The sequence below is a fragment of the Asanoa siamensis genome, assembly GCF_016862555.1.
In the GTDB taxonomy this organism is placed as follows: Bacteria; Actinomycetota; Actinomycetes; order Mycobacteriales; family Micromonosporaceae; genus Asanoa; species Asanoa siamensis.
Genome location: NZ_BONE01000060.1, coordinates 1 through 46,502, shown reverse-complemented (window position 1 = coordinate 46,502; position 46,502 = coordinate 1). Strand labels below are relative to the sequence as shown.

Below are 46,502 nucleotides of genomic sequence, written 5' to 3'. Positions count from 1 at the left end.
TCGATCCCCTTCGCGCACAACCAGTCGACGACGGTCCCCTTGCCCGCGTCGCCGTATCCCAGGTCGGCTACCAGCACGTGGTTCATAGCCGGCTGATCCGGTCGTCGCCCTGCAGCGTGGTCGGCAGGCCCCAGGTGGAGAGGACCCGACCGCCCCGATCGACCGGCGCCAACGCGGAGGACACGGCGCTGGTCACCGTGCTGCCCGCGTCGGCCAGGTCGGCCAGCCCCGACTCGAGGTCGATGGCCGACTCGCCGAGCCCGACCAGGAGGGCGATCGTCTCGCTGACCGCGTCCGGGTCGTCGAGCTCGATCGCGTTCTGGCCGAGCAACCCGCGCCAGAAGTCCAGCACAGTGCCGTTGCCGGCATAGTTGGCGCCCTTCGGGAGCAGGTAGTAGGTGTCGTACTTGCGGCGCACCTCCGAGACGATCCGCCGCAGCGGGATGTCCTCGCGCAGGTCGTCGCCGCAGACGTTGCGCACCTCACGGGCCTTGACCCGGTCGTACGCAAGCTCGTCGCCGATCACGAACAGGTAGCCGCGCCGGCCGCGCTTGGTGAAGCAGTCCAGCTCGGTGTGCCGGGCGAGGTAGTAGAACGCCAGCTCGTACGACTCGGACATCTGCCCGCCGCCACCGCCCTCGAGCACGATCCGGCCGAGGTGGTCGTCCATCCGGTTGTCGGACTCGAACTGGCCGATCTGCAGCGGCACCCGGTCGCAGGTGGCGTCCCCGACCGCGCCGAAGAGGATCTGCGGGTCGCGGGCGTAGTTCTTGCGCAGCAGGAGGCTGAGGAGCTTGGGCAGCTTGGTCTGGAGCACCCGGGGCACGTCACCCATGGAGCCGGTGACGTCGAAGATCACGGCGATCGAGAGCGACTCCGGGTGCTCGGTCGAGTCCCGGCTCTCCCGGACGGTGTTGTGCGGGTCGAGGGTGGGGTGGACGGTGCGTGCGCCGCTGTCGCTGTAGGCGAAGGCGCTCCGGCCGGTCGAGCGCCGGTAGCGGTCGGCGGCATCGTAGACGTCGGTTGACCAGACTCCGCTGCCCATCGCGGGCCTCCTTAAAGGTTGAGCGGGCGGAACTTCCGCTCGCCGTAGAGTCCTTCGAGCACGCCGTCGAGTTCGGCGAGAAGCTCCCATGCGTCGTCCGGCCGGGACTGCTGCGACGGGAGCGCACACCCTCGGGCGAACGCCACCAGCGCCGCCGGCGCGTGCCCGCCCATCAGCGCGGTCATCGACCGCGCGGCCATCGCGATGTCGGTGCCCGGGCTCGGCGTCTGTCGCTTGTGCACCTCCGGCGGGTACCAGTCGGCGTAGCGCGGAACCATCGCCGGCACGTGGTCGAGACCGTCGATCACGGAGTAGCACCAGTCGACCAGCACCACGCCGTGGTCGGTGGTCTCGACCAGGATGTGCTCGGGCAGCACGGCGCCGTGCACCACGCCGGCCCGGTGCGCCAGGCCCAGCGCGACCAGCAGCCGCCGCCAGATCCACGCGGCGTCGCGCGGGTCGAGTCCTTCGGGCTTCATCCGGATGAGGTCGGCCACGCTGCACAGGTGGGGCACGGAGCCGAGCACGTTGACCCGGCGCTCCGCGCCGCTGCCCGGGTCACGGTGCCGGAACGTGTCGACCAGGCGCGGCACGTAGGGCAGGTAGCGCGGGTCGCCTTCGGCGGCGATCCGGCGCAGCGCCGCCGCCTCGCGCTCCATCAGGTCGTTGTTGGCGGGCAGCCGCGGCTGCTTGAGGAACAGCCCGTGGCCGATCGCGTAGAGGTTGGCGAGGTCGCCGGTGTGCGCCACCCCGCCGACCCGGTAGCGGCCGAAGAGCACCGTGCCCCGGGCCCGCCAGCGGTTGGTCAGCGCGACGAACGCGTCGGTGGCCGCCGCCCGGGCCGACGGCGCGGCCCGGTCGGGGTGCAGCAGCGCGGCCAGCCGCAGGTAGCCGCGGTGCGGGTCGGTGGAGCCGAACAGTTCCTCGTCGCTGTTGGCCGCGTGGACCAGACGAATCGCCTCGTCGATGGTCGTCATCGGACGGTCTCCTCTCGGGCGGGCCGGAGCAGGGCCGGGTGCAGCAGCCGGGCGTCGCCGGCGCGGTAGAGGCGGGCGCGGGGCCCGCCGCGGGGGCCGCCGTGCTCGGTGGTGGCGCCGGTGCCTTCCACGAGCCCGGGGACCGAGAGCACCTTGCGGTGGAAGTTGCCGGCGTGCAGCGGGTGGCCCCACACCGTCTCGTAGACGGCCCGCAGGTCGGCGATGGTGAACTCCTCGCCGACGAACCGGGTCGCCAGCGGCGTGTATTCGAGCTTCGAGCGGGCGCGCTCGATGCCGTCTTCGATGATCTTGCGGTGGTCGAAGGCCAGCTCGCGGGTCGGCAGCGCGGTCAGCGCGAGCCACTGGGCGTCGCCGGCGTCGGAACCGGCGGTCGGCTCGGGCAGGTCGGGCGCGAAGGCGAGGTAGGCGATCGAGAAGATCCGCATCCGGGGGTCGCGCTCGGGTGTGCCGTACGAGGCGAGCTGCTCGAAATGCACCCGGCGCAGCGGCTCGCCGCCGAGGCCGGTCTCTTCGGCGAACTCCCGACGGGCGGCGACGCCGAGGTCCTCCTCGGGCCGGACGAAGCCGCCCGGCAGGGCCCAGAAGCCGGCGAACGGCGGCGCGGCGCGCTGGATCAGCAGGACCTGGAGCTCGTTGTCGCGGATGGTCAGGGCGACCACGTCGACCGTGACGGCGACGGCGGGGTAGGCCCGCGGGTCGTAACCGGCCAGGAACTCCTGCTCGTTGACCACAGCTCCCCTGTCCTTCTCGCCCTAAGAACTTCTCTGCCTAAGAATAACTCAAGCTGAGAATAACCCTGGGCTCGGCGCGGCGACAAGGGCGCTACAGATGTGTCAGTTAGCTCATGGTGCCGATGAGGTGGGGCGCGCCGCTCTTCGGGTCGTGCAGCGCGAACGTCTCGCCCGGAGTCGCCGAGAAGGCGACCGTGCCGGGCAGCAGGATGGGCCGCTTGAAGGCGACCTCGACCGTGTACGCGTCGGGCAGGCGGCCCTCCATAGCCGCCAGGCAGCGGGCCTTGCTCCACATGCCGTGGGCGATCGGCCGCGGGAAGCCGAACAGCCGGGCGCCGAGGCGGGAGGTGTGGATGGGGTTGCGGTCGCCGGAGACCCGGGCGTAGTCGACACCGATCCGGGGCGTGACGCGCCACGTGGCCGAGGCCGGCGGCGGCACGTCCTGTGCAGTCTTGGGGGCTTTGTCGGGCGTTCGGCCCCTGCGCAGGTAGGTCGACACGTCCCGCCAGACCTCCTCGCCGTCGACCGTCGCCACCGCGACCACGTCGAACTGGCGGCCCCGCTCGTGCGGGCGCAGGTCGACCGCCCGCACGGACAGGTCGAGCCGCTCGTTGGCGTCCAGCGGCCGCAGTTGGGTGATCTTGTTGGCGACGTGCACCAACCCGACCACCGGGTACGGGAAGTCGGCGCTCGTCATCAGCCGCATCGCCAGTGGCGTGGCCAGCACGTGCGGGAACGTCACCGGCAGCCGGTCGGTCAGCCGGAATTCGCAGACCCGGTCGTAGTCGGCCAGCCGGCTCCGGTCGACCTCGACGCCGCGCAGCACGAGCTCGACGTCGGGCAACACCTGGATCGGCGGCCGCCGGTCGGTGCCCGGCACGAGGCCGATCCTGGGCAGCGCGCGGATCGCCGCCCGCCGGTAGAGCGGACCCAGCTCCGGCGGGCCGTCGAGCTCGACGATGGACATCTAGGCACCCAACCACATCTGGCCGCAGACGCGGATCACGTTGCCGGTGATGCCGGACGAGCCGGGCGCGGCCAGCCAGGCGATGGTCTCGGCCACGTCGACCGGCAGGCCACCCTGCGACAGGCTGTTCATCCGGCGGCCGACCTCGCGGGTCGCGAGCGGCATCCGGGCGGTCATCCGGGTCTCGATGAAGCCCGGCGCCACCGCGTTGATCGTGACGCCCTGGCTCGCCAGGATCGGCGCCATCGACTGCACCAGCCCGATCACGCCCGCCTTCGAGGTGGCGTAGTTGGTCTGGCCCCGATTGCCGGCGATGCCGCTCGTCGACGAGACCGCGATGATCCGGCCGCCCTCGGGCAGCAGCGGGATCAGCGCGTCGTTGATCCGCTCCTGGCTCGACAGGTTGACGTCGACGACCGCGTCCCACTGTTCGGCGGACATCTTGGCGATCGTCTTGTCGCGGGTGATGCCGGCGTTGTGCACCACGACGTCGACCTTGCCGTGCCGGCTCAGCAGCTGGGCGGCCAGCGTCGAAGGCGCGTCGGGCCGGGTCAGGTCGAGCTGCAGCGCGGTCCCGCCGATCTCGTTGGCGACCCGGGCCAGCGCCTCGCCGGCGGCGGGCACGTCCAGCGCGACCACCCGGGCGCCGTCACGGGCCAGCACGCGCGCGATCGCGGCGCCGATGCCCTGGGCGGCGCCGGTCACCAACGCGACCTTGCCTTCCAGCGGGTGCTCCCAGTCGGTCAGCGGCGACGACGTCACCGGGCCGATCCGGATCACCTGACCCGACACGTACGCGGAGCGGCTCGAGAGCAGGAAGCGCATCGCGGAGTCGGTGAACTCCTCGGCGCCGGGTGCGACGTAGATGAGCTGTGCGGTGCTGCCGCGGCCGAACTCCTTGCCGATGCTGCGGGTCAGCCCCTCCAGCGCGCGCTGGGCGGTGGCCTCCCGCGGCGAGGCGCAGGCGGCGGGCGGCGTGCCGAGGACGATCACCCGGCCGTTGCGGGCCAGGGCCTTGGCGTTGCCGTGGAAGAACTCGTAGAGCGGGTGCAGCGCGGCGGCGTCCTGGACGCCGCTCGCGTCGAACACCAGTGCCGACCACGGCGGGCCGCCGTCCATCGGGACCTCGGCGACGGTGAGCATCTTGCGCACCGGGCCCTCGAGCCGGCCGCCGGGCGCGGCGCCGACCAGGACCGGGCCGGTGACCAGCGGATCGCCGGGCCGGAAGCGGCGCAGCACCGGCGGATTGGGGAGCCCGAGCCGCTTGACCAGCATCCGGCCGGGACCAGAGTTCGCGAAGCTCGCGTAGCGGTCGCTCATGGAAGTAGCCTACTAATCAGTAACCCTTCAGGGAGGCGACTGATGGAGACCAGACGAGTCGCGATCGTCGGTGGCAACCGGATCCCGTTCGCCCGCTCCAACAGCCGCTATGCCGCGGCCAGCAACCTGGACATGCTCACCGCCGCGCTCGACGGGCTCGTCGCCCGGTTCGGGCTGGCCGGGGCCCGGGTCGGCGAGTTGGTCGCCGGCGCGGTGCTCAAGCACTCACGCGACTTCAACCTGACCCGCGAGGCGGTGCTGGGTTCGCGGCTCGACCCCACGACGCCGGCGTACGACATCCAGCAGGCCTGTGGCACCGGGCTCGAGGCGGCGATCCTGGTCGCCAACAAGATCGCGCTGGGGCAGATCGACGCGGGCATCGCGGGCGGTGTGGACACCACCTCCGACGCGCCGCTCGCGCTCAACGAGGACCTGCGCCGCACGCTGCTGCAGATGAACGCGGCCCGCACGGTCGGCGCGCGGCTGCGCGCGGCCACCCGGATCCGGCCGCACCACGCCTTCCTGCCGGAGGCACCGCGCAACGCGGAGCCGCGTACCGGGCTATCCATGGGTGATCATGCCGCGATCACCGCGTTGCGCTGGAGCATCGACCGGGCCGCGCAGGACGCGCTGGCGCTGGCCTCGCACCAGCGGCTGGCGGCGGCGTACGACCGGGGCTTCTTTGATGATCTTGTTACGCCTTATCTGGGATTGACCCGCGACCAGAACCTGCGCGCGGACACGTCTCTCGAGAAGCTGGGTTCGCTGCGGCCGGTGTTCGGCACCCGCGGCCCCGACGCCGCGCGGGCGACGATGACGGCCGGCAACTCCTCGCCGTTGACCGACGGGGCGTCGACCGTGCTGCTGGCGTCCGACGAGTGGGCGGCCGCGCGGCGGTTGCCGGTGCTGGCGCACTTCGTCGACGCGGAGACGGCGGCGGTCGACTTCGTGCATGGCGACGAGGGGCTGCTGATGGCGCCCGCCTACGCGGTGCCGCGCCTGCTCGCCCGGCACGGGCTGAGCCTGCAGGACTTCGACTACTACGAGATCCACGAGGCGTTCGCGTCGCAGGTGCTGGCCACGCTGGCCGCCTGGGAGTCGCCGGAGTTCTGCAAGGAGCGGCTGGGGCTGGACGCGCCGCTCGGGTCGATCGACCGGGCCAAGCTCAACGTCACCGGGTCGTCGCTGGCGGCCGGGCACCCGTTCGCGGCCACCGGTGGGCGGATCGTGGCGACGCTGGCGAAGCTGCTGGCCGCGCGCGGGAGCGGGCGAGGGCTCATCTCCATCTGTGCCGCCGGTGGCCAGGGTGTCGTGGCGATCCTGGAGCGGTCCGCTGTCTCGTAATCACTGTCAGTGATCGTTTCTGCTTCGGTTGCCGCGACAAAGGCCACACATCGTGCATACCGGGTGGACGATCGTTGCCGAGAGTAGTCACTATCGGTGCATGCTCGATGGCCGAATGCCCACCGGTGGCGGTCCCGAACACACCGGTCCCCTAGGTCGCATGCTGCACTTCGACGACATGGACGTGCCGTCCGACGTCGTCGACGCGCTGGCGCTGTCCAGCTTCGTCTCCGGCGACCAGCCGTGGGCGCGGACCAAGCGCCTCGACCGCGTCCGTGCCGAAGCCACGCTGCTCCCCGTCGGCGCAAAGCTCGCCCGGGTCGCGGTCGACGAGGGCCGCGACGCGCGCCTGGCGATCGGCGAGGGCTGGACGGTCCGCGCGGTCCGCTGGCGTACGGGCGGCGCCTCGATCACCGTGACCGCGGTCACGGAGGAGCTCGCGGAGTCCGTACTCGCGGAATGCACGACCGGCGCCACCGAGCCGGAGAAGGTCGACACCGGCGAGGTGGAGATCGGCTTCTGGCACCAGTCGCAGATGGGCCCGACCCGCACCGCCCGGAACGTGGCGTGCGACGAGTGGTCGACGATCCGCGACAACTACGAGAAGACCGCCGGCGACGCGATCGAGCGCCTGGTGGACCTCACCCCCACGACCGTGCACGGCCGCCTGCTGATCATGCACGGCTCCCCCGGCACCGGTAAGACCACGGCGCTGCGCTCGCTGGCCCGCGCGTGGCGCGACTGGTGCCAGGTCGACCTGGTGATCGACCCCCAGCAGCTGTTCACGGACCCGTCGTACCTGGCCAAGGTCGCGGCCGGCGGCCCGACCGACAGCCGCCGCTGGCGGCTGCTGCTGCTCGAGGACAGCGACGACCTGATCCGCGCCGACGGGCTGGCGACCAACACCCAGCAGCTCTCCCGCCTGCTCAACCTGACCGACGGCCTCCTCGGCCAGGGCGGCAACGTGATCGTCGCGGTGACCACCAACGAGAAGATCGGCCGCCTGCACCCCGCGGTGCTGCGGCCGGGCCGGTGCATGGCGCAGATCGAGGTCGGCCCGCTGCCGTTCGAGCAGGCATCGGCCTGGCTCGGCACGTCGACGGGCGTCGGCGCGTACGGTGCGACGCTGGCCGAACTGCTGGCTCTGCGCGACGGCAAGCCGTCGGTGGCCACGCCGGTGACCCCGGCGTCGAGCGGCTTCTACCTCTGACGGAGCTTGCGCAGGAAGCGTCCGAGGTGCGGGTCGAAGAGCCCGGGATCCGCGCGGTCGACGTCGTCGAGCGACCACCACCGCGCCTCGGTGAACTCACCCGCGTCGGTGACGAGCGGTTGGTGACGGTCGGCGAGGACGGGATACCAGAGGCTCACGTCGGTATGCCCCTTGTCGATGCCGACGGTGGTGGTCACGGTGATGAAGATCGGCTTTCCTACGGTGACGTCCAGGCCGAGTTCCTCAAGCGCCTCACGCCGGGCGGTCTCGGCGGGGTCCTCTTTGACCTCGACATGGCCGCCTGGCGGCAGCCAGAGCCCGGCGTTGATGTGGTCGATCAACAGGATGCTGCCGTCGCGTCGGTCGACGGGCACGACGTAGGAAACGAGATGGCGGGGTGGCGTGTCGGGCTTGGCCCGCCGATAGACGTCGTCGGTGTCGCGCAGCCAGGCGAGGACGTCGGCGCGCTGGTCGGCCTCGGTCTGATCGCCGGCGACAAGCCCCTCAACAAGATCCACCAACGCCGCGATACTCATCGGGCCGAGTATCCCGGCCCGATCATGATGGCGCTCGCCTGTTTCTCACTTGCTGCCGCCGCTTCGTTCTTGGCCGCCGTGGCCCACCCGAGGATTGGCCTGTTGTGGTCCGGACGGACGCGCGTTGGTGGCGGTGGCTGGCGCGCGAGCGTGAGTCGCTCGGCCGTACCCCTGCGGGTGTTCAGGACTCTTCTTGTGGGACGTTCAGCTTTGTGGCGTAGGCGTCGTGGAGGGCGTCCCAGCCGTGGGCGCGGGCCGCTTCGCCGCGGATCGGGCCGATCGGGTTGCCCGTCAGCAGGTGGTCGGCGACGTCAAGGCAGATGTGCCAGCCCGCCGCCACCTTGGCGATCCAGGACGGGTCCTCGAGCGTGTGGCGCAGGGTGAGGCGGGTGCCGGCCGCGGTCGGCGTCAGGTCCCATCGGAGCGTGTCGGTGCCCCAGCTGTAGACCAGCGTGCGTTCCGGGTCGACCCGCGTCACCTCGACCGCGATGTCCGTGCGCGTGTCGCTGTCGATCATGGTGAGCGTGGCCGGGCCGGTGGTGGCGAGGTCGCGGTCGGCCGTGTACGGCGCCCACTCGCCGATCTCGCTCGGGCTCGTGAGCGCGCGCCACACGCGGTGCGGCGGGTGGGGGAAGTCGCGGACGAACACGAGGGTTGCGCGGCCGTCGGCCGCCTGCTCGACGCTCGCGTCTGCCAGGGTGCTGGGTTCGTACGCTTCCATCACTGCTCCATCCTGTCGAGATGGCGCGCCAGTTCGTCGAGGTGATTGGTCCACAATCGACGGTACGGCGCGAGCCATTCGTCGAGCGCCGCGAACTGGGTCGGCTCGACGTGGTAGATGCGTTGCTGTGCGGCGGTGCGGGCCGAGACGAAGCCCGCGTCGCGCAGGACCTTGAGGTGCTTGGACACCGTCGGCTGGCTGATCGTCAGTGCGACGACCAGCTCACCGACGCTGCGGTCGGCGACCCGCAGCTCGTCGAGGATGCGGCGGCGGGCCGGCTCGGCGAGGACCGCGAACACGTCGGTTGGCACGTACCCAATATGGCCCTTCAGGCATATGCCTGTCAAGGAATATACGTCGGGTCGGGGTTATCCACAGGCCTCACTGCGGCGGCTGCGCGCTGGCTACGCTCAGCGGCATGTCACGGGTGGTGGTAGTCAGCGGCGGCGGCACCGGCATCGGTCGCGCGGTGGCCGCGTCCTGTGTGAAGGACGGCGACGCCGTCGTGATCATCGGTCGGCGACCCGAGGTCCTGGCCTCGACGGCCGCCGAGATCGACGCGCACGCGATCGTCGCCGACGTCGGCGAGGTGGCCGAAGCGGAGCGGGCGGCGACCGAGGTGGCCAAGCGCTTCGGGCACGTCGACGTGCTGGTCAACAACGCGGGCGGCAACGCGCTGCTGGCCCTCACCGACCCGGCCCCTGCGACGAGTCCGGTGGCCCGTGCGTCCGCAGCCTGGCTGGCCAACCTACGGTCCAACGTGCTGACGGCGGTGCACCTCACCGAGGCGCTACGCGACGTGCTCGCAGACAACGCCCGGGTCGTCCTGCTCAGCTCGATCGCCGCGTTCCGCGGTTCGGGCTCGGGCTCCTACGGCGGCAGCAAGGCGGCGCTGCATCCCTACGCGATCGACCTGGCGGCCGCCCTCGGCCCGCGGGGCATCACGGTCAACGTGGTGGCACCGGGCTACACGACGGATACCGAGTTCTTCGGCGCCACGATGACCGACCAGCGCCACGACCTGCTGGTCGGGCAGGCCCTCAACAAGCGCGCCGGCCACACCGACGACGTCGCGGCGACGATCCGCTGGCTGACGTCGCCCGACGCCGGTCACGTCACCGCCCAGATCATCCAGGTGAACGGCGGAGCCCTACCCGGCGTTGACGAAGCGGCGGGTCAGGGTCCGTGGCCGGGCCCCCGTGGCGGCGGGTCAGGGTTCGTGACCGGCCCCTGGTGGCGGGTCGGGGTTCGTGACCGGCCCCTGGTGGCGGCGGGTCAGGGCCCGACAACCACCACCGCGCGCACCGCGACGACGGCACCGGCCCGGCGCCCGACCCACCGCGCGGCGGCCGGTCAGGGCCCGACGACCACCACCGCGCGCACCGCGACGACGGCACCGGCCCGGCGCCCGACCCTCGGCGCGGCGGCCGGCCCGGGCTCGACGACTGCGCCGGGCTGCGGGCGTCTTGAGCTGCCCGAATGTAGGCGGTCGCGCTGTTGATCACGCCTTCGCCGCCGTACCCGATGGCCGTTTTCCGACCTACCGTGAACGTTCCTCCGAGCGCCGTTCCGCCGATCCTCTCTCGTGTTACGACGACATTTCCGCTGATTGCCCATCGCGGATGCCCACGGGGCGCTCGTGGCCCTATCGTCGTCCCATGAAGTTGCTCGTGACCGGCGGTGCCGGATATATCGGGTCCGTCGTCGTGCACCAATTGCTCGATGCCGGCCACACGGTCGAGGTCATCGACGACCTGTCGGCCGGGCACGTCGGCTCGCTTCCCGGCGAGGTCATGCTGCACAAACGCGACCTGCACGAGGTCGCCGAGGTGCTCACCCCCGGCGCCGGGTTCGACGGTGTGCTGCATTTCGCCGCCAAGATCGCCGCGGGCGAGTCGGTGGAGCGGCCGGAGATCTACTGGCACACCAACGTCGCCGGGTCGCTGGCCCTGCTCGACGCGATGCGCCTCGCCGGCGTGCAGCGTCTGGTGTTCAGTTCGACCGCCGCCGTCTACGGCAACCCGAGCACCCTCCCGATCACCGAGCAGGCGCCGGTCGCGCCGACCAACCCGTACGGCTGGACCAAGCTCGCCGTCGACATGGCCATCGCCCACGCGGCCAAGGCGCACCAACTCGGCGCGACGAGCCTGCGCTACTTCAACGTCGCCGGCGCGGCCCTCGACGGCCCGATCCCGCTCGGCGAGTGTCACGAGCCCGAGACACACCTGATCCCGGCCGCGCTCGAGGTGGCCGCCGGGCTGCGGCCGAGCCTGCGGATCTTCGGCGGCGACTACCCGACGCGCGACGGCACCTGCGTGCGCGACTACATCCACGTCGAAGACCTGGCGGCGGCGCACCTGCTCGCCCTGGAGGCGATCGAGCCGGGCCGACACAAGATCTACAACCTGGGCAACGGCAAGGGCTTCTCCAACCTGCAGATCGTCGAGATGGTGCGTCAGGTGACCGGCGAGGAGGTGAAGGTCGCACCCGCTCCGCGCCGCGCCGGAGACCCGGCTACGCTCATCGCGTCGTCGGTCCGCGCACGCGCTGAGCTGGGCTGGGTCGCCGCGAAGCCCGACCTGGCATCGATCGTGGGGGACTCATGGGCCTACTTCCAGACGCGCCGCATCGCCGGCTCAACCGGCTGACCGGCGAGTGGGTTCAGGTCTCACCGCACCGCACCGCTCGACCCTGGCAAGGCCAGATCGAGGAGACGACACCTGAGAAGCGCCCCGAGTACGACCCGTCGTGCTATCTCTGCCCCGGCAACACACGGGCCGGCGGGGTGCACACGCCGGTGTACGACTCGACGTACGTGTTCGACAACGACTTCGCCGCCCTGCTGCCCGACGCGTCGGGCGGCGGAGTCGACGACGGCCTGCTGGTCGCCCGGCCGGAGCGCGGCATCTGCCGCGTGGTCTGTCTCTCGCCCCGGCACGACCTGACGCTCGGCGACATGCCGCTGGCCGACGTGCGTACCGTCGTCGACACGTGGGCCGCGCAGACCGCGTCGCTCGGCGCGCTCGACTGGGTCAGCCACGTCCAGATCTTCGAGAACCGCGGCGCGATGATGGGTGCGAGCAACCCGCACCCGCACGGCCAGATCTGGGCGACCGAGAGCCTGCCGAACGAACCGGCGAAGGAACTCGCGCAGCAGGCGACCTACGAGGGTGCCTGTCTGCTCTGCGACTACCTCGCGGCCGAACTGAAGGACGGCTCCCGGATCGTCGACACCAACGAGCAGTTCGTCTCGCTCGTACCGTTCTGGGCCGTGTGGCCGTTCGAGACGCTGGTGCTGCCGCGCGCGCACCACGGTGCGCTGACCGACCTGGGCGACGCCGACCGCGACGGCCTGGCCGACGTCCTCGGCAAGGTCACCCGGCGGTACGACCGGCTGTTCGGCATCACGTTCCCGTACTCGATGGGCTTCCACCAGCGACCCACCGACGGCGGCGAGCACCCGAAGTCGCACCTGCACGCGCACTTCTACCCGCCGCTGCTGCGCTCGGCCACGATCCGCAAGTTCATGGTCGGCTTCGAGTTGCTGGCTGGTCCGCAGCGCGACATCACGCCGGAAAGTGCCGCCCAGCGGCTGCGGGACCTCGACAACGATTGATTCCCGCCGCCGGCGGGTACGTTTCTCCCTCCCACATCTGGAAGGGGGTGCGCCATGGGCCTCACCGCGCAGGAGCGGGCCGAACTCCGATCCAATGTGGAGCGTCGGTCGGCGGCTCCGGTCGGCTGGATCGTGTTGGCGTTGGTGCTGGGCTTCGCGGCCCTCGCAGCGATCTTCGCGACCCGCGGCGGCACCGACGGGCTGTCTTCGCCCTGGAACGTGGTGCTGCCGTTCATTCCCTTCGCGGTCTTCGCTGCCTTCTTCGTGCCGTTGCTGATCCGGCTGCGTAAGCGCGGGCCCGGGCCGTTGGTCGACGGCGCGGATCCGGCGACGCGCAAGGCGGTGCTGCGAGCGATCACCGCCGGCTCGTCCACCGATGAGCGGATCGATGATCTGGTGGTCGACCTGCGAGACGCCGGCACGGCCCGACAGCTCGGCTGGACCGCCGCGGCCTTGTGCGCCGGAGGCGTGGGGGTCGCGGCGGCCGCGGTGATCGGCGAGGAGACCTTCGCCCGGGTCCTCCTGGGCGGATCCGCCGCGGCTCTCCTGACAGCAGCGGTCCTGCTCCTGCGCCGCCGGCGACAGCTGCTGGGCTATCGGCCCGGCGGTGTCCCGGCGGGTTCGCGAGGTGGCACTCCGACCGATGCGCCCGCCGCGGGCCGACCCGTCCCGCTCGCCGGTCCCGCCGCAGGCCAGCCCGTCCCGCTCGCCGGTCCCGCCGCAGGCCGACCCGTCCCGCTCGCCGGTGAGGATCCGGCTCGATCCCCGGGAGGAACTCCCACCGACACGGACGACCGCACACCGCTCCCCGCGCCTGGGGATACCGAGGCTGGTGGTGGGCCGCCGGCCGCTGCGAAGGGCGATTGACAGCGGCCGGCGGAGTTCGGGTCAGCTCGCATAGACCTCCAGCTCGGAGAGCTGGCCCGCCGGCCAGCCCGTGTTGCCGGTGACGTTGACTCGGACATACCTCGTCGATGTCGCCGTGAACGTGATCGTCACCGCGTTGCCGGACGCCGGGTTGAACACGCGGCCGGCGGAGCCCGCGAGCGTGCTCCACGACGACCCGTTGGTGCTGCCCTGGATCGACAGCGTCTGGGTGCGGGTCTGCCAGGCAGCCTGCGGCGGCAGCTTGAGCACGACCCGCCCGACCGCCGGCGCCGCGCCGAGGTCGACCTGCACCCATTGCGGGAACGCGTTGTTCGGGCTCTCCCAATAGCTGTTGGCGTTGCCGTCGACGACGTTGCCCGAGCCGTAGTTCTGCGTGTGTCCGCTCTCCGCCGTCGGCCGGCCCAGCGCCAGGTTGGTGTTGGCCGGCGGCGCGTCGGTGGTCACCGTGACCACATTGGAGGAATTCGACACGTTGCCGTTGTTGTCCTTCGCGACGACCGAGAACGCGTACGCGGTGTTCGGGCTCAGGCCGCTGACCGTGTGCGACGTGCCGCTGGGCGAGCCGACCACGGTGCCGCCCTGCCGCACGTCGTAACCCACGATCGTGCCGTCGTCGGACGACGCCGACCACGACAGCGACACGCTGGTGGTGGTCTTGCCGGTCACCGTGAGATTGGCGGGCGCGGTGGGCGGGCTGCCCGGCTCGGTGACACCGCCGTACACCTCGAAACCGGCGATCTGGGCGGCCGGCCAGCCGGTGTTGCCGGTGACGGTGAGCCGGACGTAGCGGGCCGTCGTCGCCAGCACCGACAGTGTCGCGCTGTTGCCGGTGGCGGGATTGAAGGTCACACCGGCGCTCGGCACGAGGGTCGTCCACTGTGATCCATTGGTGCTGCCTTGCAGCAGGATCGTCTGCGTACGCGTCCCCCATCCGGGCGGCAGCTTCAGCACGACCCGGTTGACCTGGGCGGAGCTGCCGAGGTCGACCTGGAGCCATTGCGGGAAGGCGTTGTTGGCACTCTCCCAGTAGCTGCCCGCGTTGGCGTCGACGGCATTGCCGGCGACGAAGCCGCCGTTCTGCGAACTCGCCGACGTCGGCTTGTTGAGGGCGAGGTTGCCGGTCGGCGGGTCCGGCGGACCGCCACCGGTCGTCGGTTGGGTGGGGCGATTCGGCGTCAGGGCTAGCTGCCCCTTGAGCATCCGGCCGCCGTCGGCCGTGATCCGCAGGTAGTAGTCCGACGAGCAGAACACGCCGTCCTCGTCGAGCGCCCGGATCCCCGGCGGCGTCGTGGCCGCGCTCTCCGACGTCTTGGCGATCTGGTTGCCCTCGTTGTACTCGTCGAACATCGACACATACAGCCCCGCGGACCCCAGCCGGATCATGTTGTAGAGGTGCCGCCAGTAGAAGTCACCGTGCCGCCGATGCCCGGAGGACAGGTCACCCGGCATGACGCACGGCTGGTAGTCGATGCCATGCGCGTCGCAGTCGGCCTTGTCCGGCACGTTGACGTTGTTGTAGAAGGAGTCCAGCCCGGGAAGATCACCGGTACGGCCGACCATCCACGGCGAGATCATGTTGAACGCGTGGTAGACCTCGGAGAAACCGGGGCGCGAGTCGTTGATGCCCTGTCGCCAGTAGGTGGGCACGCCGCCGATCACGTAGCAACCCTGCGCCTTGAACCAGTTGACCACGTCCAGGCACGGCGCCGGCGCGAACGGGCGACCGTCGTCGTTGAAGCCGAAGCCCCAGATGCAGACGACCGGCTTGCCGTTCTGTCGGGCGTACGCGGATGACGCCGTGTGCGCCGACATCTTCGACGTCCAGTCGGTCTTGATCTGCGACTGCATGCTCGTCCAGCTCGTGACGTCGTACATGATGTAGAACTTGCGCCCGTACTTCTCGGCCGCCGCCCGTACCTTCTGCGCCATCGCGTCCCGGGTCGGCCCCTCGTCACCGACCGGGTTGAACCGCTGCAGCGCGGCGGTGTCGCAGTTGTACTGCTGCATCCACTTGAAGTGGGTGTCCACCGTCTGGTCGTCGTAGCACGAGAACAACTGGGCCGGCTGCCCGTTGCCGAGATTCGGGTACGCGGTCGTGTAGCCCCGCGTGTACTCGCGCATGTCGGGCCAGGACACGATCGTCGTGTTCGACGGCGACGGCGGCTGGAACCGGTCGCGCGACCAGTGCCACCAGCCACCGATCGGGGCACCGTCACCCGGGCAGGCGAACCAACCCTGGTAGCCCACGGAGATCTTGCCGACCACGTCGCCGGGCGGACTGGCCGCACTCGCGGGACTGGCCAGGACGGCGGCCAGTTCCGTCGTGGAGACAGCGGCCAGGGCGGAGCCGGCCGCCACTGAGGTCACGAATCTTCGGCGCGAAACCGCCATGTCTGCCGCTCCTTGAGGGGTCGGGACGGGATATCGATGGTCATCGTGCCAGGACGCGACGCACAGGCGCAATAGTCGTACTCATCGTTGAAATCTATCGACAACGCCTCGCAAGATTCATACGCTCTTGCTCATGCCCGATGTCCTCGTGGAGGCGGCCGGCCTCGTCAAGCGCTATCCGCCCCGCGACCGTCATGGGTCCCCGTTCACGGCGGTCGACGGCATCGACTTCACGCTGCGTCGCGGCGAGTCGTTCGGGTTCCTCGGCCCGAACGGAGCCGGCAAGTCGTCGACGATGCGGATGATCGCGTGCGTGTCGCCGCCGACCGCGGGCACGCTGCGGGTACTCGGGTTGAACCCGCTCACGCAGGGCCGCCAGATCCGGGCGCGGCTCGGGGTGGTGCCCCAGGACGACGCGCTGGACCGGGAGCTCACCGTTCTGGAGAACCTGCTGATCTACGGCCGCTACTTCGGCCTGCCGAAGTCGACCATCGCGGCCCGAAGCGCGCACCTGCTGGAGTTCGCCCAGCTCGCGGAGCGCGGCCGCGACCGGGTCGACGCGCTCTCCGGCGGTATGCGGCGCCGGCTCACCATCGCCCGCTCGCTGATCAACGAGCCGGAGATGCTCCTCCTCGACGAACCCACCACGGGGCTCGATCCACAGGCCCGGCACGTGCTGTGGGACCGGCTGTTCCGGCTCAAGCAGCAGGGCGTCAGCCTGATCCTGACCACGCATTACATGGACGAGGCCGAGCAGCTCTGCGACAGGTTGATCGTGATGGACAAGGGCCGCATCGTGGCGCAGGGGTCGCCGGCCGAGTTGATCGCCGCGCACTCCACGCGAGAGGTGCTCGAACTGCGCTTCGGGATCGGCGAGCAGGACAAGGCCGTGGCCAAGCTCCGCGACGCCGCGATCCGGGACCGGCTGGAGGAACTGCCGGACCGCGTCCTCTGGTACACCGCCGAGGGCGAGGCGGCGCTGGCGATCGTCCATCAGGTCGGCCTGCGGCCGGTGACGGCGATGGTCCGCCGCGCCAGCCTCGAGGACGTGTTCCTCGCCCTGACCGGCCGGACTCTGGTGGACTGATGGCGACCGCCGACCCGATGGCGCTCCGCGCGTACCAGTACTGGATCCTGCGCTACCGCCGCACCTGGCGCGGCACCGTGGTGATCAGCATCGCCAACCCGTTGCTGTTCCTGGTCGCGATCGGCGTGGGTCTCGGTCGCCTGATCGCTCCGGACTCGGCAACCCTCGGCGGCGTCGACTACCTCGCGTTCTTCGCGCCTGGCATATTGGCCGCCGCCGCGATGCAGAACGGCATCGTGGAAGCGGCATTCCCGGTGGCGGTGAACCGCGGCCCAGGCGGCGCGTACCCGGTCGCCGCCGGCACGCCACTCGAACCCGAAGACATCCTGCATGGTCATCTCCTCTTCATGGCGTCGCGCGTCACGTTGAGCGCCGCGGTGTTCGTGGCGGTGATGGTCGCGTTCGGCGCCGCCCACTCGCCCCTGGTGCTGCTGGCCCTGCCCGCGGCGGCGCTCACCGCGATGGCGTTCGCGCTGCCGTCCGCTGCGTGGGCGGTGACGCTGCCCGACGTGCGGCCGGTGAACGGCATCTTCAAGTGGGTGGTCATGCCGCTCTACCTGTTCTCCGGCACGTTCTTCGCGGTCGAGCAGCTGCCGTCGGTGGTCCGTCCGCTCGTCTACGCCACCCCGCTGTGGCACGGAGTCGACCTGTGCCGCGCGCTGAGTCTCGGCACGGTGTCGTGGCCGCTGGCGGCGGTGCACGTCGGCTACCTCGGCGCGCTCTGCTGCCTGGGCTACCTGGTGGCGCGCCGCACCTACCGACGCCACCTCCACGCGTGAAGGGAAGAGGGACCGTGTCGTCCGCCCACCTGATCGTCGTGCGCCACCTCTGGGTGCTGCGGCACGGCCGGCCGTGGAACCTCGTCGTGAACGGCATCTTCGAGCCCTTTCTGTATCTGCTCTCCGTCGGCATCGGCATCGGTCAGCTGGTCAGCGGGGAGTCGGGCGCCGCGAGCTATGCCGCGTTCGTGGCGCCCGCGCTGCTGGCCACCTCGGCGATGAACAGCGCGGTCAACGAGACGACCAGCAACGTCTGGTGGCGGGGCCGGTTCGACAAGGTGTACGACGCGATCGTCACGACGCCCATGCGGATCGGCGACATCGCGTTGGGCGAGATCGCCGCGTCGGTCCTGCGCAGCACGCTGTCGTCGAGCTGCTTCTTCGCGGTGATCGCACTGCTCGGGATGGTGCACTCCTGGTGGGCCGTGCTGGCCGTGCCCGCGGCGGCGCTGATCGCGTACGCCTTCTCCGCGGCCGGCCTGGCCGCCGCCACCTTCATCCGCGAGCCGCACCACCATCAGTACCTGCAGTTGGTGATGCTCCCGATGTTCCTCTTCGCGACCACGTTCTATCCGTTGTCGATCTATCCTCCCGTCCTCCAGGGCATCGTCGCGGCACTGCCGCTCTACCAGAGCATCGAGCTCATGCGCGGTCTGACCACGGGCCAGTTGGGTGCCGGTCTGCCGATCGCCGTCGCGTACCTCCTCGTCCTCGGCATCGGCGCCACCGCGCTCGCCCGGCGCCGGCTGGCCGTCCTCCTGCTGACCTGATCACGCTCATGCCGCCCGAACTGACAGGCAGTGCGCCCGCACGCCCTGTTGCCGATCGTGGACGGTGGCGGTAGGACATAGAGACGCATGCTGATCCGGGAGGGGCAATGAAGCTCGGAAAGATCGCAGTCGTCGCTGTCGTGGCCGCGGCGGGGCTGGTGGTGCCGGGCTCCGCCCCGGCGCTCGCGCACGGTGGCGGCGAGCCACCGAGGGACGCCACCGCCGTCGGGTACGGCGGGGCCGTCGCCACCGTCGACCCCACCGCCACCGCGGTCGGGCTCGACGTGTTGCGCAGGGGCGGCAACGCCGTCGACGCCGCGGTCGCGGCCGCCGCGACCCTCGGCGTGACCGAGCCGTTCTCCGCCGGGATCGGCGGCGGCGGCTTCTTCGTCTACTACGACGCCAAGACCCGCCGCGTCCACACGATCGACGGTCGCGAGTCGGCACCTCGGGCCATGGGCGAAGACGCCTTCCTGAAGCCCGACGGCACTGCGATGGCCTTCCAGGAGGCCCGGGTCAGCGGGATCTCGGCCGGCGTGCCCGGAACGCTGCTCACGTGGAAAGAGGCCCTGCGCAAGTGGGGCAGCCGCTCGCTGCCCGCGGCGCTCGCGCCGGCCGCGGACGTGGCCCAGCGCGGCTTCACCGTCGACTCCACCTTCCGCCAACAGATCGCCGACAACCAGGCCCAGTTCGCCCAGTTCGGGTCGACCCGCGAGCTCTATCTGCCCGGCGGGCAGCCGCCGACCGTCGGCTCGCGGTTCCGGAACCCCGATCTGGCCGACACGTACCGCGAGATCTCCCGGCACGGCACCGACGTCTTCTACGAGGGCCGGATCGCCCGGGACATCGTGCAGACCGTGCAGCACCCGCCGGTTGCCGCCGACCCCGCGATGCCGTGGGGCTTCGAGATCCGCCCCGGCGAGATGACCCTCGCCGACCTCGACCGGTACGAGCTGCGGTTCCCGGCACCGACCCGCTCCGACTATCGCGGCTACACGGTCTACGGCATGTCGACGCCTTCCAGCGGTGGCATCGCGGTGGGCGAGGCCCTCAACATCCTCGAGCGGTTCGACCTCTCGGACATGAGCGCGGTCGAGGCGCTGCATCACTACCTCGAGGCGAGCGCGCTGTCGTTCGCGGACCGCAACCGCTATGTCGGCGCCGACACCTCGCGCAAGCTGATCGACGAACTGCTGCGCGACCGGTACGCGGCCGAGCGTGCCTGCCTGATCGACCCGGCGAAGGCGCTCGTCAAGCCGGTGGCACCGGGCAACCCCGACGGCCGCTACGGCGACTGCGCGACCGCGGCGGCCGCCGCGGAGGGCAACCCCGGGCAGAGCACGACCAACCTCACCGTCGCCGACAAGTGGGGCAATGTCGTCGAGTACACCCTGACCATCGAGCAGACCGGCGGCAACGCCATGGTGGTGCCGGGCCGCGGCTTCCTGCTCAACAACGAGATGACCGACTTCACCTTCATCCAGACGCCGGGCGCCCCGCCGGACCCGAACCTGCCCGCTCCCAACAAGCGGCCGCGCTCGTCGATGTCGCCGACGATCGTCTTCGACGACGGCAAGCCGTTCCTGGCGCTGGGCACCCCGGGTGGCGCGACCATCATCACCACCGTGCTGCAGATGCTGGTCAACCGCATCGACCTCGGCATGACGCTGCCGGAGGCGATGGCCGCCCCGCGAGCGTCGCAGCGCAACAGCGCCGCGCCGCAGGCCGAGCCGGCTTTCATCACCGCGTACGGCGCTGATCTGCAAGCCCTCGGCCAACCGACCTTCGTCAGCACACCCGAGCTCGGTGCGGCCACGGCGATCGAGTTCACCCGGCACGGCATGATCGCGACAGCCGAGCCGGTGCGTCGTGGTGGCGGTGCGGCGGGCGTCGTACGTCCTGGCAAGCCTCACTAGAACCTCCCCCGCGGATAGATCCCTGGACGCGGCGGCGACGATCGATGTCGCCGCCGCGTCCGCTGTGGTCGGCCCAGTTTGGATCAGCCAGAGGTCACCCGACCGAGTTATCCACAGGCATCGGGTTATCCACAGGCTCGATCGCGGGTCGTTCGTCGTCTGCCCCCGGCCTCTACACTGGCCTCACGGACAGTTACGACCACCGATGCGTCGGTCGCGCTGGCCGCTTCGACAGCGACCCGGGCGGGTGAGATGAAGCAGTTCAAGGACCGACGTTCGCGGGCACGGTGGCTCGCGGCGACGACGGCTGTGCTCACGTTGGCGACGCTTCCGCTGCTCGCGACGCCCGCGCACGCCGACACCGTGCGGTCGCTGTCGTGGCACCTCGACTCGCTCCGCATCTTGCGCGCACAACAGATCACCAAGGGCGCGGGCGTGACCGTGGCCATCGTTGACGGCGGCGTGCAGGCCAACAACCGGGACCTCGTCGGCCAGGTCGTCCCCGGCAAGGGTTTCGCGTCGGACGTGCCCGGCGACGGCCGCGTCGACCCCGACAAAGACCTGAGCCACGGCACCGCCATGGCCAGCCTGATCGCCGGCCGCGGCGGCGGCGACCAGCGCATGCTCGGCATCGCGCCGCAAGCCAAGGTCATGCCGGCCGCGGTCGGCACCGCGAAGGCGACGATGGCCGAAGCCATCCGTTGGGCGGCCGATCAACGGATCGGTGTGATCAACATTTCGATGGAGCCGACGACGACCGTCTTCGACCCGGGGCTCGACGACGCTCTGACCCACGCGCTCCAGCGCGACGTCGTCGTCGTGGCGAGCGCGGGCAACCAGGGCGGTGACCTCGGCCAGATCGCCCGGCACCCGGGCGTGGTGTCGGTCGCCGCCGTCGACCGCAAGGGCAAGCTGTGGGAAGGCACGGCGAGGGGTCACCAGCTCGCGCTGAGCGCGCCGGGCGTCGACATGATCATGTCCGTCAACACCGGCAATGGGTACGGCGTGGGCAGCGGCACCAGCGCGGCCGCCGCCATCACATCCGGCGTGGTCGCCCTGATCAGATCGCGCTTCCCCGACCTCGACGCCACCAACGTCATCAACCGGCTTGTCAGAACGGCCACAGACCAGGGCGAGAAGGGCCGGGACGGCTTCTACGGCTTCGGGCTCATCGACCCGGTGCGCGCGTTGACCGCCGAAGTCCCGGCCGTCGACGTCAATCCGCTCGGCGCGACTGCCCCGTTGCCGTCGGAGTCCGCCGGCGCGGCGGCCACCGGCGAGGACGCTGACGAAGGCTCGGGCCTGGGCATCAACGTCAACGCCGACCCGGGTGGCCTGCTCCTGTACGGGTTGGGCTGCCTGGCGGTCGTGGCCGCGATCGTGGCGCTGGTGGTCTGGTCCAACCGCCGCCGACGCCGGCGATTGGCCGCGTATGGCCCGGGCGGTCCCGTCCCCCCTGGTCGGATGCCGCCAGGCGGCTTCCCGGGTGGCCCGCCGGGCGCGGCGCCACCAGGTCCGTACGCGGGCGGTCTTCATGGCGCACCGCCCCCCGGCCAGTGGGGAGCACCGACTGCGCCAGGTCAGGTGGGAGCACCGCCGCCGGGCCAGTGGGGCGGGCCAACTGCGCCAGGTCAGGCAGGAGCGCCGCCGCCTGGCCAGTGGGGCGGGCCAACTGCGCCAGGTCAGGCAGGAGCACTGCCCCCGGGCCAGTGGGGAGCACCAACCGCTCCAGGTCAGGCAGGCGCACCGCCACCTGGCCAGTGGGGTGCACCGCCGCCGGGTCACCGGGGTCCGATGGCGCCGCCGAGCCATGGCTCCGTGCCTGGGCACGCGCCGCAGCCGCCGTACCCTCCTCAGCCGCCGGCATATGGGCCGCCACCGCAGTCCGCGTTCGGTTCTCCGCCGCCACAACCGGCATATGGGTCGCCCCCGCGAGGAGGCGGTGACGGCAATCCGCCACCACCAGTTCAGTCGACCGGCCAGGGGCCGATGTCGCCGCAGGCAGACGGTGATGCGGGCGCTGGTTCCGGCGCTCAGCCGGCGGAGCAGCGGCAACCGCCGCCGATGGGTGACCGGTAGGGTACGCATTGACGTCCGGCACCAGCAACGGCCGCCGAGACCTGGGGAGTCGCGATGGGGGAGAAGTTCGAGTCGGGCAACGAGGAGCTTGACGCGAAGGTCGACAGCTTCCGGCGAATCGACCAGAACACTGTGGAGCTGACGCTCAAGGATGGCTCGGTCATGACCGTTGACAACAACGGTGACCGGATCAGCGCCGACTGGGACCGCCCGTTCGCCTTCGACCTGCATTCGGACCAGGCCAACGTCGGCACGTCACGCCCCGACGTCGCCCCCAGGGGTTTGACCGAGGCGGCGCCCGGCGCGCAGACCGGTGTCGACCTCGCGTCGCTCGAGTCCACGCAGGACTGGTTGCGCGAGCGGGCCGCATACCTGGGCCGGCTCTACCACGCCATGCCCGGCATCCTGGAGAAGATCGACGGGCCGGCAAGTGCGGGCGCTCCGACGCTGGGCCAGTTCCCGGGCGCGGGCAAGGTCCATCTCAAGCACACCGAGGTCTACGAGTCCTTCCGCAATGGGCTCGAGCTCACCATCGAGCAGATCCACGACACGGTCGACGCGCTTGGCAAGATCAAAGAGAACTACGCGGCCGCCGAGGAACGGAACGCGCTCACCGCGCAGCAGTGGGCCTCGATCTTCACCGAGGCCTCGGCGAAGGACCACCAGATTTAGCGATCTGCCAGGGGGAGGAAAGAGCAGATGCCGCCAACCGACTGGACGACGATGGTCAACCACGTCGTCATCGCCGGCCGTCCCGGTGATGTGGAGGATGCCGCGCTCGGTTGGCAGGAGCTGATCGGCAACGTACGCGACGTCTGCACCTCGCTGGAACGCGACATCAAGGGCATCGACGCGTTCTGGACAGGCAAGGCCGCGGACGCGTTCACCGAGCGGGTGAAGTCCGTGAGCAAGGAGCTCACCAGGCTCACCGACAGCGCCGCGCCCGAGAGCGGTGTCGGCATCGTCGAGACGCTCCGCACCGCGGCCCAGGACCTGCAGGCCGCGCAGGCCGCGATGCCGGTCCCGGCGAGCATGCTCGGCGAGATCATGGCCGCGCGCGACGCGCGCATCTCCTTCGGCCCGGGGGCGCTCGAGGTCGAGCTCGAGGCGGGCTTCTTCAACAACGCACCGATGAGCTTCGCGGGTTGGCTGGGCGACCAGTTCCGCAAGCTGCTCACCGACGTCGAGGGCGACGCGCGGGCGGCGTACGACACGGTCAGCGCGCAGCACCAGGCCGCGGCCGACCGTGCACCCAACGCGGCCGTGGTCGGCACCGACAACATCCCGGGCCTGGAGACTCCCGACCTGGGCGGTGGCGGCCCGGGCGTCGGCGGTGGGGGCGTTCCCGGCATCGGTGGCGGCGGGGCAGGTGCCGGTGCCGGTGGCCTGGACCTACCCAAGCCTGGCGGCAGCGGAGTGGGCAACATGCCGGGCCTGCTCGACGGCTCCCCGATCGACAAGCCCACCAGCCCTGACCTGGGCGAGTTCGAGCCGGGCTCGGGCCTGGCGGGCGCGGGCGGCGGCCTGACCACCGGCACTCCCCCGGGTTTGGGCGGCGGCGGCCTCGGCTCGGGCGGGCTGGGTACGTCCGGGCTCGGCGGCGGCGCGGGTCTCGGCAGCGGAGGCATCGGCGTCGGCCCAGGTGGCCTCGGCAAGATCCCTGGCGGCGGATCGCTCGGCAAGCCCGTCACGCCCACCATCGCCCCGATGGCCGGCGGCGCGGCGGGCCGTGGTGGCGGCGGCACCGCCCGCGCGGGCAGCGGTCGACTGGGCGCCGGCGGCGCAGGCGCCGTGGGTGGCATCGGTGCCGGCGCGGCTGGCGGCGGTCGCGGCGCCGGGCGCGGTGCGGGCGGCATGGCCGGCATCGGCGGCGTCGGGGCGGGCGGCGGCGGCGCGGGCCGCGGTGGAGCGACCGGCAAGGGCGCCGCGGGGCGCGGGGCCGGCTTCATCGGCGGGCCCGGGGCAGGAGCCGGCGGGCACGGTGAGGAAGACGAGTACGACAGCTGGCTACACGAGGACGACAACGTGTGGAGCGACAACAACGACGCCCCACCGCCCCCGGTCCTCGGCAACTGACCGGTCGAGGCGTCGCACATGTCCACGTCCAACGTCTCTCCGACATGGTCGTCGCCTTGGCGTCTCGGTGCCCCGCGCGCTGTGCGGCTGATGGCCGGGGTCGCCGGTGCGGCGGTGATTGCGGCCGTCGCGGCCGCGGGTATGAGCGTCCCGGCGGCGGCCGCGGGTATAAACGTAACGGCGGCGGCCGCGGGTATGAACGTCCCGGCGCCGGCTGCGCGTGTGAACGTCCCCGCGGCGTCCGCGGGTATGAACGTCCCGGCGGCGGCCGTGCGTGTGAACGTCCCCGCGGCGGCTGCGGGGCGGGCGCCGTCGTGCGGGCCCGATACGGGGCAGGCGATGACCGAGACGCCGTGGCCCCTGCAGCAGTTGCGGCCTGATCTCGCATGGCCCATCAGCGAGGGTGCGGGGATCACGGTCGCGGTGATCGATTCGGGGGTTTCGGCGACGCACCCGGCATTGGCCGGCAAGGTCCTGGAGGGGCGGGACTTCGTCGAGCCGTCGGCCCGTGGGCAATGTGACGAGGTGGCGCACGGGACGTTGGTTGCCGGGGTGATCGCCGGGCGTACGCCTCAAGGCTCGGTGTTCAGCGGCATCGCGCCGAAGGCGGAGATCCTGCCGGTCCGCGTGCTGCGGGATCTCACGAAGGACTTCAACCCGAGCACGTCGGCGGACATCGCTACGGCCATCAAGTGGGCTGCCGACCAGGATGTCGAGGTCATCAACCTGTCGCTGACCACGGATCCGACGGCCGGTTTGGAGGACGCGATCGAGTACGCGCTCGATCGTGGCGTCGTGGTCGTCGCCGCGGCCGGCAACGACGGCGGGAGCAACGGGAGCGAGCAGACGGCTTATCCCGCGGCGTACGAGGGCGTGATCGCCGTCGCCGGCATCGACAAGGTCGGGCATCACGTCAACACGTCGACGTCGGGGCCCTATGTGGACGTCGCGGCGCCCGGTGCCGAGGTTGACGGGCCGATGCCGCGAGGCGACAAGTACGCGCAGTTCAAGGACGGTGGGACCAGCTTCGCGGCCGCGTACGTGTCGGGGCTCGCGGCGCTGATCCGGTCCGCCGAGCCGACGCTCACGCCGGCGCAGGTCGCGGCGCGCATCACCGCGACCGCTGATCACCCGGCCGAGGGCCGCAACAACCAGGTGGGCTTCGGCATGATCAATCCCTATCGCGCCCTGACCGCGATCGCCGGAGCATCGGAGCCATCGCCCGCCGCGGCGGCCCTCGCCCCGGTCGCGCTACCCGAGGATCCGATGGGCGGCACCCGCGCGCTGGCCACATGGACGGCGACCGGGCTCGCGGCGCTGGCGCTCGTGATCGCGATCAGCGCAGGAGTCGCCCGCCGCACGCGTCGCCGCGGCGTCCTGGCAGGAACGGTCGGCGCACAAGCGACAAAGGTTGGCGCACCGGCGAGAACGGGCGGCGCGCGGGCGGGAACGGCTAGCGCACCGATAGGAGAACCGGTGACCGCTCCAGCAGCGCGTCGGTCTCGAAAGGACCACGCAGGTCAGCCTTCAGAAGCGGCGGTCTCCGGTATGAAGGCTCGTCTTCGCGGAGACAAGGGGGCCGAGGAAACGTCTGGCCGGCATCAGCCGCTCAGCTGGCAACCAGATGCGCATCAGCAAAGTCCGACGCCGGAACGCCGCCAACCGCCGAATCAAACCAGCTCGAATTACAGCGGACGGGCCCAAGTGCCGCCGTCCTGACTCGAGCGGCGGGCTGGCGGGCGGCACGGGCGGCACGGGCGGCACGGGCGGCGGCAGTAGCCGCATTACTGAGAACCTCTCCGACTGGTGGGCGAACCGTGCCGATGACGAGCGGACATTCCGTGGACGTCCAGCAGTCACCTGAACGATCGACGTCCGGATACGTAGCCGATGTGGGTGCCTCGCGATTCCTTTCGGGCACCTCCGCGGTCTGTACTGGCATGGATGCGATAAGGGAGATGTACGCCCGGTGGGCCGTCGGGGACATGGGTGCGGATGACCAGTGGGGCGACGTGACGGCGGAACCGCGCGGCCTGGATTACGCGGAGGTGTCGGCGGGCGGCGTGCCGGCAATGTGGCTCGTCCCGCACGACGCCGACCGCGACCGGGCGATCCTCGCGCTGCACGGTGGCGGTTTCGTGGGCGGGTCGCTGTATACCCACCGCAAGATGTACGGGCACCTCGCGAAGGCGGCCGGCGTGCGGGTGCTGCTGGCCACCTACCGGCTCGCTCCCGAGTTCCGCTACCCGGCGCAGATCGAGGACGCGGTCACGGCGTTCCGGTGGGCGGCGGCGCGCACCGCTGCGGTGGCGCTGGCCGGTGACTCCTCCGGCGGCGGCCTGGCGGTGCAGGTCGCCCTCCGCGAGCCGGGCGCGGCCGCGCTGCTGTTGCTGTCGCCGTGGATCGATATGGACCCGGCGCAGACCGCGACGTCGTACGAGGAGAACGCCGGCACCGACCTGTTCTTCACCCGACCGATGGTGCAGGGTCTCATCGAGCAGTACCTGGCCGAGGGGACGAGCGGCTTGGCGCCGGAGGTCAACGCCTTCTACGCCGATCTGTCCGCGCTGCCGCCGGTGTACGTGCAGTGCGGCGGCGACGAGAGCGGTCGGGGTGACAGCGAGCGCCTCGCGAAGCTGACCGACGCACGGCTCGACGTCTTCGACGGGCAGCTGCACACGTTCCAGATGGCCGCCGGACGCTCACCGGTTGCCGACGAGGCGATCGGGAGGTTGGCCGCGTGGGTACGCCCGAAGCTGGGGCTCTGACCGAGGCGTTCGAGGCGGAACGCCCGGGGTTGCTCGCCCACGCATACCGGATGCTGGGCGCTTATGACGAGGCCGAGGACGTGGTGCAGGACACGTACGTGCGGGCGCTGCGCGGGTGGGCGACCTTCGAGTCGCGTTCGTCGCTGCGCACCTGGCTCTACCGGATCGCCACCAACGTCTGCCTGACCGCGCTGGAGGGCCGCGGGCGGCGCGCGCTCCTGTCCGGTCTCGGACCGGACGACCTCGATGCGCCGCTGCAGCCGTTCCCGACGGATCCGGCCGACCTGGTGGTCGCGCGGGAGAGCGTGCGGCTCGCCTTCGTGGCCGGGTTGCAGCACCTCACCCCCCAGCAGCGGGCGGTCCTGCTGCTGCGGGAGGTGCTGGCCTTCTCCGCGGCCGAGACCGGCGAGGTGCTGGGCATGTCGGTACCGGCCGTGAAGAGCACCCTGCAGCGGGCCCGGGCCCGGCTCGCCGAGGCGGCACCGGCCCGCGACGACGTGCTGGACGCGGCCTCGCCCCGGGCCAAAGCGCTGCTCGCCGGGTACATCGCCGCTTGGGAGGCGTCCGACGCCGACGCCTTCCGTGACGTGCTGCGCGCGGATGCGGCCATCGTGCCGGTCGGCTCCCCGACCTCGTACACCGGTCGTGAGGCGTGCCTGGCCTTCGCGACGCCGTCAATGGGCGCCCCGGGGGAATGGCGGATGGTCGCGACCGAGGCGAATGGCCAGCCGGCCGCGGCGGTGTGGTTCCGCGGCGAGCCCTTCGGCGTGGCGGTGCTGACTGTCGCCCAGGAAGGGATCGTCACGATCGCCCTCTTCGGAGACCCGAAACTGACGGAACCCTTTACACCGAGGCCTTGAGTACGAGCTGGCTGTCCTCGAGAACCAAGGAGACATCATGAGCACAGTGCCATCTGACGAGGAATTCCGGACCTACAACCAGGGCGTCATCAGCGAGTTCCGCGCTAATCACGGCAGGGTCAGCCAACCGCCGTTCCCGATCCTGCTGCTGACCACGACCGGCGCGCGGACGGGACGGCAAGCGACCGTGCCACTCGGCTTCCAGGTCGACGACCAAGGCCGCGTGTTCGTGGTCGCCTCCAAGGCCGGTGCTCCCAGGCATCCCGCCTGGTTCCACAACCTGCGAGCCAACCCAGCGGTGACGGTCGAACTCGGCGGCAACTCCTACCGCGCCCGAGCCGTCATCGTGGCAGGTGAGGAACGCGACCGGCTCTACCGCACGGTCTCCGACGGCACTTCCCCCTACGAGCAGAACACCAACCGGGTATTCCCCGTCATCGTCCTCGAAGGCGTTCCCGCTACACACGCGGCCTCAACCTCGAACGTCGGCCATGATCCCGAACGGGGGCTGCCGTTCTAGAAGGGCGTCACACCCGGTCCGTTGGGCGCGGGCCGCCGCAGGGTGCAGCGTGGCCCGGGCGTCGCCCGGGCGTCGGCTGCGGATGGCGTTGGGGCGTCAGCCCCAGACCTTGGCGTTGTTCGCCTCGGTCGTGATGTAGTTCTGGTTGGCGACGCCGACGGCGGCGCCGATTTCGCTCAGGATTGCGTTGATGTCGGCTACTGCCGCGTCCCACTGGGCCTGGTAGGCCTGGTAGGCCTCGCGGTCCGAGCCGTTCCACTGCATCTGCTGCAGCTGCGAGCGGAGCGCGTCGAGGCGGCCGTCGATGGTCTTCGAGATCGACTGCATCTGGGACTGCGCGTTTTCGAGCGCGGCGTAGTTGACTTGGATCTGCGACATGATCTCGGAATCCTTCGCTCAGATCACGGGTTCAAGGCCGAGTTGAACTTGTTGAGCATCTCGTTCTGCTGCTCGTCGTTGACCTGGTGCGTGGTGCCGCCCTGGTCGAGCAGGTCCCCGATGTTGTCCAGCGCGGTCAGCAGCTTGGAGACGTCACCCTGCCAACGCGTCATCAGGTTCTGGAAACCGGCGGAGGCCTGGCCCTGCCATGCGACAGCCAGATCGTCCAACACGCCCCAAAGCCGCTTGAGATCACCGTCGACATCAGACCTTGTCGACCGCACATCCCCCGCAGCCTTGTGGAGCGTCGCGGCATCAACCGAGAACGGCTGACCCATAACACTCACCCCTTGCTTGACTCGTGCGACATGTCCGGACTCACCGTAACGGACGCGGCCGTCACAGCGCAGCCCCGGATCGTCATGGCTCTATCCAGGCGGTCTGGACCAATTGCTGCCCGTCCTGGCGGCGGACAAGCGTGCCGCGGCCCGGCGGTTGCGGGCTCGGCTTGAGGCTGCCGACCAGCGCGCCCTCCTCGGGCTTGCCGGACATGAGGAAAACGGGTGTGTCCAGCTCGCGCATCCGCTGGATGACCTGCTCGTAAAGGGCTCGCGCCGCGCCGCCGACCCGGCGGGTCAGGATCAGGTGCAGGCCCACGTCGCTGGCCTGGGGCAACAGTTCCAGCAATGGTGACAGTGGATTGTTGCCCGTCGTGGCGACCAGGTCGTAGTCGTCGACGATCACGAACAGCTCTGGGCCGTGCCACCAACTGCGGCTGCGTAGCTGGTCAGGCGTGATGTCGGGGCCCGGCAAGCGTTGCTTCATCGAGTCGCGCAGGAAGCCGACCATCTCGCCGACCACAGTGGCCGACGGCGCGTAGCCGAGCAGGTGGTCGCCGGAGACCGCGTCGAGCAGGCCTCGGCGGTAGTCGATGATGACCAGCCGTGCCTCCTGCGGCGTATAGCGATCCACAATGGAGCGCGCGATCAACCGCAGCAGGTTGGTCTTGCCCGACTCGACGTCGCCGAAGACCAGCAGGTGCGGGTCGACCGAGAAGTCGAGGCGCACCGGCGCCAGGTGGGAGTCGTTGAGGCCGATGGCGACACCCGGCGCGTCGGTGCCTGCCAGCTTGACCAGCTCGTCGGCCGGTAGTCGGCGCGGCAGCAGGCGGACCTTGGGTGCCGGCGGGTGCACCCAGGACTCCGCGACGGCCGCCACCATCGCGGCCGTGCCGTCGACCAGCGTGTCGGGGTCGCCCATCCCGTCGGCTCGCGGCAGCGCGCTCAGATAGTGCAACTTGTCGCGCGTGAGGCCGCGGCCCGGCGCGCCGCTCGGCACGTTGACCGCGGCGCGGCGGTCGATCTCGGACTCGGTCGGGTCGCCCAGCCGCAGCTCGAGCCGCGTGCCGAACAGGTCGCGGGCGTTCATCCGCAGCTCGGCCCAGCGGTTGACGGTGACCACCACGTGGATGCCGTAGCCGAGGCCGCGCGCCGCGAGCCGGGTGATCCGCGTTTCCAGCTCTTCGAAGTCTTCCCGTAGCGTGCCCCAGCCGTCGACGACCAGGAACAGGTCGCCGAACGGATCTTCGGGGAACCGGCCGGTCGCCCGCATCCGGCGGTAGGCGCCGATCGACTCGATGCCGCGCTCGGTGAACCGCTGCTCGCGCTCGTCGAGCAGGGCCGTGGCCTCGCCGACCGACCGGCGCACCGCCTCGACGTCGCGCCGGCCGGCCACCCCGGACATGTGCGGAAGCCCGGACAGCCCGCGCAGGGTGCCGCCGCCGAAGTCGAGGCACATGAACGCCACCTCGCGCGGCGTGTGCGTCAACGCCAGCGACGAGATCAGCGTGCGCAGCAACGTGCTCTTGCCGGACCGCGGCCCGCCGACGATCACGGTGTTGCCGGCCGCGGCGGACAGGTCGACGACCATCGGGTCGCGGCGCTGGTCGTAGGGCCGGTCGACGACGCCGACGGGCACCGCGAGCCGGGCGGCACCCGGCCAGCCCGCCGCCTGCAGGCCCCGGTCGGGGTCGCGCTGGAGCTGGGGCAGCAGCGCGTCGAGCGGCACCGGCTGGTCGAGCGGCGGCAGCCAGACCTGGTGGGCCGGCGGCCCCTGGCCCCGCAGCCGGCCGGTGACCACGTCGAGCATCGTCACCTGGCGCGCCGCCTCGGGCCCCGCGGGCGCCGCCGGGACGGGTTCGGCCGGCACCGGGGGCGCCTTGGGCAGTGGGACGTGGGCCATCGTGTAGGGCACGACCTGACCGCGTACCCGCGCCTGGGCCGCCGACCCGGTGGCGTTGGCCTGCCGATAAGGCCCGGAGACGTACGCGCCGCGGAACCGCAGCATCGTCTGCGTGTCGATCTTGAGATAGCCGTGCCCCGGCGCGTTGGGCAGCTCGTAGGCGTCGGGCACGCCGAGCACGATGCGGCTCTCGACGGCGGAGAACGTACGCAAGCCGATCCGGTAGGACAGGTGCGTGTCGAGCCCGCGCAGCCGCCCCTCCTCGAGCCGCTGCGACGCCAGCAGCAGGTGGATGCCGAGCGAACGGCCCAGCCGGCCGATCTGCAGGAACAGGTCGATGAAGTCGGGCTTGGCGGCCAGCAGCTCGCTGAACTCGTCGCAGATGATCAGGAGGCTGGGCAGCGGCTGGAGGTTCTCCCCGCCGGCGCGGGCCCGCTCGTATTCGTGCCGGGAGACGTAGTTGCCCGACGAGCGCAACAGCTCCTGCCGCCGCTGCAACTCGCCCGCGATCGCGTCGTGCATGCGGTCGACCAGCGGCAGCTCGTCGGCCAGGTTGGTGATCACGGCGCTGGTGTGCGGCAACGCGTCGAGCGACGCGAAGGTCGCACCGCCCTTGAAGTCGACGAGCACGAAGTTGAGCTCTTCGGACGAGTGGGTGATCGCCAGCGCGGCGACGATCGTGCGCAGCAACTCGCTCTTGCCGGAGCCGGTCGCGCCGATGATCAGGCCGTGCGGGCCCATGCCCTCGAGCGCCGACTCCTTGAGGTCGAGCTCGACCACCGCGCCGTCGGGCCCGAGGCCCAGCGGGATGCGCAGGGTCTCGCGGACCGGGCGCGGACGCCAGTTGCGGCGCGGGTCGACGGCCGCGGCGTCACCGACGCCGACCAGCTCGGGCAGCTCGGGGCTGCGGGACAGCGGCTCCTCGCTGGTGGTCTGGTGGGACAGCCGGAAAGGAGCGAGCTGGCGGGCCAGCGACTCGGCGGCGGACAGCGCCAGCGTGTCGGCCCGGCCCAGCGACGTGCTCCGGTTGCCCTGGTTGACCTCGATCCGGTCGCCGTTGACCGTCAGCGCCAGCAGCCAGCGGCCGGCGTCGCGGGGCACTACGCCGGACAGGTCGAACACCGTGGTGCCGAGCAGACCGGGCCCGGTGAGCTGGGCCGCCGCCGGAGCCTCACCACCGTCGAGGATCACCACCAGGTGCGCCTGGGTCGTCAGCGCCTTGGCCGACGGGTTGAACCGGCCGCGACTGGCGAGCTCCTCGTCGAGCGCGTCCTCCAGCTCGGTCATCGACTCGAAGACCAGCCGGGCCGAACCCGCGCCGTCGACGACGCGGTCGACCTGGGCGTGTGGCAGCCACTTGACCCAGTCCCACTCGGCGACCCGCTCGGGCGCGACGACCAGCGCGATCCGGACGTCTTCGGGCGAGTGGAAGGTGACGAGCTGGCCGATCGCCGCGCGGGTCACCGCCAGCACCTGCGCGCGGTCGCCGCGCAACGACACCCGGCCGAACGCCCGCAGCGACAGCGCGATCGGTAGGTCGGGCACGGCGCGGAAGGTGTTCATGAAGCGGCGCAGGGCGATCGCGGACATCGGCTCGAGGTCTTCGACCGGCTTGGTCTCGGGCGGGGTCACGTCGACGGCGAGCTGCTGCGGGCCGACCGCGATGCGGACCTGGCCGAAGTCCTCGTCGGTCGACCGCCGCTCCCACATGCGCCGCGACGCCGCCAGCGACCAGAGCGCGTCGGGCGCCGGGTGCACCCACATCGCCGCCGCGCGTTGCTGGTCGGACGCCCGGCGTACGCGTTTGCGGATCTGGGCCAGATAGCGCATGTAGTCGCGGCGTTCCGCGTCGAGCTCGGCCTTCTTGTTGCCGCCGTTGCCCATCGTGCCGATCGCCATGCCCAACATGGACACACCGAACAGGCCACCCGCGATCCAGGTGACCGCACCGCCGCCGCGACCCGCGTAGAGGAAGGCCATCGCACCGACGCCGCAGACCATCGGCAGCACCATGAGCAGCTGGCCGATGCCGCGGGGCAGCTGCTCGGGCAGCTCCGGCGGCGACTCGACCAGCAACTCGCCGCGCGGCATGGCCGGACCCGGCCGGCGCGGTGGCCGACGGAACAGGACGGTGCTCACGCCTCTCCTCCCCAGGGCGGCGCTGGCGGCCCGGGTGGACACCGGGCCGGGGCCATCGTATGTACTCTGCCGGAAGCGGTGGCGCCCGCGATACGCCCGGGCGCGGCCTGTGGACGAGGAGGACATCGTGGCGGGCGCCCCGACGGCCGGATCGAGCCGCGTGACGATCGTGGCTCCGAAGACCCGCGTCGACCTCGCGCTACCGTCCGATGTGCCGCTCGGTGACGTGTTGCCGACGCTGCTGCGGTTCGCCGGTGATCGCCTGGCCGACGAGCCCGACGGCCGGTACGGCTGGTCGCTGGCCCGGTTGGCCGGCCCGGCGCTCGACATCGCCCAGTCGCCGGCCCAGTTGGAGATCCGCGACGGCGAGTTGCTCTACCTGCGCCCGCGCGGCGGCGAACAGCCCGAGCCCGTCTTCGACGACGTGGTCGACGCGATCGCCACCGCCACCCGGATGCGACCCGGTCGCTGGTCGGCCAGCAGCACCAAGGTCTTCGGCCTCGGCCTGGGCGCGGCCGCGCTGGTCGGCGGTGCCGTCGCCCTCGCGCTGACCGGCCCGCCCCGCGGCGTCGCGCCGGCCATCGCCCTCGTACTCGCGCTGCTCCTGCTCGCGACCTCGGCCGTCGCGGCGCGCGGCTTCGGCGATCACCGCAACGGCTTGCTGCTCGCCCTGGTGTCCATGGTGTACGCCGCCGTCGGCGGACTGACCCTGTTCGCGGGTGACCGCGGACTCGGCGCCCTGGCGGCCCCTGACCTGCTGGTCTGCGCGGCCGCCGTGGTCTTCGTGTCAGCCGTCGCGGGCAGTGCCGCCGTCGCCGCGTACGGCCAGGTCTTCCTCGCCGCCACCGCCGCGGCCTTCGGGCTGGGCGTGGCCGCCGCCATCTGCATGATCTTCGGTGCCACACCGGCCGGGGCCGCCTCGATCGTCCTCGCGCTCGCCCTGGTGGTGGTGCCGGCGATGCCGATGATGTCCTACCGGCTGGCCGGGCTGCCCGTGCCGACCGTGCCGTCCGGCACCGACGACCTGCGCAGCGACACCGAGACCGTCGACGGCGCGCGGGTGCTGCGGCTCGCCGAGCGCGCCGACGACCTGCTCGCCGGCATGCTCGGGGCGGTCGGCCTGATCGCGGCCGGATCCGCGATCGCGCTGGTCACGACCGGAGGGACGGCCGGGTACGCGCTCTGCGCGGCGCTCGGCCTGCTGCTGTTCATGCGGGCGCGCTGGTTCATCTCGATCGCGCAACGGCTGCCGTTGCTCGGCGCCGGGGTGATCGCCATCGCCGCGCTCGCGGTCGCCGGCTTCGTCGACGCGAGCATGGTCGGCCGGCTCGCCCTGATCGTCGTGGGGCTCCTGGTGGTCGCCGCGATCAGCGTCGGCGCGGCCCTCGGCGCCGGACGCCGCCAGTCGCCGCTGCTCGGCCGTACCGTCGACATCCTGGAGATCCTGCTGATTCTCGGCATCCTGCCGCTGGTGGTCTGGGCCAGCGGCCTCTACGGCTGGATCCGGGCCATCCGGGAGAGCTAGAGGCGGCCGGGCGGGCCGAACATCTGCTGCTCGATGTCGGTCGCGGAGACCCAGGCGACCCTGACCTGGCCGTCGCTGAGCAGCGCGACCGTGTCGTCGGGCAGAGTCTCCACTTCGGACGCCGCGTCGGGGTCGACGCCCAGCCGGGCCGCCACGTAGACCGCCTGCTGTGCCCACATCCGTTGCACCAGCGCGGCATCGGCCACGGAGAGCGCGTCGGCCGCGGTGTCGGTGAGCTGCGCGGAGATCGTCAACGTGGCCTGCCAGGCCTCGTCGGGGCGCAGATCGAAAACCCGCTGACCTTCGACATCGTGTACGTGCAGCACGGGCTCGCCGAACCGGCCGGCGACCGTGGGACGGCCACCGGTGACGACGCGTACGCGATCGGGGTCGCCGACCGCGACCTCGCCGAGGCCGTGCCAGCGCCGCTCGTCGGAGGTGCGGACGAAGACCCGCGCACCGAGTGCCAGCGCGCGGAAGACGGCGACCCGGGCCAGCCACAGGCCGCCGATCAGGGCGATCCGCGTCGGCTGCGGCCGGAACAGGCGCAGCAGCACGGCGTCACCGTCAGCACCCCGGCCGAGCAGCAGGCCCGTGTGCTCGGCGCGCAGACCGATCGCGCCGGCCGACGCGGGTGGGAGCGGGTGGCCGATCACCATGCGCCACCGCCCGTCGGGGCGCTGGCGTAGGCGGCCGGGCCCTGCAACCCGTCGAGCCGGCGTAGTCGCAGGCCGAGTTGGCTCGCCCGGCCCGACAGCGTGCGGGCCAGGTCGGGTAGCTGCGGTGCCGGGGCCGACATCCGCACCACCGTGCGCGCCAGCACCGGGCCGCGGTCGTCGTCGCGGCCGGGCCTGGGGCGCAGGTCGACCGAGAGCACCACCTGGGCGGCGGGTGCGCGCAGCAGCGCGGACAGCGGCGCCTCCCGCGGCGGCAGACCCTGCACCTCGAATGCCAGGTGGTGCAGGCCGGCGGCGTAGAACGTGGTCCAGTCCTCGGCGGGCGGCTCCTGCTCGTCGACGCCGGCGCAGAGCCGCACGGCCGCCGCGAGCTGCTGCGGGCCGAGGATCTCCGTGGCGACGCCGACGCTGTTCAGCGCCTTGCTCACCCGGCCGACGGCGGCGGCGACCGCGCGGTGCACGCCGTCGACACCACCGCCTCGGCGGTGCGCGGCGACAGCGCCGTCGGCCACGTCGAGCCGCACCGCGACCCAGTCGCGCTGGTCGATCGGGGCCGGGCCGGCGGGCAGCAGATCCGCGGCGAGCTGCTGGTAGGAGGCGACGCTGGGCACCTGGCTGGGCAGCAGGTGGTGCGGCGCGGGCGCGGCCCAACTGACCACCTGGATGCCGCTGACCGGCAGGGTCACGTCGTCGAGCAACTCGGCGAGGCGGTCGACCGGGACAGGGACGCCGCGGGCGCCGTTGACACCGCGCGGGGGTGCGATCGCGACGGCCGCGTACCAGCCGCCCGCGTCGCAGCCGATGCCGACACTGGTGCCGCGATCGTCGTACCCGTTGATCGAATGTTCCTGGAGCGCGCGACCGGCTCCCCGCCTGCGCCGCCAGCGGCGACGGGTGCGCAGCGAGGCGGTCCACCATCGACCGTCGCGGCGCGCGTAGCCGAGACCGACCGCCAGCAGCGCGAGCACCACGGCCACGGCCAGGACGACGAGGGATCCGCTGAACGCGGCGAGGGCGATGGCGACGATGGCGATCTCGGCGACAACCAGTCGCCACACAGCCGTGCGCATCGCGTCCTCCTCCCCAGGGGCGGGGACAGCGTACGACGAGTCACCTATCGTAGGGTGGCCGCGAGCCTGGGGAGGGTCGTCGATGCGCAGCCGGCAGGAACAGGTGCAGGCGCACCGGTTCATCACCCGGCGCATCGTGTCGGGCCTGCTCAGCGGCGAGCCCGAGACCACCGAGCTGCCCATGCGGCGGTTCGGGCTCGCGATGTTCGGCAGTGTCATGGTGGCCGCCATCGTGTTCGCGATCATCGGCGTGATCGGGCTGGTCAACCCCGGCGGCGGCCGGCCGGCGACCGGTGAGCTGATCATCATGCGGGAGACCGGCGCACGGTACGTGCTGGTCGACGAGACGCTGCACCCCGTACTCAACTGGAGTTCCGCCCTGCTCTTCGCGGGCAACGACAAACCGGCCATCCGGCAGATGTCGCGCGACTCGCTCGGTGCGTACGCGGTGGGTGAGCCGATCGGCATCCCGGGCGCGCCGGACCCACCGCCCGATCGTGGCGCGCTGCTCGGCCTGCCGTGGAGCGTGTGCGGCGCGCCGCCGCAGGGTGCCGGCGGGCCGACGACGATGGTGTTCGTGGGTCGCGAGCCGGCCGGCGGCACGTCGCTCGGGCCTGACACGGCACTGCTGGTCAGCACGCCGGCCGACACGAGCGGGCCCGCGGCGACCTATGTGGTCTTCGGTGATCGCCGGTTCCGGGTGGTCGACGAGATCACGCTGACCGCGCTCGAGTTGGCGGCGGTCGACCCGGTGCCGGTCGGCAAGGCGTTGCTCAACGGCATCACCGGCGGGCCTGACCTGCGGCAGCCGGTGATCGACGGTGCGGGGCAGGCCAGCCCGCGGCGGGTCGGCGGGGCGCGGGGTGACATCGGCCAGGTCTACCGGGCGGGGCAGCAGCGCTACGTGCTGACGCGCGAGGGCCTGGTGACGATCGGCGACGTGTCGGCGAAGCTGCTGCTGGCCGACGATCCGCAGGAGACCGTGATCTCGGCCGCTGAGGCGGCGGCGGTGCTGGTCCGGGACGCGTCGGTGGAGCCGGCCGGTTTCCCGCGGACGTTGCCGGCGATCGCGCCCGGGCAGGCGGCGCCACCGCTGTTGTGCGCGGTGCAGACCGGTGGGGTCGCGCCCGCGGTCCACCGCTATGCCGCGGTGCCGGCGGGTCTGCCGGGCGGTGCCGGCTCCGCCGCTGGTCAGGGCGCTGACGGCGTGGCCACCGCCGACCGGGTGATCGTCGCGAGCGGCAAGGGCGCGCTGGTCCGGGTCGAGCCGGCGCCGGGCGTACGCGTCGACACGACGACGTATCTGATCACCGATCAGGGCCTCAAGTTCCCGTTGCGGAACGACGGTCAGGTCAACGCGGCGACGGCGCTCGGTTATGGCGGTGTCGATCCGTTGCCGGTCCCGTCGGCGCTGCTGGCGCTGGTACCGAACGGTCCGGTGCTGGATCCGGCGGCGGCGCAGCGGTTCGTCCGGCCGACGGGTTGACGGGTCGAAAAGTGTCGTTGCCTAGCGCTAGTCTCGACTGTGGAGCGTGAGGTTCTTAATCGGCTCGGCGACCCCGGCGAGCGGGGCCACCCGGATAGAGACTGGACATCTGATCGATGGGGAACGAACAGACCAAGGTCGACATTCTCTCACTGGAAGACTTCCGTCGAGCGCTCGACGCGCGCCTGACCGAGGCCGAGACGCTGCTGCGGACCGTCAACGGCACCGCCGCCGCCCGGCCGCCGCTGGGCGGGTTCGCCGACGCCAAGCGGATCACCGACACGCATGACACGCGGCAGGACGCGCAGGTGGCCCGGGTCCGGCGCCTGATCGACGCGATCCGCGCGGCACGGTCGGCCACCGACACGATCATCAGCAACTACCGCACGACCGAGGCGCGCAACGCGGCCAACTCGGCCGACATCGCCGACGTGCTCGGCGGGGTGCAGCGGGCTCTGGGGGGTTCGAGCAATGGCTGACTACGCGGGGATGAGTCACCGGGAGCTCTACGACCAGTTGTTCGCGGGCGTCCCGTGCCAGGTCGAGAACACGATCGCGGCGTGGAAGTCCGCCGAGCAGCAGGCCGACACCCTGGCCGGCGCGATCGACCGCGACCTGTCCCGGGTGCTGGCGGGCTGGGAAGGCGCGGCCGGCACCGAGTTCCGCGACCGGGTCGGCACGATCGCCACCTACTCGCGCCAGTTGTCGGGCAACTTCCTGGCGACCCACAGCGGCCTGAGCCAGATGAGCACGGCCCTGGCCGACGCGCAGGCCAAGGCCGAGACGCCCGAGGAGCACGACGACAACGACAAGCTGTGGAGCGGGGTCGTCAGCGGTGCGGGCAAGGGCTCGGTCGCGGGGCCGGTGGGCACGGTCGGTGGCGCGCTGATCGGCGGCATCATGGGCCACAACCAGGACGAGGAAGAGAAGGAACGCGCCCGGGAGCGGATGGCGGCGCTGGTCGCCGGCGTGGCCGCCCAATACGAGGTAGCCGACCAGGCTGACTGGCGGCCGTTCCCGGCGCCGCCGTCCGGGCTGCCGGAGGGTGACCCCCATCGGGCGTCGACGCCGGCCGGCGGGCCGCGGGTCGGGGCGCCGGCGCTCGATCCGGGCACCGGTCCGGGTGGGTCCGGCCAGACCGGGGGCATCCACAACCCGGCGCACGTGGCCGCCGACCCTGGCCTGGCCGGTGGGCCGGGGACGCCGGGCGCGGCGACCGTCGACACCGGCACGCAGGTCGGCTCGCAGCTCACCGGCAGTGGCGAAGGGGCTTTGGCGGCCGGCGCGGTGACGGTCGGCGCGCTGACGCAACTGGGCGGCATGCCCAACGCGACCTCGGTCACCGGCACCGGTCTGACGTCGAGCACCTTGCCGCCGGGCGGGGTGCTGGGCCAGGTCACCAACGGCACGCCGGGCGGCGGCCCGACCACCGCGGCGTCCGCGACGGGCAAGGGCGCCAACACGGTCAAGCCGTCCCCGGCCTCGGGGCAGGCGGCGACGGGTCCGCGGGGTGCGGGTGGCCGCGGCGTCGGGGTGAGCGGGTCGCAGTCGGCGGCCGGGCGACCGGGCGGTGGCGCCCAGGGCGCGACCGGCCCGGAGGGTCGGGGCAACAGCACGTCGGCGGCGGGTCGGGCGGCGCAGGCGGCGGCCGGGGCGCGGGGCACCCAGCCGCACGAGGACGAGACCGACGAGCACACCACCTGGCTGACCGAAGACGACCTGGTCTGGCGCGACTCCGACGACGTCCCACCGCCGGTGCTGGGCACCGCCTGACCGATGGGCCGCGGTTTGTCGGTGCGGCGGGGCAAGATGGGGGCGTGCAGTTGCCCGTCATGCCGCCGGTGCAGCCGATGTTGGCCCGGTCGGTGACCGAAATCCCCGACGATCGGTTCTACGAGCCCAAGTGGGACGGGTTCCGGTCGATCGTGTTCCGCGACGGTGACGAGGTCGAGGTGGGCAGCCGCAACGAGCGGCCGATGACCCGCTACTTCCCCGAGATCGTCGCGGCCGTGCGGGAGAGCCTGCCGCCGCGGTGCGTGGTCGACGGCGAGATCGTCATCGCGAGCACCGACACGCGCGGGCTCGACTTCGGGGCCCTGCAGTTGCGGCTGCATCCGGCCGCCAGTCGGGTGCGGCTGCTGGCCGAGCAGACGCCGGCCAGCTTCATCGCGTTCGACCTGCTCGCGCTCGGCGACGACGACTACACCGGTCGGCCGTTCCACGAGCTGCGGGCGGCGCTCGAGCAGGCGCTGCGGGGCGCGCGGCCGCCGGTGCACCTGACGCCGATCACCACCGACCGGGAGGTGGCGCGCCGGTGGTTCGACCTGTTCGAGGGCGCCGGGCTGGACGGGCTGATCGCCAAGAGCGGCGAGGAGACCTACCAGCCCAACAAGCGGGTCATGGCGAAGATCAAGCATGAGCGCACCGCGGACTGCGTGGTCGCGGGCTACCGGGTGCACAAGACCGAACCCGAGGCGATCGGGTCGCTGTTGCTCGGGCTCTACGACGACCCGGCCAACCCGATGCTGCCGGCGGCCTACCGCGAATACGGCGGCGGCTCCAACCTGAGCTCCGTCGGGGTGATCGGCGCGTTCCCGATGGCCCGGCGCAAGGAACTGTTCGCCGAGTTGCAGCCGCTGGTCACCGACTTCGCACACCATCCGTGGAACTGGGCGGCCGCGTTCGAGGGCACGACCAGCGAGACGCGGCGCGAGGCGAGCCGGTGGAACCCGGAGAAGGATCTGTCGTTCGTGCCGCTGCGGCCGGAGCGGGTGGTCGAGGTCCGCTACGACCACCTCGAGGGCCACCGGTTCCGGCACACGGCCCAGTTCGTCCGATGGCGACCCGACCGGGAGCCGGAATCCTGCGGCTACGACCAATTGGACCAACCGGTACGCTTCGACGTCGCCGACGTCCTCGCGGGCCGGATCGCACCGGAATAGCCCCGCTTCCGCGTGACGACAGCCCGGGAGCACCCTGGGTAGTGGTGGAGTTTTCCCGACCCTGAGCGGTGGGCCAGGACATTCCCCCCACGTACGTCGGGGCTCGATCCAAGGGGTCGACCCGGGCGCTTCCCGATGTCCGTGAAACGGCCTGGCCGGAAGCCTTAAGGGCATGCAGAAGACCACCGCCGCCCGGGTTTTCGGAACCGTCTCCATGGTTGGACTGGTCACCGCTGTCGTGGCCACGGTGATCGGACACATCGGACTTGGTCCCGGCTACGACCCTCTCAAGTTGACGATCAGTGACTACGCCCTGTCCAACCGCGGGGTGACGATCGAGATCGCGATGGTCGCGCTCGCGCTCGGTGCTCCCGCACTGCTGGCCGGTCTGCGCGCCGTCGGCGTCGCGGTCCGCGGCCTGCCGGTCTGGCTCATGTCGATCTGGTCGGTGGGGCTGCTCGTCGCCGCGATCGTCCCGACCGACCCGCCGGGGATCCCGGTCATGTCGACCGCCGCCCTGGTCCACCGATACGCGTCGGTGGCCGCGTTCGTCGTCCTGCCCATCGCCGCCACGGTGATCGCCGCCCGGTTCGCCGGACTCGGCCTGCGGATGGCCGCCGCCGTCCGGTGGCTCTGCGTCTCCTGCGCCGTCGGTGTCGGGCTGCTCTGGTACGTCGCCTTCCCCGGCGAGCGGGTGATGATGGGCCTGGTCGAGCGGTCGCTGGTCGTGGTCGAGATCGCGATCATCGCGGTCCTCTCGATCGGGGTCTTCCGCGCGGCACGCCCGGCCCGGACCGCGGCCTCCCTGGCCACGGCGGTCAGCCCGACCGCCGCAGCCACTGCGGTCCGCCCCACTGCGGCCACCGCGGCCAGCCCCACCGCCGCGGCCACCGCGGCCAGCCCCACCGCCGCCACCGCGGTCAGCCCGACGGACACCCCGATCAGCGCTCGTGACCTGGTCGGGGCGGTTAGCGGGCCCGGTCACCGGGGTAACCCGGTCGCATGACCGACGACCGTGCCAAGTCCCGAGCCGAGCACCCGCTCCCCGAAGAGGAAGTGGTGGGCAGCGACGACTTCCAGGAACAGTCGGAAGCGATCCTGCTCGAATCGGACATCCGGGAGGAAGAACCCGAGGCCACCGAGCAATCGGTCCTCCAGCACGAGGACCCGGAGAAGATCGAACGCCGTACCTCTGAAGAAGCAGCCGAATAGCAGGAAGATCCCGGCGGAGCCCGCCGGGATCTTTCACGTGCGGGGTCAGACGGCGGTCGACCGCAGATAGGCGTGCGCCCGCGGGAAGTCCCGCAGCCGATCGGCCATGACGTCGAACGTCAGCCCGACCGTGTGCAGCGGCACTCCCCGGCTGGCCAGCACCGTGCACAGCCAGCTCACGAACTCGCCGAACAGCGTCACGTCGTCGACGTAGACGGCCGCGGCCAGCGAGTCGACGATGTACCCCAGATCGGCGACGGTCGCGTCGATCTGTGCCGGCGAGTAGCGGGACAGGTCGAGTCGCTCGAGCACCAGGTCGATCAACTCGACCCGGGCCGCGACCAGGCCCGCGTACTCCGCATCGCCCAGCGGCGCCGGCTCCTCGACGCCGGCCAGCACGGGCGCGGCCAGCAACGACGACGCGGCCCGGGCGTCGGCCGCGAACGGCACCCCGAGCGTCCGCGCCCACCGCCCGTCGGTCCCGAACCCGCGGCCACCGACGAGCACCGGGACGTCGGTGCGCCGGCAGGCCTCGATCGCCCGGTACGCGAACGGCAGCCGCATCGGCAACGCGCACGCCAGCAGCACCGCCCGCGGATCCTGCCGGTGCAGGTAGGAGACGAGGTGCGGTGACGGCACGCTCGCGCCGAGGAACGTGACGTCCCACCCGTCGAGCCGCAGCACCTCCGCGACGAGTCGGGCGGGCAACGCGTGCCACTCGCCGTCCATGCAGGCGACCACGATCCGATCGCGGTGCGGCCGCGGCCGGACAGTGGTGGCCACCGCCGCCACCACCCGCTCGCTGACGTGCGTCGCCGCGTGTTCCTGCGCGACGCTCCACTCGTTGCGCTGCCAGAATTCGCCGACCTGCGCCTGGGCGGGCGCGACCAGACCGAGCAGCACGTCCTCGGCCGGCACGCCACCCTCGATCAGGGCGAGCGCCAGGTCGATCGCGCCGTGCTCGTCGGCGGCGTCGAGACAGCGGAGATAGTCGGGGTACGCCTCGCGCACCGTCGGCGACAGCACCGCGGTCACTACGCCGACCGCCGATCCGGCACGGCGTGCAGATGCCGCGCGGGCGACCCCGGCGCCACGGCCCGCACCGCGAACACCGCGATGTCGTCGTGGTTGCGGCCGCCCAGCCAGTCGCCGATCACCTGCTCGACCCGCTCGGCCAGCGCCGGCGCCGGCATCCGCTGGCAACCGGCCAGCGCGTCGACGAGCCTGTGCGCACCGAACTGCTCGCCGCGCACACCACCCCGCGCCTCGGTGACGCCGTCACTGAACAGCAGGCAGGTCTCCCCGGGCGCGAGTTGCAGGGTGACCGACGCGATCCGCGGATCGGGCACCACGCCGATCAACATGCCGCGCAGGTCGACGGTCTCCACGGTCCCGTCGCCGCGCAGCACCACCGGCGGCAGGTGGCCCCCACTGGCCAGGGTCAGGGACAACCCGCCACCCGGGCCGGGGTACGCGCGCCCGAGCACCATCGTGGCGAACCGCCCGTGCCCGTGCGCCCGCGTGGTCTCCAGCACCGAGTGGTTGAGCAGCGTGAGCAGCCGCGCCGGCTCGGCCTCGATGCGGCGCAACGCCTGCAGCCCCTGCCGGATCTGCCCGGTGAAGACCGCCGCGTCGACACCCTTGCCGGACACGTCGCCGAGATAGAACAGCGCCCCGCCGTCCGACAGCTCGTGCGCGCCGTAGAAGTCACCGCCGATCCGCAACGAACTCTGCGCGGGCCGGTACGCGGCGCCCCACTGCACGCCGCCCACCTCGGGCGGCTCGGTCGGGGAGAGGCTGGCCTGCAGCGTATCGGCCACCTCGGCCTGGTCGCGGTAGAGCACGGCGGCGTCGAGCGCCGCACCGGCCCGGGCCGCGAACCCGCGCAGCATCTCCATGTCGTGGTCGTCGAGGTCGTGGGAGCGCACGACCAGCAGGGCTCCGGTCGCGGACGCGCTGCCGGGCAGGGTCACCACCCGCACGGCCACCCGGGCCGGGTCGCGGTCGCCCAGCCAGCCCGCCTCGGCGAGCTGGTCGGCGAGCCAGTCGGCCGCGGACGGCTCGGCGCCGCGCATCGCCTCGTCGAGCGCGGGCGGCAGCTCGTCGGCGGGTTGCACGCCGCCGTCGACGATCGGGGGCGCCTCGCCCTCGCCGGCGGTAGCCCGCCACCACCGGGCCCGGCCACGCCGCGGCGCGAGCACGACGACGGCGACCTCACCCAGCGTGGGCACGGCGAGCCGGACCGCCGCCCGGGCCGCCCGGTCCTCGTGCAGCGGGTTGCCCAGCTTCTGACTCGCGGTCGCGAGGAACCGGGCGCGCCCACGCTCGGCGAGCAGGGCATCAGAGCGCGCGACGGCATCGGTGACGTCCTCGACGTACCAGGCGATGCTCGTGGTGCCGGCGACCGTGAGCTCGACGCGGCGGCACCGCACGCGGCGCTCGCCGAGGGTCAGCTCGCCGGGAGCGAGTGGGCCTTCGCCGCAGCCGGCAAGGGTCCGGCCGACGACCAGCCCCGGCATCAGCCGCGCGGCGGGCCGGCTGAACTCGCGAATCACGCCGGCGGGATCGGTGACGACGACACCTTCACGAAAGCCGTCGACGAGCGCGTCGGCGGTCGGCAGAATCGCGGAGGCCCGCCGAGCGGCCGACGGCGTGCCCGCGGACCAGTCGGGCGCCGCCGCGGCTGGCACCGGGCGACCCCCCGACTCGGATCCCGCTACGTCGGCGGTGTTCACGTCGGTCCGCAACTCCCTGATCGGTCAGCCTTCGGAAACCCACCCTACGCTTACGTTTGTCATGCGGCATGCGTCGCCAACTGACGTGATCACCCGTTCGACCGTACGCCCCCATGCCACCAGGCGGTCTCGTCATGGTTGCCCTACAGTGGACCAGTCAGAAACGGCACGGAGGTGGCAACGGTGAGTCGGCTGGTCCCGGACCAGACCCCGCTCGTGGTCGAAGTCACGGACGGCACACACGCGGTAGTCACCATCCGCGGCGACCTCGACTTCCCCTGCGCCGACGCCCTCCGCCTGGCCCTCACGGCGGCCTTGGACCGCGGCCCGACCACGCTGACGATCGACGTGGAACGCCTGACCTTCATCGACAGCACGGGCTTAGCAATCCTGATCCACGGCTGGCGCCGCGGCCAGGACGCGAACATCCCGGTCACACTGCGCAGCGTGCCGCCGTTCCTACGCTCAATCCTCGACATCACCGGCGTGGGCGAGTTGCTTTCTCGTCCCGCCACCCAGCCGGCGGCCGACGCGGCCACCGCTTGATTCCGTAGGTCACTCGGCGTCCTTCACCGCCTGTTCTTGGCGAAGATCAAGATCTGGATCGGTTCCCGGGTCCGTGGTGGGCACGACCGTTGCTCCCGCCGGACACCGGGCCGGGCCCAAGGGGGCCCGTCCCTGCCAGGCCCGCGGCGGGAGACGTTAACGAAGAGTCGCGAACCTCAGGGCAACCGCAAGATCCACGTCCAACGCACGACACATGCTCCTCAGCACTCCGACGCCCTAAGCGACCTTAGAAAGGCCCGAGGCAGCGCGACGCCCGGTGGGCGCGGAGCGTGGCGGCCCGGCGCGGAGCGGCGCGGAGCGGCGCGGAACAGCCCGGCGCGGAGGGATGCTGACCGTGGCGGCCCGGCGCGGGAGAGCACGGCGCGGGGCGGGACGGTGTGGCGCGGGGCGGCGTGGCGCAGCACGGGACGCGGCCCAGCGCGGGACAGCGCGGCGCGGCCCGGGACAGCACGGCGCGGCCCGGGACAGCGCGGCGTGGCGCGGGGTGGCGTGGCGCGGCGCGGGGCGGCGCGGGGCAGAACGGCGCGGGGCGGCGCGGCGCGGGGCGCGTGGCCCGGGGCGCGTGGCGCGGCGCGGGGCGGTGTGGCGTGGGGCGGCGTGGCGCGGAGCGGGACGGTGTGGCGCGTGGCGGCGTGGCGCGGCGTGGCGCGGCGCGTGGCGGCATGGCGCGGCGCGCGGCGCGTGGCGGCGCGGGCGGCGCGTGGCGGCGCGGGCGGCGCGGGCGGCGCGTGGCGGCGCGGGCGGCGCGTGGCGACGCGGGGCGACGCGGGGCGACGCGGGGCGACGCGGGGCGACGCGGGGCGACGCGGGGCGACGCAGGGCGACGCGGCGCGGGGCGGCGCGGGGCGGCGCGGGGCGGCGCGGGGCGGCGCGGGGCGGCGCGGGGCGGCGCGGGGCGGCGCGGGGCG

The 46,502-nt window shown here is 72.0% G+C and carries 40 protein-coding genes and 1 pseudogene; 25 read left to right on the top strand and 16 right to left on the bottom strand.

The genetic code is table 11. From position 1 onward, the window contains the following. Positions 1-82 precede the first annotated feature (82 nt). From Asi02nite_RS29635 to Asi02nite_RS29615, 5 genes are all read right to left on the bottom strand, one after another. Positions 83-1,045, bottom strand: a complete 963-nt coding sequence (locus Asi02nite_RS29635) for a hypothetical protein (RefSeq protein WP_203717287.1) — start codon at positions 1,043-1,045, stop codon at positions 83-85. A gap of 11 nt (positions 1,046-1,056) precedes the next feature. Next, positions 1,057-2,022 carry a serine/threonine-protein kinase gene (locus tag Asi02nite_RS29630; RefSeq protein WP_203717286.1) on the bottom strand — a complete coding sequence of 322 codons (966 nt, stop codon included), beginning with the start codon at positions 2,020-2,022 and terminating at the stop codon, positions 1,057-1,059. Further along, positions 2,019-2,774 carry an NUDIX hydrolase gene (locus tag Asi02nite_RS29625; RefSeq protein WP_239127220.1) on the bottom strand — a complete coding sequence of 252 codons (756 nt, stop codon included), beginning with the start codon at positions 2,772-2,774 and terminating at the stop codon, positions 2,019-2,021. Before Asi02nite_RS29625 ends, Asi02nite_RS29630 begins: the two co-directional genes overlap by 4 nt. Before the next feature lie 106 nt (positions 2,775-2,880). Then, positions 2,881-3,741 carry a MaoC/PaaZ C-terminal domain-containing protein gene (locus Asi02nite_RS29620; protein ID WP_203717285.1) on the bottom strand — a complete coding sequence of 287 codons (861 nt, stop codon included), beginning with the start codon at positions 3,739-3,741 and terminating at the stop codon, positions 2,881-2,883. Beyond that, positions 3,742-5,061: a 3-oxoacyl-ACP reductase gene (locus tag Asi02nite_RS29615; protein ID WP_203717284.1), complete on the bottom strand. Its 1,320-nt coding sequence runs from the start codon at positions 5,059-5,061 to the stop codon at positions 3,742-3,744. A gap of 39 nt (positions 5,062-5,100) precedes the next feature. Between Asi02nite_RS29615 and Asi02nite_RS29610 the strand changes: the two genes are divergently transcribed. Next, positions 5,101-6,405, top strand: a complete 1,305-nt coding sequence (locus tag Asi02nite_RS29610; protein WP_203717290.1) for an acetyl-CoA C-acetyltransferase — start codon at positions 5,101-5,103, stop codon at positions 6,403-6,405. Positions 6,406-6,565: 160 nt separating this feature from the next. After that, entirely contained in the window at positions 6,566-7,615 is a 1,050-nt protein-coding gene (locus Asi02nite_RS29605; protein WP_203717283.1) for a DUF5925 domain-containing protein, read from the top strand. Here Asi02nite_RS29605 and Asi02nite_RS29600 read toward each other — a convergent pair. The 3 genes from Asi02nite_RS29600 to Asi02nite_RS29590 form a co-directional block, all read right to left on the bottom strand. Next, positions 7,606-8,151, bottom strand: a complete 546-nt coding sequence (locus Asi02nite_RS29600) for an NUDIX domain-containing protein (protein ID WP_203717282.1) — start codon at positions 8,149-8,151, stop codon at positions 7,606-7,608. The genes Asi02nite_RS29605 and Asi02nite_RS29600 overlap by 10 nt on opposite strands. Positions 8,152-8,332: 181 nt before the next feature. Next, a complete protein-coding gene (locus Asi02nite_RS29595) occupies positions 8,333-8,872 on the bottom strand; it encodes an SRPBCC family protein (protein WP_203717281.1) in 540 nt (179 codons plus the stop codon). Continuing rightward, entirely contained in the window at positions 8,872-9,183 is a 312-nt protein-coding gene (locus Asi02nite_RS29590) for an ArsR/SmtB family transcription factor (protein WP_203717280.1), read from the bottom strand. Before Asi02nite_RS29590 ends, Asi02nite_RS29595 begins: the two co-directional genes overlap by 1 nt. 107 nt (positions 9,184-9,290) lie before the next feature. On the opposite strand from Asi02nite_RS29590, the pseudogene Asi02nite_RS29585 reads away from it, so the two are divergent. The 4 genes and pseudogenes from Asi02nite_RS29585 to Asi02nite_RS29570 form a co-directional block, all read left to right on the top strand. Beyond that, positions 9,291-10,031, top strand: a pseudogene (locus Asi02nite_RS29585) (SDR family NAD(P)-dependent oxidoreductase); the annotation flags it as partial. Between the two features lie 499 nt (positions 10,032-10,530). Further along, on the top strand, positions 10,531-11,520 hold the full coding sequence (gene galE / locus Asi02nite_RS29580) for a UDP-glucose 4-epimerase GalE (protein WP_203717278.1): 990 nt from the start codon (positions 10,531-10,533) through the stop codon (positions 11,518-11,520). Further along, positions 11,475-12,488 (top strand): UDP-glucose--hexose-1-phosphate uridylyltransferase, encoded by a 1,014-nt coding sequence (locus Asi02nite_RS29575; protein ID WP_203717277.1) that lies wholly within the window; start codon positions 11,475-11,477, stop codon positions 12,486-12,488. Before galE ends, Asi02nite_RS29575 begins: the two co-directional genes overlap by 46 nt. 54 nt (positions 12,489-12,542) lie before the next feature. Next, the gene (locus Asi02nite_RS29570; protein ID WP_203717276.1) at positions 12,543-13,355 is read left to right on the top strand and encodes a hypothetical protein; all 813 of its coding nucleotides are present in this window, start codon (positions 12,543-12,545) and stop codon (positions 13,353-13,355) included. 21 nt (positions 13,356-13,376) lie between these two features. On the opposite strand, the gene Asi02nite_RS29565 is transcribed toward Asi02nite_RS29570, so the two are convergent. Further along, positions 13,377-15,767: a galactose-binding domain-containing protein gene (locus tag Asi02nite_RS29565; RefSeq protein ID WP_203717275.1), complete on the bottom strand. Its 2,391-nt coding sequence runs from the start codon at positions 15,765-15,767 to the stop codon at positions 13,377-13,379. A 133-nt stretch (positions 15,768-15,900) separates the two neighbouring features. Here Asi02nite_RS29565 and Asi02nite_RS29560 point away from each other — a divergent pair, with 133 nt between their 5' ends. The 11 genes from Asi02nite_RS29560 (at position 15,901) to Asi02nite_RS29510 (ending at position 28,622) form a co-directional block, all read left to right on the top strand. Beyond that, positions 15,901-16,854, top strand: coding sequence for an ABC transporter ATP-binding protein (locus Asi02nite_RS29560; protein WP_203717274.1), 954 nt, complete (start codon positions 15,901-15,903; stop codon positions 16,852-16,854). Further along, positions 16,854-17,633 carry an ABC transporter permease gene (locus Asi02nite_RS29555; protein WP_203717273.1) on the top strand — a complete coding sequence of 260 codons (780 nt, stop codon included), beginning with the start codon at positions 16,854-16,856 and terminating at the stop codon, positions 17,631-17,633. The genes Asi02nite_RS29560 and Asi02nite_RS29555 overlap by 1 nt, the downstream gene beginning before the upstream one ends. 14 nt (positions 17,634-17,647) lie before the next feature. Beyond that, entirely contained in the window at positions 17,648-18,403 is a 756-nt protein-coding gene (locus Asi02nite_RS29550) for an ABC transporter permease (protein WP_203717272.1), read from the top strand. Between the two features lie 107 nt (positions 18,404-18,510). Beyond that, positions 18,511-20,319, top strand: coding sequence for a gamma-glutamyltransferase (gene ggt / locus Asi02nite_RS29545; RefSeq protein ID WP_203717271.1), 1,809 nt, complete (start codon positions 18,511-18,513; stop codon positions 20,317-20,319). A 252-nt stretch (positions 20,320-20,571) separates the two neighbouring features. Next, positions 20,572-22,398 carry a S8 family serine peptidase gene (locus tag Asi02nite_RS29540; protein WP_203717270.1) on the top strand — a complete coding sequence of 609 codons (1,827 nt, stop codon included), beginning with the start codon at positions 20,572-20,574 and terminating at the stop codon, positions 22,396-22,398. 54 nt (positions 22,399-22,452) lie between these two features. Next, a complete protein-coding gene (locus tag Asi02nite_RS29535; protein ID WP_203717269.1) occupies positions 22,453-23,070 on the top strand; it encodes a hypothetical protein in 618 nt (205 codons plus the stop codon). A gap of 27 nt (positions 23,071-23,097) precedes the next feature. Then, positions 23,098-24,474, top strand: a complete 1,377-nt coding sequence (locus Asi02nite_RS29530; RefSeq protein WP_203717268.1) for a WXG100 family type VII secretion target — start codon at positions 23,098-23,100, stop codon at positions 24,472-24,474. 339 nt (positions 24,475-24,813) lie between these two features. Next, a complete protein-coding gene (gene mycP / locus Asi02nite_RS29525) occupies positions 24,814-26,193 on the top strand; it encodes a type VII secretion-associated serine protease mycosin (RefSeq protein WP_239127219.1) in 1,380 nt (459 codons plus the stop codon). A gap of 239 nt (positions 26,194-26,432) precedes the next feature. After that, complete coding sequence (locus Asi02nite_RS29520; protein ID WP_203717267.1) at positions 26,433-27,242, top strand: alpha/beta hydrolase fold domain-containing protein; 810 nt, start codon at positions 26,433-26,435, stop codon at positions 27,240-27,242. Further along, positions 27,215-28,102 carry an RNA polymerase subunit sigma-70 gene (locus Asi02nite_RS29515; protein WP_203717266.1) on the top strand — a complete coding sequence of 296 codons (888 nt, stop codon included), beginning with the start codon at positions 27,215-27,217 and terminating at the stop codon, positions 28,100-28,102. Before Asi02nite_RS29520 ends, Asi02nite_RS29515 begins: the two co-directional genes overlap by 28 nt. A gap of 37 nt (positions 28,103-28,139) precedes the next feature. Further along, positions 28,140-28,622, top strand: a complete 483-nt coding sequence (locus Asi02nite_RS29510) for a nitroreductase/quinone reductase family protein (RefSeq protein WP_203717265.1) — start codon at positions 28,140-28,142, stop codon at positions 28,620-28,622. A 96-nt stretch (positions 28,623-28,718) separates the two neighbouring features. On the opposite strand, the gene Asi02nite_RS29505 is transcribed toward Asi02nite_RS29510, so the two are convergent. The 3 genes from Asi02nite_RS29505 to eccCa form a co-directional block, all read right to left on the bottom strand. After that, a complete protein-coding gene (locus Asi02nite_RS29505; protein WP_203717264.1) occupies positions 28,719-29,000 on the bottom strand; it encodes a WXG100 family type VII secretion target in 282 nt (93 codons plus the stop codon). Between the two features lie 23 nt (positions 29,001-29,023). Continuing rightward, positions 29,024-29,338 (bottom strand): WXG100 family type VII secretion target, encoded by a 315-nt coding sequence (locus Asi02nite_RS29500; protein WP_203717263.1) that lies wholly within the window; start codon positions 29,336-29,338, stop codon positions 29,024-29,026. 82 nt (positions 29,339-29,420) lie between these two features. Then, entirely contained in the window at positions 29,421-33,380 is a 3,960-nt protein-coding gene (gene eccCa, locus Asi02nite_RS29495; protein ID WP_203717262.1) for a type VII secretion protein EccCa, read from the bottom strand. A gap of 109 nt (positions 33,381-33,489) precedes the next feature. Between eccCa and eccD the strand changes: the two genes are divergently transcribed. Beyond that, positions 33,490-34,905: a type VII secretion integral membrane protein EccD gene (eccD, locus tag Asi02nite_RS29490; RefSeq protein WP_203717261.1), complete on the top strand. Its 1,416-nt coding sequence runs from the start codon at positions 33,490-33,492 to the stop codon at positions 34,903-34,905. Here the strand turns inward: eccD and Asi02nite_RS29485 are convergent. Together Asi02nite_RS29485 and eccE are read right to left on the bottom strand one after the other, a co-directional pair. Next, a complete protein-coding gene (locus Asi02nite_RS29485) occupies positions 34,902-35,564 on the bottom strand; it encodes a hypothetical protein (protein WP_203717260.1) in 663 nt (220 codons plus the stop codon). The genes eccD and Asi02nite_RS29485 overlap by 4 nt on opposite strands. Then, positions 35,558-36,652 (bottom strand): type VII secretion protein EccE, encoded by a 1,095-nt coding sequence (gene eccE / locus Asi02nite_RS29480; RefSeq protein ID WP_203717259.1) that lies wholly within the window; start codon positions 36,650-36,652, stop codon positions 35,558-35,560. Before eccE ends, Asi02nite_RS29485 begins: the two co-directional genes overlap by 7 nt. Before the next feature lie 82 nt (positions 36,653-36,734). Here eccE and eccB point away from each other — a divergent pair, with 82 nt between their 5' ends. The 6 genes from eccB (at position 36,735) to Asi02nite_RS29450 (ending at position 42,292) form a co-directional block, all read left to right on the top strand. Continuing rightward, complete coding sequence (eccB, locus tag Asi02nite_RS29475) at positions 36,735-38,138, top strand: type VII secretion protein EccB (protein WP_203717258.1); 1,404 nt, start codon at positions 36,735-36,737, stop codon at positions 38,136-38,138. Between the two features lie 116 nt (positions 38,139-38,254). Continuing rightward, a complete protein-coding gene (locus tag Asi02nite_RS29470) occupies positions 38,255-38,617 on the top strand; it encodes a hypothetical protein (RefSeq protein WP_203717257.1) in 363 nt (120 codons plus the stop codon). Next, positions 38,610-39,911, top strand: a complete 1,302-nt coding sequence (locus Asi02nite_RS29465) for a hypothetical protein (protein WP_203717256.1) — start codon at positions 38,610-38,612, stop codon at positions 39,909-39,911. The genes Asi02nite_RS29470 and Asi02nite_RS29465 overlap by 8 nt, the downstream gene beginning before the upstream one ends. A 44-nt stretch (positions 39,912-39,955) precedes the next feature. Continuing rightward, a complete protein-coding gene (locus Asi02nite_RS29460) occupies positions 39,956-41,080 on the top strand; it encodes an ATP-dependent DNA ligase (RefSeq protein ID WP_203717255.1) in 1,125 nt (374 codons plus the stop codon). Between the two features lie 172 nt (positions 41,081-41,252). Further along, positions 41,253-42,086 (top strand): DUF998 domain-containing protein, encoded by an 834-nt coding sequence (locus Asi02nite_RS29455; protein ID WP_203717254.1) that lies wholly within the window; start codon positions 41,253-41,255, stop codon positions 42,084-42,086. Continuing rightward, positions 42,083-42,292, top strand: coding sequence for a hypothetical protein (locus Asi02nite_RS29450; RefSeq protein ID WP_203717253.1), 210 nt, complete (start codon positions 42,083-42,085; stop codon positions 42,290-42,292). The genes Asi02nite_RS29455 and Asi02nite_RS29450 overlap by 4 nt, the downstream gene beginning before the upstream one ends. 45 nt (positions 42,293-42,337) lie before the next feature. Here the strand turns inward: Asi02nite_RS29450 and Asi02nite_RS29445 are convergent, their stop codons facing one another. After that, the gene (locus Asi02nite_RS29445; protein ID WP_203717252.1) at positions 42,338-43,327 is read right to left on the bottom strand and encodes a cobalamin B12-binding domain-containing protein; all 990 of its coding nucleotides are present in this window, start codon (positions 43,325-43,327) and stop codon (positions 42,338-42,340) included. After that, positions 43,327-44,982, bottom strand: coding sequence for a PP2C family protein-serine/threonine phosphatase (locus Asi02nite_RS29440; protein WP_239127218.1), 1,656 nt, complete (start codon positions 44,980-44,982; stop codon positions 43,327-43,329). Before Asi02nite_RS29440 ends, Asi02nite_RS29445 begins: the two co-directional genes overlap by 1 nt. Positions 44,983-45,210: 228 nt before the next feature. Between Asi02nite_RS29440 and Asi02nite_RS29435 the strand changes: the two genes are divergently transcribed. Further along, on the top strand, positions 45,211-45,573 hold the full coding sequence (locus Asi02nite_RS29435; RefSeq protein ID WP_203717251.1) for an STAS domain-containing protein: 363 nt from the start codon (positions 45,211-45,213) through the stop codon (positions 45,571-45,573). Positions 45,574-46,502: the final 929 nt, after the last annotated feature.

Excerpts from the sequence above, each read along its gene's own strand:
- Asi02nite_RS29500 (WP_203717263.1), bottom strand. The coding sequence starts at position 29,338 with ATGGGTCAGCCGTTCTCGGTTGATGCCGCGACGCTCCACAAGGCTGCG.
- Asi02nite_RS29540 (WP_203717270.1), top strand. The coding sequence starts at position 20,572 with ATGAAGCAGTTCAAGGACCGACGTTCGCGGGCACGGTGGCTCGCGGCG.
- Asi02nite_RS29570 (WP_203717276.1), top strand. The coding sequence starts at position 12,543 with ATGGGCCTCACCGCGCAGGAGCGGGCCGAACTCCGATCCAATGTGGAG.
- Asi02nite_RS29615 (WP_203717284.1), bottom strand. The coding sequence starts at position 5,061 with ATGAGCGACCGCTACGCGAGCTTCGCGAACTCTGGTCCCGGCCGGATG.
- Asi02nite_RS29455 (WP_203717254.1), top strand. The coding sequence starts at position 41,253 with ATGCAGAAGACCACCGCCGCCCGGGTTTTCGGAACCGTCTCCATGGTT.
- Asi02nite_RS29600 (WP_203717282.1), bottom strand. The coding sequence starts at position 8,151 with ATGAGTATCGCGGCGTTGGTGGATCTTGTTGAGGGGCTTGTCGCCGGC.
- Asi02nite_RS29605 (WP_203717283.1), top strand. The coding sequence starts at position 6,566 with ATGCTGCACTTCGACGACATGGACGTGCCGTCCGACGTCGTCGACGCG.
- Asi02nite_RS29530 (WP_203717268.1), top strand. The coding sequence starts at position 23,098 with ATGCCGCCAACCGACTGGACGACGATGGTCAACCACGTCGTCATCGCC.
- Asi02nite_RS29565 (WP_203717275.1), bottom strand. The coding sequence starts at position 15,767 with ATGGCGGTTTCGCGCCGAAGATTCGTGACCTCAGTGGCGGCCGGCTCC.
- Asi02nite_RS29510 (WP_203717265.1), top strand. The coding sequence starts at position 28,140 with ATGAGCACAGTGCCATCTGACGAGGAATTCCGGACCTACAACCAGGGC.
- Asi02nite_RS29595 (WP_203717281.1), bottom strand. The coding sequence starts at position 8,872 with ATGGAAGCGTACGAACCCAGCACCCTGGCAGACGCGAGCGTCGAGCAG.
- Asi02nite_RS29620 (WP_203717285.1), bottom strand. The coding sequence starts at position 3,741 with ATGTCCATCGTCGAGCTCGACGGCCCGCCGGAGCTGGGTCCGCTCTAC.
- galE (WP_203717278.1), top strand. The coding sequence starts at position 10,531 with ATGAAGTTGCTCGTGACCGGCGGTGCCGGATATATCGGGTCCGTCGTC.
- Asi02nite_RS29465 (WP_203717256.1), top strand. The coding sequence starts at position 38,610 with ATGGCTGACTACGCGGGGATGAGTCACCGGGAGCTCTACGACCAGTTG.
- Asi02nite_RS29635 (WP_203717287.1), bottom strand. The coding sequence starts at position 1,045 with ATGGGCAGCGGAGTCTGGTCAACCGACGTCTACGATGCCGCCGACCGC.
- Asi02nite_RS29575 (WP_203717277.1), top strand. The coding sequence starts at position 11,475 with ATGGGCCTACTTCCAGACGCGCCGCATCGCCGGCTCAACCGGCTGACC.
- Asi02nite_RS29555 (WP_203717273.1), top strand. The coding sequence starts at position 16,854 with ATGGCGACCGCCGACCCGATGGCGCTCCGCGCGTACCAGTACTGGATC.
- Asi02nite_RS29450 (WP_203717253.1), top strand. The coding sequence starts at position 42,083 with ATGACCGACGACCGTGCCAAGTCCCGAGCCGAGCACCCGCTCCCCGAA.
- eccE (WP_203717259.1), bottom strand. The coding sequence starts at position 36,652 with ATGCGCACGGCTGTGTGGCGACTGGTTGTCGCCGAGATCGCCATCGTC.
- Asi02nite_RS29470 (WP_203717257.1), top strand. The coding sequence starts at position 38,255 with ATGGGGAACGAACAGACCAAGGTCGACATTCTCTCACTGGAAGACTTC.
- Asi02nite_RS29520 (WP_203717267.1), top strand. The coding sequence starts at position 26,433 with ATGTACGCCCGGTGGGCCGTCGGGGACATGGGTGCGGATGACCAGTGG.
- Asi02nite_RS29560 (WP_203717274.1), top strand. The coding sequence starts at position 15,901 with ATGCCCGATGTCCTCGTGGAGGCGGCCGGCCTCGTCAAGCGCTATCCG.
- eccB (WP_203717258.1), top strand. The coding sequence starts at position 36,735 with ATGCGCAGCCGGCAGGAACAGGTGCAGGCGCACCGGTTCATCACCCGG.
- Asi02nite_RS29505 (WP_203717264.1), bottom strand. The coding sequence starts at position 29,000 with ATGTCGCAGATCCAAGTCAACTACGCCGCGCTCGAAAACGCGCAGTCC.
- ggt (WP_203717271.1), top strand. The coding sequence starts at position 18,511 with ATGAAGCTCGGAAAGATCGCAGTCGTCGCTGTCGTGGCCGCGGCGGGG.
- Asi02nite_RS29630 (WP_203717286.1), bottom strand. The coding sequence starts at position 2,022 with ATGACGACCATCGACGAGGCGATTCGTCTGGTCCACGCGGCCAACAGC.
- mycP (WP_239127219.1), top strand. The coding sequence starts at position 24,814 with ATGACCGAGACGCCGTGGCCCCTGCAGCAGTTGCGGCCTGATCTCGCA.
- Asi02nite_RS29485 (WP_203717260.1), bottom strand. The coding sequence starts at position 35,564 with ATGGTGATCGGCCACCCGCTCCCACCCGCGTCGGCCGGCGCGATCGGT.
- Asi02nite_RS29535 (WP_203717269.1), top strand. The coding sequence starts at position 22,453 with ATGGGGGAGAAGTTCGAGTCGGGCAACGAGGAGCTTGACGCGAAGGTC.